Here is a 57,671-nt window from a genome sequence, read left to right as displayed (position 1 = left end):
GCGGGATGCCACCGCTGGCCCCGGCCTGGGACCGTGGCTACGCACGGCCTACACCACTTACCAGATACCGACGAACGACTGGCTTCCGTTGACGACCTACATCATCCAGGAGTGGGCGAAATACCTGAATTCGCTAGGCGGACTACTCAGCAGCAAAGGCGTCAAGAATCCCAACATCAAGCCCATCTATCTGGTCGGCACCTTGAACCCGGCACCTGCCAATTCCACCGGTCCGTCAGGCGATTGGGAAAACGAGATTCATCCGTCGATGCAGGGCTATTCGAAGCTCGGCATTGCCTATGAGAAGCAACTCGTTCTCTAGCTAAAAAGGTCCCTTCACTTCGCGGACCGACCTCACGTTGCCTGGCGCATCGGACTTTACCCATCGACATCCCGATACATCGGCCGCCGAGTATCACGCGCTGAGCGCTGTTGAACGTTGGAAGCACTACCACCCAAGGAGGCACCATGAAAACGCCGCTGGTCAACGTTGATATCCCTTCCATATACAAGAACGCACAGGGTGCCCCCGTTCCTCTACCCAAGAGACTCGCGCAAGCCACACCCGATATGGCCAACGCCATCGGGATGCTGGCAAAGGACCTCCAGGCCCACGGTGGCCGCTTAGTGCTCTCCGACCTATTCCGAAGCTATGAGATGCAACTGCAATCGCATCTCGACTACGTGAAGGGCAAGAAAACAGCATTCAGCCCGCCACCCGGAGGCAGTTTCCATGAAGCTGGCCGCGCAATGGACGTTTCACTTTCCGACTTGCATATGAGCTTGAGCAATTTCTGGGATATTGCGAAGAACCGAGGCTTCGTACCCATCATCGACACGCCGAATGCTTCACTCAGCGAAGCCTGGCATTTCGAATGCCGCGGCAGTCATCAGCTCGTGATCGACTATTACCGGGCGAAAAAAGGAAATAACTTTGCAAAGCCCTACACCGCAGGCGCTGCGTCAGCGATTCTGGCGATAGGGGTGCACGTCGACATGTTTGGCGACGCGCAGAAAGAAGCGCAGCTTCAGGCCTTGCTGATACGGTGCGGACACGACATCGGAAATCTTGATGGGGCAATAGGCCCGAGCACCCGAGCTGCACTCACCGCACTAGGACTTGCCGACGCCGGCCTGGACGATGCGCTGGCTCAAGTCGAGGCCCTTGCTCAGACGAAATTTCCTTCCGAGTTCTCGGCGCCGGCTCCAACGTCCGTTGCACTCGACAATGGCTTCGCAACCCACATCCCTGATCACGTCGTGTTGAACGGCTGAGCGAGAAAAGCAGCATGCCGCTAACTGACGAACAAAAGGACGCCATACGGGAAGAGGAAGTCGTCCGAGCCGAGGCACAAAAGGAGATCGCCAAGGGCAAAGAACCGGTCACCTGGTTCGGAAAGCTCAACGCATTCCTGGAGAGCAAGGTTGGTTTCTGGCTGCTCGCTAGCGTGTTCACAGGCCTCGTCACCACGGGCTACGGCTACGTCCAGAACTATTTAAACAAAGAGCAGGTCGCACGGCAAAAAGAGATCGACGACGCCAGGCGCGATACCGACGTGGTCATCAAAATCGCCCCGATGCTGAGCTCGACGGACATTTCGCAAGTGCGCATCGGAAGCCTCTTGCTGAGCGGTCTCGCGGAACACAAGGCCATGGATCCGACGCTCGAGACTCAGGTCAGCGTGCTGTTTAACGAAACATTGCTCGCGGGACAGAAGCCGGATGCTACGCCGATCGAGATTGCTCGCACAAACGCGATGAGTCAGATCATTGACAACACGCCGCCTGCCAATCCGGCGAGCGGAGCGAACACCGGAAGTACCGTACCCGCCGCAGCTGTTTCACCGACACCGACCGTTCTCGACAACTCCGAGCTGCCGGTACGTCTTTATATTCAGATTGCCTTCGAGACGCAGCGGACCACGGCGTCCGCCGACAGTACGCTGCTGCGTCAGTCGCGTCTGATCGTGCCCGGAATCGAACTCGTCGGCCCCAAACCCTCTCCGCCTCAATCCGAATTGCGTTACTGCAAGGACAAAGTGAGCGACCCGGCACTGGAGCAAGTCAAGACAGCCATCGGCGGCCTGCCGGTCCCTGTGACTCAACTCCATCCGCTCAATCAGTCACTTTGCAAGAACGTGAGATACAACCACTTCGAACTCTGGTACGGAAAGGGATAGCCCCGAGGTCGGCTAACATTGGACGTATTCGACAAGAGCGTCCAATGACCCACGCATCCGACACCATTCTGATTCGCCCGGCCTCCGCCGCCGACATTGCATCCATCTGCAAGATTTACGGTTACTACGTGACCCACACGGCGATTTCGTTTGAAATCGAGCCTCCGACGACATCAGTGATGCTACAACGCTACGAAGAGGTGATCTCCACCGGAGCACCCTATCTCGTAGCGACCCGCGATGACGATGTCATCGGCTTCGCCTATGCAGGGGCCTACAAGTCGCGGGCCGCCTATCGACACACGGTCGAGCACTCCGTCTACCTTGCCGCGGACTCTAGCGGCCGCGGCATCGGCCGACTTCTGCTGGAGCGCTTGATCGAAGCGTGCGTTGAAGCCGGCTTCAGGGAAATGATCGCCACCATCGCTGGCGACGACAATCACGCGTCGGTGCGTCTGCACGAACGCTGCGGGTTTTTACCGGCGGGAAAACTCAAGAACGTCGGATTCAAGCAGGGGCGTTGGTTAGACGTCACCCTGCTGCAAAAATCTCTCCGGTAAGCCGCGACATACGGTGTCGGGAGGCCGTTACTCACCCCCCTTCACAAACTCCGCAAACTTCTCCGCATACTCCGGATGCCACCGCGACAACGGCGGTCGGTTCTGAACGATATCGCCCGCAGCCCAAAGAATCCGTCGCTCATCAAGCGAGCGCGGTACGTCGTTGTCCGGACACAGAATGTAGAAGTCGCCCGCATCGAGCCGTTCCATCATGAAGTCGACCGTCTGTTCCGGCGTCCACGCAGCAGCCGGCTTTTCAGTCCGGTCACGCGCCGTCAGCTCAGTAAAGACAAAACCCGGAATCAACAAATGCGCACTCAGCTTGCAATGCGGCGTATTGCGCAGCTCATGTTGAAGCGCCTCCGAGAACGCCTTGACGCCCGCTTTCGACACGTTATAAGCAGGATCGCCCGGCGGTGTAGTGATGCCTTGCTTCGACCCCGTGTTGATCACAGCCCCAGGCCTGCCGCGCTCAATCATGCCCGGAACAAAGGCGCGCGTGCCGCGTATCACGCCCCACAGATTCACATCGATCACACGTTCCCAATTCGCCGACGGCCCGAACAGGCTGCTCCCCGGTTGAACACCCGCATTGTTCATCAGCACATCGGTGCCGCCAAACCGCTCACGCACATCGGCTTCGAGCCTACGCAGATCTTCGGCATCGCTCACGTCCACTTCGACAGCCATGATGTCGGCCGCGCCATGATGCGCGAGCTTGGTCAGTCGCTCCATCGCCTTCGTCAGCCGCGGCGCGCCAAGATCGGCGATAACGACTCGCATGCCGAGTGTCGCAAAGCGCTCTGCGGCCGCAAGGCCAATACCCGAGGCGCCGCCCGTTACAACGGCGACGGCTCCCGCCTGAAAAGCTGGATGTGTCATCGAATGCACCTTTATCGGACCTGAATGAATATCGCGTGACTTAACGACGGATCTTTACGTCCCGCCGAATCGATTGCTGATCAACCGTAGCTGACATACCCGCCATATTTGCTCCGCAGCCGTAAAGGCCCACGAGTGCGACGGATACGCCTTCTTCCGTTGCGATTATCCACGAACGCACGAAGATCTTCCCCGGAGCCACTTCGGTGTGACCGTGACAAGGGTTTCCTCGTAATCCGTCCGGCAACCCGCTCCACCCCCCACCCCACCTATTGCGTCGCAACACGATAAACCAACCTTTTGTTGGGGGGCCAGAACGCCGGCGGCTGGTCAAATGTGCCGACGCGTGATTCCCACGCGGACCGGAGACAGAGCCATGAACGAACTGCAGGGCCGAAGAGCCCTAGTGACGGGCGCTGCGCAAGGCCTGGGTCTTGCCATTGCGAAGCTGTTCGTCGAGCAAGGCGCGCAGGTCATGTTGAGCGACGTCGATGAAGCGGGTGCCGCCAGAGCCGCCGCCGAGATCGGGCCACAAGCGCGCTCCGTGCGCTGCAACGTGACCTCGTCAGCCGACGTCGCCAACGCAGTCGAGGCCACCACGAAGGCATTCGGCGGCATGGACACGCTCGTCAACAATGCCGGCATCGAAATCGTCAAACCCCTGCTCGACCATACGGAAGAAGAGTTCCACCGCCTGATGTCGATCAACGTGCTGGGCGTGTTCCTCGGCATGAAGCACGGCGTCGGCGCGCTCGCTCAATCGGGTCGCGGTTCGGTGGTCAACATCTCGTCGCTGGCCGGTGTCAACGGCGTCCCGCTGTTCGGCATGTACGCGGCATCCAAAGCAGCCGTGCTGCAGCTCACGCGCACCGCCGCTGCCGAGCTCAAACAGGTCGGCGTGCGCGTGAATGCGGTGTGCCCCGGCTTTGTGAATACGGCGATGGTCGACCGACTGATCCCCACGGTCGAAGCTGCGGTCGGCGTGCCGTTCAGTGCACTCGTTGCGGTCAAGCAAGGGCGCCTCGGCACCGCGCAGGAAGTCGCCGAGATGGCCGCTTTCCTCGCCTCCGACGCCGCGAGCTGGACGACGGGCTCCCACTACATCCTGGACGGCGGCCTGTCCGCCGGATTGCTATGAGCGAAAAGCAACTGCATAACAAGGTCGCCATCGTCACGGGCGCCGGGCGCGGACTCGGCGAGGCCGTCGCACGCGCTTTCGCCGCAGAGGGTGCCAAGGTGGTAGTCGCCGATATCGATGCGGGCGCGGCACAGAAGGTGGCGGACTCGCTTGAAGGCGCCACGGCCGTGAAATGCGACGTACGGCGGTCGGAAGACGTCGAAGCGCTGGTGGCTGCCACGGTCAAGCAGCATGGTCGCCTCGACATCATGGTGCCCAATGCGGGCGTAGCCCGAGTCGCACCGCTCGTCACGACAAGCTACGACGATTGGCGTGAGGTCACGTCGGTCAACCTCGACGGCGTATTCCTCTGCATTCGTCATGCGGCGCCAGCCATCATTGCAGCAGGCGGCGGCAGCATCATCAATATGGCCTCGGTGACGGCCAAGGCGGCGTGCCCGCTGATCGGCAGCTATGCCGCTGCCAAGGCCGGCGTGGTGTCGCTAACGCAAACGGCGGCCATCGAACTCCGTGCGCATAAGGTCCGCGTCAACGCGATTCTCCCCGCGTTTATCGATACCGAACTCGTGACGTCGCATATCGCCGAGTTCGAGAAGCAACTCAACTTGCCCGACTTCTCCGCGGTCATCGCACAGCGCCAGGGGCGTTACGGCAAGCCCGATGAAGTCGCGCGTCTTGCGGTCTTTCTTGCTTCCGACCGATCCAGCTTCTCCACCGGCAGCGGCTTCGTGCTTGACGGTGGCGTGAGTTCTTCCCTGCTCTGAGCCAACCACTTTCCAGAGACAACTCCCATGAGCAAGAAACCTGTGGTGGTGTATGGGGCGTCGGGCTACACCGGACGCCTGATCTGCGAATACCTGCGCGAGTACAACATTCCGTTTATCGCAGCGGGCCGCAGCGCAGAGAAACTCAATGCGGCGATGAAGTCGAATGTGCCGGGCATCGAGACCGCAAGCTATGAGGTGGCAGAGGTCGCGCATACCGTGCCCGCTCTGACTGAACTCTTTAGCGGAGCGTCGGTGGTGCTGAACACCGTAGGACCGTTTGCAAAGTTCGGCACAGAAGTCGTTGACGCATGCCTTGCGGCCAAGTGTCACTACACGGATACCACTGGCGAACAGGATTGGCTGATCACGCTCGATGAAAAATATGGCGCGCAATTCGCGGCCGCGGGCCTGCTGCTGGCGCCGGGCATCGCACATATGTACTCGACCGGCGAGATCGCCGCGCAGTTGTGCCTTGAAACACCGGGTCTCGATACGCTCGATATCGCGGTGTTCTGGGGCGGCAGTCCGACGATCGCGTCGACGCTGACCATCCTGATCAATGCGGCGACTTCGAAGGCCTACTACCTCGAACAGAATCAATACATGGAATGGCAGGCAGACGCCGGCCTGTATCGCTTGAACATCCCCGGTCAGCATGAGGCCGCACTTGCGCTGCCTTGGGGCGGGACCTCGCATCCGGTCTGGTTCAAGCGCGACCCACGCGTGGCCAACGTCAAGGTGCTTGGGGGTGTCTTTAACAAGGCCTTGATGGAAGGCGTACCGCAAATCGTGGCGGCGGCGCTCAAGGCCACTGAAGGCATGACGGACGAACAACGCGATGCCGCATTGACGCAAACGGCATCGAGCATCATGGGCACCATGCCGCCGCGCGAAAACCCGCGCATCAACAAGTCGGTCGACTCCGTCTATGCGTCTGGCCCGCTCGGCCGCATGCACTGCGTGATCTTCGGCAACAGCAACTACAAGCAAACCGGTCTTCTGCAGGCGTTTGCTGCAGCGTCACTGCTGCAACAGGCGCCGCGGCGCGTCGGATTTGCATCGGCGTGCCAGGCCTTCGGACATCGCGAGTTGCTCGGCACCTTGCGCAGCTTCGGGCTCGTGCAGGAGCCGATCATCACACGCATGGGATAAGCCATGCGACTGGTCGACTATCTCGACAAAGGCGCACAGCTGGGCGCGAATGCGCCCTGTCTGTCCATGGGCGACACCGAACTCAGCTATGCGCAGGTGCAACGCCATAGCTGGCGCGTAGCGAAAGCGTTACAGCGCGCAGGGATCCGCCCTGGGGAGAAGGTCGCAGTGCTCTCCAGCAACGACCCGTACGCCTTCGCGACGGTGTTCGGCATCTCGCGCGCGGGCTGCGTCTGGTGCCCGATCAACCCGCGCAACGAGGCCGCGGAGAATGCGTTCGTGCTCGATGCGTTCGACTGCGCCTGCCTCGTGTTTCATGGCGGCTATGCATCCATGGTCGAACAGATGCGCGCGCAACTACCCAAGTTGCGCGCCTTCGTGTGTCTCGATCAACGTCAGCCCGATGCACCGTCAATGGCCGAGTGGCTCGAAGGTCTCGATGAGCAGCCCCTGGATATTGCGCCGCCCGACGATCTGGCCATGATCGCGGGCACAGGTGGCACGACGGGCCGGCCCAAAGGGGTGATGCTCACGGGCCGCAATCTCGAGACCATGTCAGCGCTCACGCTCATGGGCTACCCGTTCGACGGACGGCCGCGCTATCTGGCACTCGCCCCCCTCACGCATGCAGCCGGTGTGCTCTGCCTGCCGGTGATGGCACTCGGTGGACGCGTGGTCATCATGCCCAAGCCTGATCTGGCCGAATTCCTCGCCCTGATCGAGGGACACCGGATCACGCATACCTTCCTGCCGCCCACGCTGATCTACATGCTGTTGCAGCACGAAAAGCTCGCCAGCACCCGTCTCGATTCGTTGCAGTGCTTCTGGTACGGCGCCGCACCCATCGCTGCCGCACGGCTCGAAGAAGCGCTCCAGAAGATCGGACCCGTGATGGCACAGCTCTTCGGCCAGACGGAAGCGCCGATGATGATCTCGACGATGTCACCGCGCGAGCACTTCAACGCGGACGGTACGCTCGCGCGCCAACGGCTGTCTTCAGCCGGCCGCCCGGGCCCGCTGGTCCAGGTGGCGGCGATGAATGCCGACGGTGAATTGCTGCCATCAGGCGAGCGCGGCGAGATCGTCGTGCGCTCGTCGCTGGTCATGGCCGGCTACTACAAGGACCTTGCGGCCACGGCCGAGGCGTCTCGCTTCGGATGGCATCACACCGGCGATATCGGATATCTCGACGACGAGGGTTTTCTCTATATCGTTGACCGGGCAAAAGACATGATCATTACCGGTGGCTTCAACGTCTATTCCGTCGAAGTCGAAGCCGCCCTGATGCAACACCCCGATGTACAGGACAGCGCCGTGGTCGGGCTCCCCGACGACAAATGGGGTGAGCGCGTGGTCGCAGTCTTGCAGTTGCGCCCCGGGCGCTCGCTCGCCGCAGACGAGGTCATTGCCTTTGTGAAATCGCATATCGGCAGTGTGAAGGCGCCCAAGCAGGTGGAGTTCTGGCCGGATCTGCCGCGCTCGAAGGTCGGCAAGGTCATGAAGAAAGAGGTGCGCGTCATGCTGCTCGACAAGGTGAAGGACTAGACATGGACAGACGGGTCTTCGTTGCGGGCGTGGGCATGATCCCGTTCGTGAAGCCGGGCGCGAACAAGCCCTATCCCGAGATGGCGGTCGAAGCGGCACGGCTTGCGCTCGCGGATGGCGGCATCGGCTATGAGTCGATCCAGCAGGCGTATGTCGGCTTCGTCTACGGCGATTCGACGAGCGGGCAACGCGCGGTGTATGAGCTTGGCATGACCGGGATCCCGGTCATCAACGTCAACAACAATTGCTCGACGGGCTCGACAGCGCTGTTCCTCGCACGTCAGGCCATCGAGGGCGGCGCTGTTGACTGCGTGCTCGCGCTGGGTTTCGAGCAGATGAACCCTGGCGCGCTCGGCACCATCTTTAACGATCGACCCAGCCCCTTCGAGCATTTTGACGCGCAGGCGGCCGAGCTGGTCGGCATGGAGGAGCTTCCTCTCGCGCTGCGTTACTTCGGAGGCGCGGGGCTTTCGCATATGCAGAAATACGGCACGCCGCTGGAATCGTTCGCGGCGGTGCGTGCTAAGGCAAGCCGGCATGCGGCGCGCAATCCACTTGCATTACTACAGCGAGAGCTCAGCACCGAGGACGTGATGGCGGCGCCCATGCTGTGGCCCGGGGTGATGACGCGCCTCATGGCGTGTCCGCCTACCTGCGGTGCCGCTGCCGCCATCCTCGTCAGCGAAGGGTTTGCCAAGCGGCACGGACTTCGCACGGATGTCGCCATCGTTGGCCAGTCGATGACGACCGATACACCGGACACCTTCAACGACCGCGACATGATGTCGCTCGTGGGCTACGGCTTGAGCCAGACCGCCGCGCAACGCGTGTATAAAGAAGCGGGCGTCGGCCCGCAAGATCTCGACGTCGTTGAGCTGCATGACTGCTTCGCGCAAAACGAACTCATCAGCTATGAGGCGCTTGGCCTGTGTGGCGAGGGCGAGGCTGCGGCATTTATCGCCGACGGCGACAACACGTATGGCGGGCGGGTCGTGACGAATCCTTCGGGCGGACTCTTGTCCAAGGGACATCCTTTGGGCGCGACGGGTCTCGCTCAGTGCTACGAACTCACGCACCAATTGCGCGGCACGGCCGAGGCACGACAGGTCGAAGGCGCTCGGCTGGGCCTGCAACACAATCTCGGACTCGGCGGTGCGTGCGTTGTCACGCTGTATCAAGCGGTTTGAAGCAAATGTAACGAAGCGCGTTCAAGACGTCGATCGCTGGGTAAAGTCGTTTCTCGGGCGAGAGAGAGTCCTGTTGAGACGCGACATATCAGGAGACATCGATGGCGAAGTCCAGTCGAGCCTCAGGCACAGTCAAGGCGTCGGCAGCGGTGCTCGTGGAGTCGCGGCTTGCTCCGCCGCAGCTATCGACGACGCTGCTTGCACGCCCTGGCCTCTCCGCGCTCCTGCACTCCGGGCTCGGCAAGCGGCTGCTGAGCATTACGGCGCCCGCGGGCTATGGCAAGACAACCGCGCTCGCACAATTCGCCGCGCAAGCCGAAACGCTTGGCGTCACGGTCGCGTGGCTCAGTCTCGAAGAGGAAGACAACGATCCGTTGCTGTTTTTCCGGTACCTGGCATCCGCGCTGCGCCATGCCGATGCGCGCCTGGGTCGCAGCGTGCTCGCGCAGACCGCTGGCGGAAGCGTAGCGTCGACCGATGCCATCTCGGCCTCGATGCTCAGCGACCTGAGCGCAGTTGAGGGTCCACTGCTGCTCGTGCTCGACGATTTCCACCTCGTGCACGATGAAGGCCTGCATCGCCAGGTCGAATGGTTGATCGCGCACCTTCCGCCCGCCATCGGCGTGGCGATTGCGAGCCGCACGCGTCTGCCGTTGTCGCTCAGCCCGTGGCGCGTGAGAAACCAGCTGCTTGAACTCGATGCGACGCACTTCGGCCTCGCACTCGATGAGGCTGCCGCTTTTCTGGGGATCGTCAGTGGCGCGCCGCTCAATCGCGCGCAGGTGCAGGCTTTGCATAGCCGCACCGAAGGATGGATTGCCGGCCTGCAGCTCGCCTCGCTGGCTTTACGCGAGAGCGGCGACCGTAGCGCGTTTGTGCGCGACTTCTCGGGCACGGATCGCGATATCACGGACTACCTCGGCGAACATGTGCTCGACAGCCTGCAGCCCGATCTACGAGACTTTCTGCTGGATACGGCCGGTCTCGAGCGCTTCTCTGCCGAACTGTGCGATGAGGTGCTGTCACGCACCGATAGTCGCGCCATGCTTGCGGAAGTGCAGGCGCGCAATCTCTTTCTTTCCGGTCTCGATCGCACTCGAACGTGGTTCCGCTATCACCATTTGTTTGCCGACTACCTTCGTGGCCGCAGCCGGGAACGTCCTGCCGATGTAAGTCGTGCCATCAGTCTGCGTGCAAGTTCGTGGTTCCAGCGGCATGGCTTGTTGCGCGAAGCCATACGCTACGCGTTCGACGGGCTCGACTTCGAGCGGGCGGCCGACCTGGTCGCCGAGTTCTCGGCCGAGCTGGTCCAGCATCGCGGCGAACATGCGACGTTGCTGGGCTGGCTTGCGCGCCTGCCACAGCACCTCGTCTATGCGCGCCCCAAGATTCGTGTGGGTCACGCATGGTCACTGGCCATGACGCGTCGTTACGCCGAGGCCGAGCACGAGCTACGCGCGCTGGAACACGCCTGCCAGGAAAGCGGCGAGGACGAGCTGCGCTATATGGTCGAAATGATCCGATGCGTGTACTGGGCGCATGTCGGCGAACCGTTGCAGGCCAAAGCGGGCAGCGAGACCTGGCTCAAGTCGTGGCCTCGCGCCGATGCGTTTTGCACGGGCGTTGTCGCCAATGTGCTTGCGAGCGCGTGCTGTGCGACCGATGCGTTCGAGCAGGGCGATAAGGCACTCGCGATTGCGCGGCGCTCTTTCAGCGAGACACAGGCGGACTACGGACTTGCGTGGGCCGCGGCATTAGCGGCCATGCTCGCCATTCGTCGTGGTGACTACGACGACGCGCTAAAGCAGGCCCGCGCAGGCATTGTGGTCGTAGAGCGCAGTCTCGGCGTCGCGTCATACGCAGGCTCGATGCTCGCGTTGCTCGCGGCCGAGATTTGCTACGAGCAGAGCAATCTCTCGGGTGCGAAGGCCTTTCTGGACATCGGATTGCCTTTCGTCGACGACCACGGTCTGATCGAGATGACGACCGCGGGCTACCTGACGCGTGCGCGGCTGCTGTATCTCGCCGGCGATAGTGCGCTTGCCGATACCTGCCTGCTGGAAGGCGAATCGCTCGGTCACCGGCTCAGGTTGCCGCGGCTCGCATTGATCCTGTCTGCAGAACGCTGCGCACTGCGCTTGCGCGCAGGCTTGATCGAAGAGGCGCACAAGCTCGCGCGTTCCTATGGGTTGATGGGATACGGAGCCAGCCCGCCCGAGCAACCTGTATCGAATGCGGAAGACAGCGTGCGGCTGGTTCAGTTGCGCTTGAAGATGTCGGTCGCGTCGGGAAATACGGGAAGCCTGACGGGTGCGTTCAATGACGCCTTGCGACAGGCTTCACGCGACGATCATCGCGCACAGGTGGCACGCGTCCTGGTGCTCAAGGCCGTGCACCATTACCGCATGCAGGACAGCGCGCAGGCATTGCGCATGCTCGACGAAGCCCTGGACCATGCCGCTCGCTGCGGCCTCGTGCATAGCGTGATTGACAGTGATCCGGTGGTGCTGGAAATGATTGAAGCCATCCACGTCAATCGAGGCAATCGTCAGCTCGAAGGTCGTGGCCTCGCACCGGACGCCTACTTGCAGAGATTGTTGACGGCCGGCGGCAGAACGCTTTCAGCGAGCGCAGCCCCGACTTTGAGCGCAAGTGCGGACACGACTGCTATCGAACGCCTCACAGAGCGCGAGCTCAAGATACTTCGGCTTCTCAAAGCAGGGCTTGGCAACCGAGAACTCGCCCAAAGTCTCTTCGTGTCGGAGGCGACCGTGAAGTGGCATCTGCACAATATCTTCACCAAGCTAGGCGTGAAGAACCGCACGAGCGCATTGGCGAGGGCTCAGCAGAATTCGTTGCTTTGAAGCATTCAGCGCAACGCTCCGCACATCGCGTGCGGCTCACTTGTTGAGAATGGGCTTACGTCTGAACGCCGTCGGGTCCACGCCATACATGGTGTGAAATGCCTGGGAGAAATTGCTTCGGCTCGAAAATCCAATCGAATTGGCGACTTCTGCCACGGGTATCGAAGTGGTCGCCAGCAACTCCGCCGCCTTTCGCAAGCGCACGACGCGCAACATGGCCATCGGCGACTGACCGAACGCCTTCATAAACTGCGCCGCAAACGCAGAACGGCTCATCCCCGCGATATCGGCCAGTCGCTCCACCGACAAAGGCGACGCCGGGCGCTCAAAGATCGCCTCGAGTGCGCCGGTGAGGCGTTTGTCTGCAAAGCCTGCTGCCCATGGCAGATCGGTGCCTTCGTTCTCGATCTGCCATCGCATGACCATGATCAAGCACTGCTTGAGCAATGCCTCAACCAGTGTTCGTGAGCCGAGCCCCGGGCGCGCGCATTCCGCGAGCAAAAGCACAAACTGATTCTTCAAGCCTGAATCGCCGTCAAACTGCGCGATCAGCGGCCGACGCATCGTCCCAAACGGATCACTTCCGCTGCTCATATCGAGCTTCAGCTCGCCGCACGCGGTCGCGACGCCGGCCTTCCCTTCACCCGACAGGACCGTAGGCACGGTTTCTCGCGCGGGCCAATCACTGAGTCGCCCATGCCTCGTCTCACCCTCAGGCAAAGGGCGATCACTCTCGATTCGGTAACCAGTTCCGGGCGGTAACAGCACAAAGCTGTGCGGGCTCAGCGGCACGCGTTCGCCCTCCTGTGTCACCAACGCGCCACTGCCTTCCATGCAGTAGTGAAGACTCGCCGTCGCACACGGATCGAACCGCGCGCTCCAGCCATCGCGGATGTCGCAGAGCGTGAAATTGGCGACGCCGATATCCAGCGCGGACAGGAATCGCTCGACGACGGAGGGGCCAAACAGGACAGGATTTTCCATGGACGAATTCGCACCAAGTCGAGACCACATGGAACATGACTCTCTCTACTATGAACTCGTTGGCCCTTTAAACACCGGAGAAAATCATGTTCGATATGAAGCATCTTACTCGCCTGAAGCATCTGGACGAAAACGCACCTGAAACGATGAAGGCCTTTTGGGCATTTGATAAGGCCGTGTTCTCTGAAGGCGCTTTGACCGTGCAACAAAAGCAGTTGATCGCCGTGGCGGTCGCGTTGACCACGCAGTGCCCGTACTGCATCGAGCTGCACACGAAGGCGGCTCGCGATGCGGGCGCGACCGACGAGCAGCTTTCGGAAACCGCACTGGTGGCGGCGGCGATCCGCGCAGGCGGCGCGGTGACGCACGCCTCGCATCTGTTCCGCGGCTAAGTTCATTCGAGAGCCCCGGTGGCTCCGGGCTCTCGATCGAACCGACGTTGGATCGATGCTGGATCGATGGCGGAAGCGCCACCCCTGGGCGGCGTTGTGCTGGACGCGTCAGGAAGCGATAGCGCCATAGAAAACGCCGGAGTTAGTCGCTCCGGCGTTTGCGTTGCTGCAACGAAGGAATGCGCGCTACGCATTACCCCGTCACGGTCGTCGCGCGCTCTTCATCGACCATCGAGGTTTCGAATTGCGTGAACTCCGTGCTGCTCACCACGCGATTGTGATTGGTGTCCATCAGACTCAGCAGCATCTGGGATGTCTGGCTTGACGGGTCACTCGAGATATTGCCGAGTGCATGAAGCATCTGGGCATTCGAAACGGTTCCGGTTTCATTTCCGCCGAGCAGCGAGAAGAGCTGGTCCGCTTGCGCCTGCGTCCCGCCGAACTTCTCGATCAGCGAGTCGAACGTCGATTGCGACAACGTATCGCTGCCCGACTGTCCTGACGCCTGAAGCGCTTTCATCAGGTCCTGCTGATACGTGGGAGACGACGGGTTCAGGCCCAAAGGCAGATTCAGACCCGCGATAGGCTGAACCGTCACGGTGACGCCTGCTGCGGCGAGCCCGGACAGCCCTTGTGCATCTGCACCCAAGGCAACGGTCGACGTCGATCCGGAACTCGAAGCGCCCGTCGCGCCTGATGTGCTCGTGGTACTCGCCCCGGAGCTCGATGTCGAAGGCGCGCTTGCGGCGGCTTGTTCGGCCGCATTTTCGCGTGCCTGTTGAACCTCGCGCGTACGCTCGGCCAGCGCTGCGGCGAACCCGCCGCCGTCCGTATCGCTCGTTGCACCACCCGCGTTCTGCTTGTCACGGTAAAGGTTCGCACCAAACAACCCATTGATCGACATTGCATGCTCCGGACATTGAAGAATGGCTGCATTGTCTTGGATCGCATTCGGCGCAATCGATCGAACAGATGAGTACGGCTTTTTCAATTCCGCGGATTGAGGATCCGATCAGGTCAAACGCGTTTGCGCGTCGGATATCTCTGCCGCGATGCGTGAGCCCCCATGACCTGGACGCGTTGAACTAAAACACCCGCGAAACGACAGGCTTGACTCCGTGTGTGTGACACGCGGGTCCATGGGTTTTGGAGCTGCGTGTCACCCAGTCGCGCCGCAAAGGGCGCGACCGCCGCAATCACACGAACGTGTTGGTCAACGCGCCAAGCCCGGTGATCCGGATCTCTACGATATCGCCCGACGCCAGAAAACGCGGAGGCTTCATGCCGATGCCTACACCCGCCGGCGTACCCGTCGAGATGATGTCGCCCGGCATCAGCCGCATGCCGGACGACAAGGTTGCGATCAGCGTCGGGATGTCGAAAATCAGATCGCGTGTATTCGCGTTCTGGCGCAGTTCGCCATTCACATACGTCTCGAGCGTCAGATTGGTGGCCTCCACCTCATCCGCCGTCACGAGCCAGGGTCCCATCGGACAGAACGTGTCGAGCGCCTTGCCAAGGAACCATTGCTTGTGATTTTTCTGCCGGTCGCGCGCGGTCACGTCATTGATGATCGTGTAGCCCCAGACGTGTTGAAACGCGCTCTCTTTGGAAATGTGACTTCCTTCACGTCCGATGACGACGCCCAGTTCGCCTTCGTAATCCACCGCCGATGTCACGTCCGGATGCAGATCGACCTGTTCGCCTGTTGCGATGACGCTTGTCCACGGCTTGGTGAACACGGCCGGGTACTCATCGATTTCCGCGCCCGCAACGGCACCGGCTTCATATCCGCTTCGCGCGAACTCGCGTGCATGTTCCCGATAGTTCTTACCGACGCAGAAAATGTTTCTTTGCGGTCGCGCAAGCGGCGCTTTCAGCCGGATGTCCCTGACATCGAGCGTGCGGACAGCCGGAATCGAGCCAACCTCTTCGGGCTGGCCACGTCCGATGACGTCGAGCATGTCCTTCGCCTGAAGGACTGAAACACGCGTCTCCCCGGCTTCGAGAATGCCTACGCCCTCGACACCCTCATGCTCAAAGCTTACCAACTTCATAGTGTTCTCTCGTCTTTCTTAGCGTTAGTCTTGTGTGGCGTTCCGCTTCAAGTGCGCCACTCTTTCGGAGCGTAATGCATGATGCCGCTTCCAAACGACCAATCCTCGCGTTCGACGCTCACGAGATTGATAAAGACGTCCTGCTTTCGCAGGCCTGTCTTGCTATGGATCGTCTCGGCCACAGCCTTGTAAAACGCCTTCTTGACGTCGATGGAGCGGCCCGCGTTCCACGTTACCTGAATAAAAACGAAGTTGGGCGTGTAGGTCTCGCCCAGATAGCCTTCGCTCGGATACACAAGACTATCGCGATCGTGCCTTGTAATGATTTGGAATTTGTCGTGCGGCGGAGCATTGGCAAATTCAAACATGGCGTCATAAACAGCGTCGCTGATTGCCTGCACGGCTGGCGCGGGAATGTCCTTGGAAAGATCGATGCGGACGAATGGCATGGTTAAGCACTCCGGGGTGGGGTATGAGACACAGGTTGCACGGTCGAGCGTCCGTCGCATTGCCAGGACAAGCGAGCCGTTCCATTTGCTTGTAGAGTAGAGTCAAGTCACACTCGCAACAAGCGCATAATTCTCATGTCTTTCATGAGATACCAGCATGAACATCAACGACCTCAGAGCGTTCGTTGCAGTCGTCAAATCCAACTCGTTGACGCGCGCGGCCGAGACGCTGTTTCTGACCCAGTCAGCCGTCTCGCGACGCATTCAGCATCTTGAGGAGTCGCTCGGCGCGGAACTCTTCGACCGCGCGACCAAGCCGCCGAGGGTGACAGCGCTCGCGCATCGTGTGTACGCGCTCGCCGTGCCGCTGCTGCAAGGGGTCGATCGTCTCGTGGATGTCACGCGAGAAGACGCACCACCGACAGGGTTGTTCCGCATCGGCCTCACGCGTGTCGTATCCGACATCGCACTATTCGACGCGGTACTGAAGCTCAAGGATGCGTTCCCCGACCTCGAGGTGCAGTCGACCAATGATTGGGGGCCACAACTGTTTGCCCAGCTCGAGAACGGCGCGCTCGACGCAGCGACGCTCATGTTGCCCGCGGTGGCAGTCCCGCCAGCAAGCGTGAGCGCGAGACGCATCGCGACGCTTGAGGTGATGGTGGTGCAAAGTGCTCGCAAACCCTTGGTTCCAGAACGCGCGACGCTGGGCCAGCTCGCCAAACAGGGTTGGATCCTGAACCCTGAAGGGTGCGGCTATCGCGCGGCGCTCGAACATGCGTTCGACATGAAGGGGCAACCGCTGCGCCTGAGCGTGGACACACATGGCACGGACACGCAACTTCGACTGATCGCGGCGGGGCTGGGGCTCGGCCTCGTGCCGAAGTCGGTGCTCAACGCGAGCCCGCTGCACGACGATCTTGCCGTCGTCGATACCCGAGGGTTTTCCTTGAATCTCGCCGTGTGGCTGGCGCATGGGAACCACATGGGGAATCTCCGCGGCGCTGTCGAGGTGTTAGAGGGCGCGCTACTTGAAGCCTTCGCGTCGTCGAGCAGGTAGTAACCCGATACCCGAATGTAGATTGCATGGTTTGCAACGCAAACTGTTTACTTCGTCACACTAAAGAATCTCGCGAACGCGTCGTAAAGGAAGATGCAGCACTGGGTTTCTCTGCGGTGTGTGCTGCTCGCACACACAGTGCAGGGAGATTGGATCCACCCCGCCTTTACGGAGTCTGAATATGGGGGCACTGTTCGCATCGGACCGTTCGGTCATAGACATGCTGAACGAATATATCTTTCCGAAATCGGAGCACAACGTCAGTGTCGTAGAGATCGTGACGATGAACTACAAACTCATCGGCCGGTCAGCAGTCGAGAAGTTGATTCGTGACCTTCGCATGCATCGCGTCCAGGAATTTCAGTTGCGTGATACGAAGGGAACGGCACGATTTGTCGTCAACTACTTTGGCGATTGAGCTCTAGCTCGCAATACCGTTACTTTGAGCGCGCGCAGACTGCGTGACAGATTTGGCACCTTCAAAGTAACGGTTCTATTGCGCAATCGTGCGACGTAGAACCGACGAACGCCCGCGATACGAATCGCATCGGCATGTTCGGGCACAACACGCCACGCGCCATGCGAGGCCTAGGGAAGGACAAGGAGCGATGCCGTCTCCCGCACACGCTCAATCTGCTTTGCGAGAGCCTGACTAAAACTCTGCACCGCCGGCGACGCCGAGCGACCACGACGCCAGCGCAGCGCTGCCGCACGCTTCAGTCCACCATGCGCGATCGCGCGCACCACCACACGTTTGTGATCCCGCACAGCCAGTCCACTCGCGACGGTGGCCAGTTCACTCGCTTCAGCAAGACGCATCAGAGAGTCGACATTTGCCGCTTCGACGCGCACGTCCAGGGCGCAGCTCTCAGCGGCAAAAACGCGATCGATCTGTCGTCGCATCGCGAAGTCACGATTCAACAGGGCAAGCGGTTGGCGTGCGACTTCAGCAAGCGTCGCTCGGTGACTTAACCGCGTGTTTCTCCGCCGGCGTTGAATGAGCATCAGCGTCTCTTCGAACAGGGGTCGTTGCTCAATCCTGTCGTTCGAAAGCAGCGAGAAGGCGACGCCGACATCAAGGTCTCCCGACAACAAAGCGACATCGATCGCAGGCGCAGGAATCTCCACCACTTCAATGCGCAGCTGCGGATGCTGTGCGATCAACTCCGTGACAGCCGGAATCACCAGTGCGCGCGCGTATGTATCGATGGCGCCTACACGCAACGAACCGCGCACTTCAGTCGCGCGTGCCTGCAGCGAGGTCAAGGCGAAGTCGAGCTGATCCAGTGCAGGCTCGATGTCCCGGAACAGATGTTCGCCGGCAGACGTCAGTGCAATCCCCCTGCCGACCCGGTCGAATAACTGGGCATCGAGCAGATTCGCCAACTCGCGCAAGTGCTGCGACAACGCGGGCTGCGTCAGATGCAAGGCGTTCGCCGCGCGCGTCGCGCTGCCCAGCTTGGCCGTTGCTACAAAGCTACGCAGGAGCCTGAGATCGATCGCAGACGGATTCATAAGCCACCGTAATATATTCAGTCGAGAAACATAATTTTACAGAATCAATCCCGCGGCGTTCAATGGGCTCATCGCGGATCGCTTTCCGCCAGACCGCAGGTGCACGGCCATGCCTCACATCCAGATTGAAGCGACCCCGGAAATCGCAAAGCTCCTCGATTTCAGCGCCATGCTGAAGTCCATCCACCATGAACTCGACGCGCTCGGCTATGGACGCCGAGACGACTTCAAGAGTCGCGTTCACATCACGAATCAGGCACTCGCTGGCGATGACCCGCAAGGACAATTCGTCGTGGCCCGATTGATCATGACCAATCCGCGTCCGGCGTCCATGCAACGCGATATGGCGCGCGTGATTCACGACACCTTGCGCGCCGGGATCGAAGCGCACCAACCGTCGTTCTGGTGGCAGTGCTGCGTGCTGATCGAAATGTTCGACGCGTCGTCTTACTTCAAGACCGACTCGCACATGCTCGCGGCGGCGACGCTGGCTCGCTAGCGGGCGAGGCAGCACGGCGCCCCGGTTCGTTGGAACTTAAAAAAGAGCAGATCGACGGAGACACAGGTGAACTCACATATCGGCCCCGACGCCGCGATCGCGCAAGACACAGCGTCCGGCGATCGCATGGCGCTCTTTCATGCGAACGCATCGGCTCCCGATGTCGCCGATGATCGCGCCGCGCTCGACAACGTCTATCGCCGCGTCGCCTGGCGAATCATGCCCATATTGCTTGCCGCGCAGGTCATGGCATTCCTCGATCGCGTCAATATCGGCACCGCGAAATTGCAGATGGCTTCTGACTTGCACTTGAGCGCGACGGCGTACGGCTTCGGCGCAGGTGTGTTCTTTATCGGCTATTTCGTGTTCGAAGTGCCGAGCAATCTGCTGTTGCACAAGCTGGGCGCAAGGGCCTGGATCGCGCGCATCATGATTTCGTGGGGTGTCGTGTCGGCCGCGACCATGTTCGTCCATTCGACGAACGGCTTCTACGTACAACGCTTTTTGCTCGGGCTCACCGAGGCTGGCTTCTTTCCGGGGATCATTCTCTATCTCACCTACTGGTTTCCGGACCACCGCCGTGGTCGCATGACCACGCTGTTCATGACGGCCACCGCTGTCTCCGGCATCGTGAGCGGCCCGCTGTCGGCCTGGATCCTCCACGCGCTGGACGGCTACCTGAGCCTTGAGGGATGGCGCTGGATGTTCCTGATCGAAGCAGTGCCGGCGATTGTCATCGGGTTAGTCGTGGCCGTCGCACTGCCTGCGGGTCCGAACGAGGCGCGCTGGCTCGACGCATCCGAGCGCAGCTTGCTGGAGCGTGAGATCGGGTCCGGGCAAAGCCGTGCCGCTCAGAAGCACGGGCACACCCTTAAGGCACTCGCAAACCCTGCTGTGCTGTCGTTTTCCGCCATCTACTTTTTGCTGCTCGCCGGTCTCTACGGTGTGAGCTTCTGGCTGCCGACGGTGATTCAGTCAGCCGGAGTGTCGAGCACTGTGACCAACGGATGGATCACCGTCGTGCCGTATGCGAGCGCAGCGGTCGCGATGAACATCGTCGCACGCATCGCGGATCGCACACGCCAATGGGCTCGAGCGGTTGGTCTAAGTGCGCTCGTCGCGTGTGTCGCGTTCATCCTCAGTGCCGTCTACGCGTCGAATCTTGTCATCGCCGTCCTCACACTGTCCGTGGCGTGCGCCGGCATCCTTTCCGCTCTGCCGTTGTTCTGGAACCTGCCGACCGCGCGTCTGAGCGGCGTTGCGGCCGCTGCAGGCATCGCACTGATCAATTCGATCGGCAATCTCGCCGGATTCGTCAGTCCGTTTGCGATCGGATGGATCACGGACATTACGCATCACGCAAGCATCGGTGTGGGTGTGTTGGGAGTCGCCGCGCTGATCGCCGGGGTTTTGACACTCCAATTCGATCGTCGGCAACGCCGCCTTGCGCCGACTACGGCCGACTGAAGCCGCTGTAGGTGCGGTCCTCGCTGCGTGACTTTGCCGCCTGACCCTGCCGCGGCCCGAGTGACCCGCACGTGCTCTTTCAATCCGAACGTCCGGCGGAGCGCCTACCGGACATCCTTCATCAAGAGACCTCCATGCCGACACAAGCAGAGAACATGACCGCCTGCGACCGCGAAGACGGAATTCACCTCGACCGACGTACGTTTCTTGCGCGTGCCGGTGCGGGCGCCCTGGCAACAGGCGCAGTCCTCGCGTCTGCAGGCGCTGCCGCCCAGACAGCAACTGGCACGGGAGCAGGGGCATCGGTCTCGGTTCAGGCCGTCTCCGGCGCCCAGAACGGGCAATTCTGGCCGAATGGCGCGCGTCTCGTGATTTCGATCTCGATGCAATTCGAAGCCGGCGGCCAACCGCCTAAAGGGACCGACAGCCCATTTCCCAAAGTCGACTTTCCTGCCAGCGTTCCTGCCGACCTGGCCACCAACACGTGGTTCGCCTATGGCTACCGTGAAGGCATTCCGCGCATGCTCGACCTCTGGGACCGGCACGGCGTCAAAGTCACGTCGCATATGATCGGCGAAGCCGCCAAACGACATCCCGAGCTTGCAAAGGAGATCGTTGCACGCGGGCATGAGGCCGCCGGCCACGGACCGCGCTGGAGTTCTGAATACGCGATGACGCGCGCTGAAGAGCGTCAATTTCTCGAGCAGGCGGCGAGCATGGTTCAGGACGTGACGGGCCAACGCCCTGTCGGCTACAACTGCAATTGGCTGCGACGCGGTCCGAACACGCTGTCGCTGCTCCAGGAACTGGGCTACACGTACCACATCGACGACCTGAGCCGCGACGAGCCGTTCATCGAAAAGGTCAACGGCAAGGACTTTGTGGTCGTGCCTTATACCCTGCGCAACAACGATATTCTGCTGATTGAAGGCCGCAATTATTCGCCTTCGAAATTCCTTGAACAGATCAAGCTCGACTTCGATCAGCTGTATGACGAGGCCGGTTCGCGTCGACGCATGATGTCCATCAGCGCGCACGACCGGATCAGCGGTTCGCCGCAGATGGTTCGCGTCTGGGAGGAATTTCTCGTCTATGCGAAGAGCAAGACCGGTGTCGCGTTCATGCGTAAGGATGAGATTGCGAAGTATGTGCTGGGTAGTCCGCTGACGCTGAGGGAGTCGGAAACGATCTGATCGAGGTCACCCGCGCAGAGAGGCCTGACGGCGTCAAATGTCGGGGCCTTCGGAGACGTGGACGGCGGCGTGATGACCGGCCGCAATAGAGTCATCGCCGCCAGGTACCTCGCACACGCTAAGGTTTTGGAGGATTCAGCGTTACTTAAGCACGCGTGAATCAAGCTATGAACTGTCATGAACTTATGCGGACACGCCGACGCGTTTCAACCTCGTCGGCGCCACGCCGTTCCATAGCCTTCTTCAACGTGATGACTGAATCCTCCAATCGATCGGACGTCTGGTCCGAGTGGCTCCTGAACCTGCGTCACGCCGGTGATCTTGAGCAAAACAAGATCGTGCGCGAGGCGACGCTCGAAGTCGCTGACCGCGTGCTCGATGCGGCTAAGCTGACGCCCGCTTCCACGCTCCTGGACGTGGGCACGGGCGATGGACTCGTTGCCCTTCGCGCCATCGAGCGCATGGGCCCGGATCTGAAGGTTGTGATGACCGATGTCTCGGCACCGTTGCTCGATCATGTCCGCAGACTCGCGACAGAACGAGGATGGATCGATCAATGCCAGTTCATCCAGTGCCGGTCCAGCGACATGCCCGGCGTTGCTGACACAAGCGTTGATGTCGTTACGACGCGCGCGGTGCTCGCCTATGAAGAGCACAAGCCGAAAGCGTTGGCCGAGATCTTCCGTGTGCTGAAGCCCGGCGGCACGTTGTCGATCGCCGAGCCCGTCCTGATCGACGAAGCGCTTGCGACGAGTGCAATGCGACAGGCACTTCAGCAACATGCCGGCGTTCCGCCTGCCGACCCGCTGTTGCCCCTGGTTCACAAGTGGAAGTCCGCGCAATTCCCAGACACCCTGGAAGCGATCGCCGCGAGCCCGCTCACGAACTACAACGAGCGCAGCCTTGTTCAGATGGTGATGAACGCGAATTTCGTGGACGTCGACATGCAGCTGAGCATCCGGACCATGCCGTCGGTATTTACCTCGTGGGACACGTTCGTCGGCAGTTCACCGCACCCGCTCGCCCCCTCACTCACGCATATCCTCGCAACGAAGTTCACGCCGGATGAGCGTGCCTTGTTCGAGCGCATGTTAAGACCCGTCGTCGAGGCGGGACCCAATGTCGGTCTTGAGCGTGTCATTTACTTGACGGCGCGAAAGCCTGCTTAGTCGAACCGCTGAATCAAGCTGCCTAGTCGAACCGCCTGGTCGAACCGTTCAATCAAGCCGCTGAATCAAGCCGCTTAGTCGGACCGCTTAGTCGAACCACTCAATCGAGCCGCTGAATCGAACCGATTCGCCTGACCACCCATTCGAACGCGTCGAAGCCGCAGCACAATCGCCAGCAATTAAGGGGCCGTTAAGATTCGCAATGGGACACTTGCGGGCATGGCTTCCAATTTATCCGTGCCCCAAGAGTCCCTGCTGCCGTCCTGGCCGCATCACAGCCGCAAGTGGCTCGCCGAGCTATACATTCATCGCATGTTCGACGGCGATGAACGCGCCATGACGCTGATCGGATCGCATGGTTCGGGTAAAACCGCATTTCTTCTCCACGACTTGCTGCCTTCGCTACGGCAACACGGCACTCAATTCGCCTATGTCGACTGTCGCGCGCTCGCGACGCAGACGTCCGACAATGCAAGCGCCACCCCCGACGATGCGGGCTCGGGTGTACAGAAAGAAGCCAATAGCCCACGTGCCTGGGACACGGTCTGGCGTTCCGGACTTTTCGTCTCGCAACGCGTGAATCATCCGGAAGCGATGTTGCACTCGACAGAGTCGTCTCACACGCGCCTCGTCCGCCTCGGACAGGTGGCGCAGACGTTGATCGAGCGTTTTGCCGATGCGGACTTACCGCTCGTCCTCGTGTACGACGACGTTCACGAACTGACTCCCGCCAAAGGCGTCATCCTCGCGCAAGCGCTGCGAGCCCTGACGCGCGGACGCAGCGCGTTCACAGGGTGTCTGCTGACCAGCGCCGTGCGCCGCCTGTGGGCGGATCGAAGTGCGGCCAATGACGCTACGCTCCCTTTGCGCGAACCTCATGTGCTGCCCCCTCTCGGTCACGACTTCCTTGAGCAGGTGGCGGACTGGTTAAAGACACGTGCCCTGGGCTGCGCGAGCAACGCGATTGAGCTGGATGTGACCTGGCGCGCCGTAGGACGATCGCCCCGCTTGTTTCGCGATGTCCTCGGCTCGGTATTGCGCGGAGACCACGATGATCTCGCCGCTGCTGCTGAGAGCGTGCGTTCAAACGCCCTCTCAAAGGGGCTCGCGAAACTTGAGGAGTTCAGGCTGTCCAGCCTTCAGGCAGTTTTGCTGCGTGAGGTCTGGCTTGCGCGTACGGAGTTTTATGGCGCTGAACATCGCGAAACCTTTGCCCGGCTCGCTAATATGGCCGATGTCTCCAAGACAGACGTACAGGGCGGACTCAAACGGCTGGAGCGGCGCGGTCTTGTCTGCCGGGAGGAAAACAGCCGCTATGAGCTGTGTTCGCTGGACGTCGAGGAACTGATGAATCTGGATAAAATCCAGCATCGTGCCGAGATGCGTGAGCATTCACTCGGCGCAGACGAAGCCACGGAAGATCCTCGTTCGATCCAGACATGAATGCACCCCTCTACGCAGGAGACCTCGTACCTGCGCACGCACTCTCCGAATCGGAACCGCAGCAGCCCGCGGCGTCCGATACGGCCACGGGCGCGTCGTTCATATCGAGCCCGCGAAGCGGCCTTGTCTGGCTGGGCAACGCAGGAATCGGAAAGTCGACTGCACTGGTACAACGCTGGTTTCGCCTGCATCGTGATCTTTCGCTTTGCGACGACACCTCGGTTTTGCTGACCGCTTCGGCACGCTCGCGCGATGCCCTGGAAGCGTTGCTACGCATCGCAACGAGCGATGCGGCAGGATCTTCCGGCTTGAAGGTGCCGACGGCGCGTTGCCTGACGTTCTCGTCGCTCGCGCACGAACTTGCCGCGCCGTTTATCGATGCGGGCGCGGAGTTGCTCGACGCACCGGGTTCGGTCGCAGACTCAGCAACAGGCGGCCTCACGCCTCGCCAACGCTCGCTTGCCGATCAGGCCTTCGATGCGTGCGCGCAAGCGCATCCCGACTTCGTCCGTACGCTGATGACGCTGCTGCTCGGTCTGTCGGTGACCACGCCGAAAGCAACCGACGACCCCGAAGTGATTGAGGCCCACGCGCGCCTTCGTGCGGTATCGCGAATCGATGCGGCTTATACGAAGCGCATCGAAGACGACTGGGAGGAAACCGGCCTGTGGCCGGTTCGCGGCGTCGAGACGACGAACCGGCACGGGGCGCCCTACACGCTGTTCGTCGACGGATACATGTTCCTCGCGAACGGCTACGTGCGCGATCTGGATCTGCATATCGTTCTCGGTGCCCGTAGCGTGATTAGAGATCAGACTCTGCAGGCGCCGCAAGGCGATCTGTGGTCCTTGAGTCAACTCACATGGACGAAATCGCGCCTCTTGCTCGGAGGCAGCAAGGCGCGCGTGCGCGTGATTTCCACGGTCGCAGAACTCAGGCAACTCGCCGCGCAAATCGGATACCTTCGAATCCCGGCTACATCCACGCGATTGCGCTTCCTCATGCCGTGGCCGACGGCGTCCGACTGGATACCCGTCGCAGAAGCGTTGTTCCTGATCGGACAGCAAGTCGAACGTCATGGCGCAGACCCGCGATCCAGTGAGGCCACCGCCGCGCGCCTCCATATCGATCCGCCGCTCGCGAAAGCCTCAAGCCTCTTCTACGAATCGCTGTACGCTGCGTTCGACGCCGCGAAGGTTGAAACAATGGGCCGGATTCGCGTCAAGTTACTCGAAGCGAACGGTTGGCTCTCGCGCTTGCCACTACGTGCGCTTGAGCGCATGCAGCATGTCTTTATCGACGATATCCAGGCTGCCACGGACGTGGATCTGCAACTCGTGCTCGCAGCACACTCGCGGCTCGCAGCCGAGGGCGAACACAGCCACGCACCTTCGCTGTCCGGCACCGGCGATCCGCGGCAGCAGCTACGCCCTGGCATGCCATCAGCACAGGTCCTGGCCGGGCTCGTCGCACGGGCCGGTGTGTCGATCATCCACAACGTCGACGCGCCGAACAGGAGGTCGCCGACCGCCATTCGACAATGTGCTGAGCTGCTGATCGGATCCGCCCCAACATCTCGCGACAAAAACTCGCGGGCTATGCGCGCCTCCGGCGCGCAGGCCACGAATCTGCGTGCGAGTCCCATGATCCTCGTCCAGCGCTTCGACGATGGAGACGTACCGGGGCTCGTCCGGCATGTGCTCGACACCATGCCGCCCACCGCACGGCTACTGATCATTGCACTCAACGCAGCGGACTCGGCCTTCGCCACCGCCTTAAGCGCCTTCGCGCTTTCGACCGAGGCCCGCTTGCAGATCGAACGCGCAGACGCAGTCATCGGGTCGGACTCGGAGTATGTCCTGATCATTGGAGACATGCCTCGCAATCCGATCCTCCAGTCATCGGAAAACATCGACACGCTCGCTCGTCATGCGGCCTACACAGCCATGACACGAGCGCGTGAAGTCTGTATCTGGTTAACCCGGAAATTTACCCACGGGACAGCGAACACTTTGGCGAATGCGTCGGCACCGGTGCTGAGGTGCGATATGGCTCAGCTCATAGGTATGTTCAAGACAAAATAGATACTGGTATTTAAATCACATCACCACGCAAATACCACCTAAGGATTCCTTAACCTTAAATCGATGAAATAATAATTTTTTTGAAGGAAATTCGAAATCCATTCTAAAGCTACGAATGTCGACTCCGTTAACGGGCTCATCGGCAAATGAAACAGTGGTCATTTCATTTCGTCGATCGACTTGCACTCGCGTGCATCTTTTCCTGGAAAATGGAGCTGCTTCATGGCATCGATCATCAACACGAACATCCTGTCGCAGATCGCTCAGAACAACCTGACGAACTCGCAAGCCAGCCTGACTTCGGCTGTCACGCGTCTGTCGTCCGGCCTGAAGATCAACAGCGCGGCGGATGATGCTGCAGGCCTCGCGATCTCGGATCGCATGTCCTCGCAGATCAACGGCTTGACGGCCGCACAGCAAAACGCAACGAACGGTATCTCGCTCGCGCAAACGGCCGGTTCCGCTCTGTCGCAAATCACGTCGAACCTGCAACGTATCCGCCAGCTGGCCGTGCAAGCTTCGAACTCGACCTATTCGTCGACCGACCGTCAGTCGATGAATCAGGAAGTTCAGCAACGCCTCTCGGAAATCAACCGTATCGCGTCGCAAACGCAATACAACGGCTTGAACCTTCTCGACGGCTCGTTCGGCGTCGCGAACTTCCAGGTTGGCGCAAACGCTGGCCAGACGATCAGCGTGAACCTGTCGTCGAGCGTGAAGACCTCGCAAATCGGTCAAACGTCGGAAACGACGCTGCAAATCGGTTCGGCTTCGGGTCAAAACCTGGCGTCCGGTTCGCTCGCCATTCAGCTCGGTGGCGGCGCAACGTACGCAATCGGCACGGCAACGGCCGGAAGCGGTCAAGGCCAGGCAGCTGACTCGGCCTACGCAGCAGCTTCGGCGATCAACTCGTCGGACATCTCGGGCCTGAGCGTCACGGCAACGAACACGCAGAACATCACGCTCGCAGCATCGGTGTCGACGGCAACGACGATCAACATCAATGGCACGGACGTGTACAGCGCAGGCGTCGGCGCCCTGTCGGTCGGTAACCTGATCAACGGCATCAACGCGCAATCGGCTTCGACCGGTGTGACGGCTTCGCAAAACGCAGACGGTTCGCTGGCCCTGACGGCAGCGGATGGCCGCAACATCGCCATCACCGATTCGTCGGGCGCCAATGCGATCACGACGGGTGGCGCAGCGATCACGTCGACGGCGAAGACGCTCTACGGCACGATCACGCTGTCGTCGAGCAGCACGATCGGTCTGTCGGGCACGGACGCAACGACGCTGTCGAGCGGCACGAACCTGCAATCGACGGGCCGCGCAGTCAACTCGTCGGCTTCGCTGTCGGGCACGACCGCAACGAGCTTCACGCTGAACGGCACGGTCGTCACGACGGGCACGACGTGGAACGCATCGGACCTGGCTGCAGCCATCAACGCAGCGCACGTCACGAACGTTGTCGCTTCGGCAGACTCGAGCGGTCACCTGCAACTCGAATCGTTCTCGAACGCCGGCATCACCCTGTCGGGCAGCAGCGCAGTCGCATCGGACGCAGGCCTGTCGACGACGGCACAAACGACGATCTTCACGGCATCGGCTGGCAACAGCAGCCTGGCCACCGCCGACGTTCTGACGGTCGCTGACGCACAGAAGACGTTGCTCGCGGTGGACTCGGCGCTGCAACAAGTCGACAGCCTGCAAGGTCAGCTCGGCGCTGTGCAAAACCGCTTCGCATCGACGATCACGAACCTGCAATCGTCGACGCAGAACGCACAAAGCTCGCAATCGGCGATTCAGGATGCGGACTACGCGTCGGAAGCGTCGAAGCTGTCGCGCGCTCAAGTTCTGCAACAAGCCGGTACGGCAATGGTCGCGCAAGCGAACCAGATCCCGCAGACGGTGCTGAAGCTGCTGCAGTAAGCGGCATGGGGCCCGTTGCGTCGCAGAGGTTTCGGTGGCGCAACGGGCCGACCGGCTGGGCGCGGTCGCGGTCTAAACGCGTCGGGCAAGCGGTGCGTGCTTTAAAGCTTTCCGTAACTATGCAGCCCCGACAGGAACATATTGACGCCGAGGAAAGCGAACGTCGTGACGAGAAGACCGGTCAACGCCCACCATGCAGCCGCTGACCCGCGCAGCCCCTTCATCAAACGCATGTGTAGCCAGGCTGCGTAGTTCAGCCACACGATGAGCGCCCACGTCTCCTTCGGATCCCAACTCCAATAACCGCCCCAGGCTTGCGCGGCCCAGAGTGCGCCGAGGATCGTGGCAATGGTGAAGAAGGCGAACCCGACGGCAATGGACTTGTACATGACGTCGTCGAGCACTTCGATCGCCGGAAGACGATCGGCCAATACACCCCGCTCCTTGAGCAAATAGGCAACGGACACCATCGCGCTTAACGCAAAGCTGCCGTAGCCGATAAAGTTAGCCGGAACGTGGATTTTCATCCACCAGCTCTGTAGCGCCGGCACAAGCGGCTGGATTTGTTGCGCGTCACGCGAAACGGAATACCACATCAGAAAGCAGACGGCCGCGCTGATGACGAGCAATACAAAGGCGCCAAGGGCACGCGTGTTGTAGTGCTGCTCGTAGTAAAGATAAAACAACGAAGTAATCAGGCAGAAGAGCACGAATACTTCATAAAGGTTTGATATGGGAATATGGCCAACGTCAGCGCCCACGAGATAGGATTCGTACCAACGGACCATCAAGCCTACGAAACCCATCAATACAGCGGACCATGTCAGCATCGTGCCGATCGCGGCACCCGTTTTGGAACGACCCAGAACCCCAAGCCAATAAAATCCGGTAGCCAGCAAAAGTAGCGCACTCATCCACAGGATGGCGGACTGACTCGACAGCAAATACTTGAGAAAAAACGTGGTCTCCGCGCGCTCAAGATGTCCCTGGTACAACAGAGTCGATCCGATCGAAAGCGTGGCGATCAGCACCATCAGCAAGCGTAAAGACTTCCATCGCCAACCGAGGATCGCGAACGTCGGCACGGCGCAATCGAGCACGAGCTTGTCGTAATAATTCATGTGCCCGCTATAGCGGTACAGCGCGAATCCGGCACCTCCCGCCAGCAGGAACGCAAACGCCCAATCGACGACGCTCAAAGCCGAAAGGAATGACTTCCTCCCGGCACGCCTTCGCAAAGCCTCTTGCACCGCCCTATCCTGGGCAGAGAGGTGACGCAGAGGAGGTTTCGTGACGTCCTGACTGCCAGGCGCTTGAGTCGCCGAGGTCAACTGGCCGATTTCCATATGCTTGCCATCCTTCTGTGCCTGCATTCAGGGTTTTGCCACACCGGCAAATGCGCTTCGGGCGGACGTACGAGACGCGACACGGCATGACATCGCCGTGTCGCATTCGGGTGACATTCCTATACGGAAGATCCGCTCGCCGACCGTAGGTCCGTCAAACGCCACCGTGCGCCGGGCGCATCGGCGGCGCTCTTTCAACCGGCTTTATTGCGCCTTGGGTGTGTCGTGATTGACGTTGCCGTCATCGTCGAGCAACCGATAGAACTGCGTCCAGACCATATCTTTCTTGGCGCTCGCAATATGGCAATACGCACATTCGTTTTTCGCCCTGAGTTTCGCCGTCGGGGCCTTGGGTTCCGAATGATTGAAATTGTAGAAACCCCACCCATTCGTATCGGCGTAGCGCTTGGTGTCCTTGACGATAACGTCAGCGCCGTTCAGATCGCCCGGGAAAAAGCCTCGCCCTGAAGGTTCCGTTCTTGACCCATCAGGAAATTGAGCTTCCTTGGTGAGCTGCAATTCCTTGAACATAATCGTGCCTTCCGGAAATTTCCCCGTCTTTTTGTATATCGCATACGACCCTGGCTCGATATAGACGTTGTGATATTCCGGGAAATTCGCTTTCCCTCCATTTAATGCGTTAGGGGTCAACGGCGACCCCACAAACACCCATTCGTGAAAATTCTTAGGAAGTATCAATTCCCCCGATGATGTGTATTCCGGTAAATAGCGTTTCGCATGTGACTCGCCCGACGACTGGGCGAGTGCAATAGCGGACAGAGCGACGCAGGCGAGCAGCGCGCCTTTGATTTCTGCTTTCACTTGATTCTCCTTACGGAGTGACGTTGGGAGGCATACAGAGACGCTTTAGCGCGTCCACTGAATGTCTAGTATTTAATGCGTCAGCCCGTCGGAGTTCAAACGCTCAAGCGTATCTTCGGAGATACATTCGTATAGGACGTCGTTTTGCACCAGAACACTTAACGCGACGACGTGACCGTTGACGTCTTGTCGTCACCTGCCTCGCTTTCCCATCCGCCGCCCAGGGCTTTGAACACGGACACTTGAAGATCGGCAACCGACGTGTCGGAGGTCGCAAGCGCTCGGCGCGCGGTCGCTCGATCCTGCTCCGCAACCAGGAGATCAAGAAAGCTATCCCTGCCGGCATCGAATCTGACCCGCGACAAGTTGGCGGCGTCATCTGCCGCCGCCGCCGCGCGCACCAGCGCCGCATTCTGGTCCAACGCCGCGCTATAGCGTGCAAGTGCTTGCTCGGTCTCTTCGAGTGCCGCGAGCATCGTCGCCCTGAACTCCATCAACGAGGCATCGGCCCCCGCGCGCGACTCCGCGATGCGGGCGCGCGTGGCCTCGATGTTCGGAAATGTCCAGGAGATCAACGGACCGAACGAATACGAAAACGATGATCCTCTGCCGAGATTCCCAAAGGACGGGGCGCCTATGGACGCCGCACCCGCAAGCGTCACCGACGGATAGAACTCGGCCGTCGCCACACCGATTCGTGCCGTATCCGCAGCCAGCTTTCGTTCCGCACGCCGTACGTCTGGCCGTCGGGCCAGCAACGCCGCGCCATCGCCAACCGGTATGGGCTGCGTCACCTTGGGCACATCGCGACACTGCGCGGCCTCGCTGTCGATGTCGCTCGGCGACACACCGGTCAGGGCAGCCAGGGCGTACAACTGGGCACGGCGCTCTCCCTCAAGTACGGGCACTTGCGCGTTCGCCTGTTCGACGAGAACGGTCACCTGATCGACATCACGGCGTGTGCCGCGTCCGGACTTCAGCTGACGCAGCGTCAGTTCTTCCGTGTTCGCTTCGATCTGCGCGGTTTCGCGAGCGACATCGGCCTGGTCAGCAAAGCCGCACGCGTCGACATAGCTCTGCGCGACCTGGGCCGCGATGGAGATCCTTGCGCCGTCGAGGGCAGCCTCTGCAGCTTGCGTATCGCCGCGGGCGGCTTCGATCGACCTGGACACGCGACCGAATACGTCCACCTCGTAACTCGCATCGAATCCCGCGCGATAGTAGTTGAAGTCCCCGTGGTCAGCGGCGAATCCGGAACCGCCGGCAGCCTGGCTCGCGCTCGTGTTGAAATTCTCGGCGCCGACCCGGTTCCTCGAATATCCCGCTGAGGTTCCGATAGACGGCAAGCGCCCCGCTCCCGCCTCGTCGAGTTGCGCCCTGGACAGGCGGAGATTCGCCTTCGCGACTTCAATCGTCGGATTGTGCGCGAATGCCTGCAGGATCAAACGTGTCAGCACCGGGTCGTTGTAAAGCTCCCACCAGTTGGCTGCCGTCGTCGTCGACGCGAATGACGCATCATGCGACTCGGCAAATGTACGCTCCGCATGCTCCGGCGCATCAGGACGCGCGTAGTCCGGTCCAAGTGCGCATCCGTACAGCGACGTTGCCGCGATCACACCTGCCGCTGCAAGTGTGACCCACGTTCGAACCGGACGCGTTGGGGAATGTTCGAATCTCACTGCTCTTCTCCTTCAACGACGGGCCTCGACTGATTTCCGCTTAACTGCGCGTGAGGTTTGCGCCGCTTGAATCGCGCCACCACTGCATCGATTTTCTCCCCCAGTTTCTTGGTGAGGACGTAGAAACTCGGTGTGAACAGCAAGCCAAAGAACGTGACGCCGAGCATGCCGAAGAACACGGCAACGCCCAACGCCTTGCGCATTTCGGAACCCGCGCCATGCGAGAACACAAGCGGCATCACCCCCAGAATGAATGCAATCGACGTCATCAATATCGGTCGCAGACGCTGATGAGCGGCCCGCTCGGCCGCCTCATGATGCTCGAGGCCTTCCATCTCGCCCTGGCGCGCGAACTCGACAATCAGAATCGCGTTCTTCGCGGCAAGCCCGACCAGCACCACCAGGCCGATTTGCGTGAGGATGTTGTTATCCATGTGCATCGCGCCAACGCCGCTGATGGCTGCGAGCAGACACATCGGCACGATCAGGATGACGGAGAGCGGCAGCATCACGCTCTCGTACAGCGCCGCGAGCAAGAGAAACACAAACAGCACCGCCAGGCCGAATACGTAGATTCCGGTGTCTCCTGCCTGGCGCTGCTGATAGGCCAGATCCGTCCACTCGATGGTCATGCCGCGTGGCAGTACCTTGTCCGCCAGCCGTTCCATCGTTGCCAGCGACTGCCCCGACGAAAAGCCCGGAGCCGTGTCGCCTTGCAGATCGACGGACGGATAGAGGTTGTAACGCACCACCCGGTACGGGCCGGAAGTGTTTTCAAGCGTCAACACCGAGCCGAGCGGCACCATGTTTCCCTCGGCGGTTCGAGCGCGCAACTTCTCGACGTCAGACGAATACTTTCGAAACTCGGAATCCGCCTGCGCCGTGACACGCCAGGTTCGGCCCAGATAATTAAAGTCGTTGATGTAGGTCGAGCCAAGGTAGGTCTGCAACGCGGAGAACACGTTTTCCACCGGCACGCCGATCTGCTCCGCGCGCTCGCGGTCGATATGCGCATACAGACGCGGCGTGTTGACGTTGAACGTCGTGAAGGCGTGCGAAATCCCCTTCTCGTCGTTGGCGGCCTTCATCAGGTCTCGCGCCGCAGCGGCAAGTGCCCGATAGCCCGCGCCGTTTCGATCTTCCAGTTCGAGCTTCCAGCCCCCCGCCGTGCCGATACTTCGAACAGGCGGCGGCGGAAACACGAAGATGTTGCCGGTATCGATACGCGAGTACGCCTTGCGCAGCCTTTCGGCAATCTGCACGTCGGACAACGCGCGATACCGCTGAGGCTTGAGAATGACAAACACCAGGGCGGTGTTAGGTGCAAACGAAAACGTCGCGCCATCGAAGCCCGAGAATGCGACGGCATACTCGGTCTCGGGCATGGCCTGGGCGAGTTTGATGACACGTTGCGCCGTGTCAGTCGTACGATCAAGCGACGAGCCTGGCGGAAGCTGCACCGCGCTGATCAGCAGATCCTGATCTTGTGCCGGGATAAAGCCCGTTGGCGTCACGTGAAAGCGCCACACCGTCGCCAAAATCAATACGACATACAGACCGCACACGACGAACAGCATTCGAACAAGACGCCCCGTCAGTTTTCCATAGCGCACGGACAGCCGGTCGAAGGTCCGATTGAAGGCGTTGGCAAATTTCGCGGGCCATCCGCGAATGCCGGCGGCCGGCGCCGTCGCCTGATGGCCGTGCTTGATCAGCAATGCCGCCAGCGCAGGCGAAAGTGTCAGCGATACAAAGGCGGAAATCGCCGTCGCAGACACGATCGTCAGCGCGAACTGTTTGTAGAACTGTCCGGAAAGCCCCGGAATGAATGCAGTCGGCACGAATACGCCACACAGCACGAGCGCAATCGCAATCAGTGCACCGGACACTTCGTCCATGGTCTGATGCGCGGCATCGCGTGGAGAAATGCCTTTTTCCGTAATCAGGCGCTCGATGTTCTCCACGACCACAATCGCATCGTCCACCACGATGCCGATTGCAAGCACGAGTCCGAAGAGCGACAAGCTGTTCAAACTAAAGCCGAACGCCGCCATCAGGGCGAAACTGCCAATGAGCGAGATCGGGATCGCGATGAGCGGCACGATGGCTGCGCGCCAGCTCTGCAGGAACAGCAACACCACGAACGACACCAGTACCAACGCGATGTAGAGGGTGTTCTGCACCTCGTGAATCGAGTCAGCGATAAAGTCCGTCGGGTGGTAAGCCACCGTGTAAGCCATGCCTGGCGGGAAGCTCTTTGCAGCGTCGGCCAGTACCGCCTTCACCTTGTCCGCTGTGGCAAGCGCGTTCGAGCCGGGTTGCTGCTTGACGATCAGCGCGACAGCGTTTTTTCCCGTAAAGAAGACAGTGGAGGTGTAGTCCTCCGCGCCGAGCTCGACACGAGCAATATCACGCAGGCGCGTCAGGGCGCCATCCTTGCCCCGCTTGATAATGATGTCGCCGAATTGTTCGGGGGTTTTCAAGCGGCCCTGCGTTTCGACACCCAGCTGAAACGCGTTGGATTTCGACGGGAACGGCGGTGAGCCAATCGTGCCGGCCGCGACCTCGACATTCTGGGCTTTCACCGCATTGATCACCTCTTCGACGGTCAAATTCCTTGCCGCCGCCTGATCAGGATCGATCCAGATACGCATCGAGTAGTCGCGGCCGCCAAAGCGCTCGGTATCGCCGACGCCATTGATGCGCTTGATACGATCGTTGATCTGAAGCGTCACATAGTTCGAAATGTATTGCGCGTCGAGCGAGTTGTCGGGGGAGTAAAAGGCGACGCCCATCAGCTCGTCCGGCGACACCTTGCGCACCGTCAGCCCGATTGCCCGCGTCTCTTCCGGCAGCCGAGGAATGGCCTCATCGACACGATTCTGCACGAGCACCTGTGCCTCGTTGACATCCGTGCCGAGCGAAAAGGTGATCGTGATGGCGACCGTGCCGTCCCCGACGGAGGAGGACGACATATAGATCATGTTTTCGATGCCGTTGATCTGCTGCTCAAGTGGAACAGCAACGGTCTCGGCCATAGTCTCCGCCGTGGCACCCGGATACTTTGCCGTAACGACGACGGTCGGCGGAGCGACCTCCGGGTACTGGCCGACGGGCAAATGCGGATACGCGATCGCACCCACGATGACGATCAATACCGAAAGGACGGCTGCGAAAATCGGCCGGTCGATAAAGAAGTGAGGAAATCGCATTTACTTGCTCGCCCAATCTGCCGGAGGGATCGTTGCCGTCGACGGCTGAGGAAGAGAGACGGATGGCGACGTCTTTGTATCGTTGGTGCCGATCGTGAGTTCAGTTTTGCGCATGCTGACTTTCATGCCCGGCTGAATCTGGTTGAGACGATCGAGTACGACAAGATCCGTCTGCGCGAGTCCGCCGCGCACCACTCGCAGTCCCCGTATTTCGGGGCCCACTTCGACATTGCGTTTGACGATGGCGCCACCCTGACCGACGACGTAGACCTCTTTGGTAGCCTGATCCGTGACGATGCTGTCGTCCGGAATCAGCAAGGCCTTATAGGTTCCCGATCCAAGCAGGCGAGCGCGTCCGAACATCCCCGGCGTCAGGAAGTGGTCCGGATTGGCGATCGTCGCATGCGCGCGAATCGTGCCGGTCCCTGGATCGATCGCGTTGTCGACGAACACCATATGCCCGTGGTGAGGAAAGCCGGTTTCGTCGGACAGCTGCACGTCGACGGGATTCTGCGTCGTCCTCGAAGACCCGCGAAGACCCTGCTTCGCTTCGCGAAGGTATTTCAGGTAAAAGCTCTCCGCGCCATCGAAAACAAACCAGATGGGATCAAGAGACACGACGGTCGTCAGCAGCGTCGTGCCGGCAGACACCTGGTCACCGAGCGAAACCCGACGACTCGATACGCGTCCTTCGATCGGCGAACGCACCGTGGTAAACGACAAGTTGAGCGATGCGTTGTCCGACGCAGCACGCGCAGCCAGAAGATTGGCGCGCGCCGTACGCAATTGCGCCTGGTTGCTCTCGTACTCTTCCTGACTCACTGCCTGGTTCTTGACGAGTTGTTCAGATCGCGCAGCGACGGTGGTCGCATTCGCAAGCGCGGCCTCCGCAGCGGCCACCTGTGCACGCGTTTGCTCGAGCTGCGCTTCATAAGGACGCGGGTCGATCGTGAATAGGGGCTGGCCCGCCCGAACCTCCTGCCCGTCCTCGAACATGATTTCCGTCACGACACCGGTGATTCGCGCACGCAGCTCAACGGCTTGCGGCGCCTCGAAATGGCCGACGTATTCGTCCCAGTCGACGATATTCATCGCGAGCGGCGACGCTACGGATACTTGCAGCGGTGGGGGCGGAGGGGCTTCGCTGGCTTTAGAACAGGCGCCGAGCGCAAGCGCGGCAATGGCGATGCCAGGAGCCCAGGCGCGCGATTCGCCGATTCGAGCCGCGATGGTTCCAAGGATCGTCGTCAGGCCGCGTGCAAGCACGGCGCGCACATCGGCGTGCTTTTTAAAGGTCTCCGTGCGAGATCTCTGTGAAGGACGTTGAGCCCGTATCTGGGAGCCATGCATAGTCGTGCCTAACCTTTATAGTTTGCGATTTTCGCTATCGGTATTTCGCGGCGTAAAGCCGCCCCTGCGAATGCGCCTGTCGGCAGCGCATCTGGAACTGCATCTGCACGCGAGAGCGCGGCATGCACTGATGCGCGCGGCGGCTTTCATGCGCCACTTTCGGGAGCCGTGATCTTAGGGTTGCGGTGCGCGCAAAAAGTCCGCGCTTTGACCGCGAAAGTCCTGCCTCCCTTCAAGAGGCTTGTCTCAATGTTTTCTCGCGTAGTGAAGGCATGCGCGAGGCGCAAATGCTGGAACCGCTCGACAATTCGGGCGCGGATGCGCTGACTGGTTGAAAAGATCGTAGGTTTCCATTCACGGGTTCGCAAGCAATTCGGTCGCTCGCGATACCTATGTATACGCGTGGTGCCGCGCGCATAGTGCGCCGATCTCGAAGCACATCTCGAAGCACATCTCGAAGCACATTCGGCAGTCGGTTCATTGAGCGGCTCAATGCGGCATTGCGAACCCTCGTGTCCGGAATGTCCGGACTTCGCACCCCCTTAATTCACGGGTCGCGGTTGGCTAGCATGATTGCTTTTTCAAAGAGAAGGTGAAGCTCATGCAAGACACGATGCGGCGCTGGGCGCTTCCGTCATTGGGTCTCGGCAATCTGTCCATCCAGTCTGTCGATATGCCTCAGCCGGGTATTGGCGAATTGCTGGTCGCAGTCGAGGCCGTGTCACTCAACTACCGAGATGCCGAAGTCGCCGAGCACGGCATGGGTGTGGCACTGCCGTTTCCCTTCACCCCCGCGTCCGATATGGCAGGGCGCGTCGTGGGTGTAGGCCCCGGGGTCACTCGCTTCGCGGTCGGCGATCGCGTGATCTCGACATGCATCACGGGCTGGATCGACGGAGCACCCAAGTCATGGGCCGACGCGCCCACACAGGGCGGTCCGATTCAGGGCATGTTGTCGGAATACGTCACGACGAACGCGGAGTGGTGCGTCCGCGCACCCCAGTCGCTGACACCTTTCGAAGCGAGCACGCTGCCGATTGCCGGACTGACCGCGTGGATGGCACTGATGGAAGTGGGACATCTTCGCGCCGGCCAGACTGTCGTGGTACAGGGCACCGGCGGCGTATCGCTATTCGCGCTTCAGCTCGCGCTCGCGAACGGTGCGCAAGTGATTGTCACGACGAGCAGCGACGACAAGATGGCTCGCGCTCATGCACTCGGCGCGCAATTCACGATTGATCGCCGGGAGACGCCCGAGTGGCAAGACGAGGTCTTGATAATCACCGGGGGCCGCGGTGCCGACCATATCCTTGAAATGGCCGGCGGCGATAACGGAGCGCGTTGCCTTCAGGCGATCTGCCCGGGTGGCAACGTCAGCGTCATCGGTTTGCTCGAGTCCGATTCGCTGACGCTTCCGTTAATGCCGCTTCTCGGTTCGCGAGCAAGAATCACAGGCATTTCGGTGGGTCCGCGACGCGCGCTGGAGGATCTCGTACGCACCATCGATCTGAAGGGTATTGTCCCGATCATCGACGCCATCTATCCGTTCGAACAGGCTCCGCAGGCATTCGAACATCTGAAGCGAGGCGCGTTCGGGAAGGTGGTCGTTCAGGTTGCTGATTTCACTTGAGCGTTTTCGATTAAGCGCTTTCGTTTAAGCGCTTTCGATTGAGCGTTTTCTCGCGGTCAATCGATGCGACGGAGACGGGTCCGGTCTAAGCCGGGTCCACCTCCGTCCGTCCGCGTTTTACTGCAACGTCTTCAGCACCTCGGGATCCCACGACTTGAGCTGGTCGAGTCGCCCGCTTTGCACCTTCTTCGGCCAGTCAGGGTCGACGAGAAGACTCCGGCCCACGGCGATCAGGTCAAAATCGCCCCGATTCATCATGTCGATCAACGTGTCAATGCCGGCAGCCCGGCTTGCCTGGCCCATCAGCGTGTCGATATGTTCGCCCGTCATCGCCACTGAGCCGACGGAAATGGTGGGCTTGCCCGAGATCTTTTTCGTCCATGCCGCGAGGTTGCGATCCGTGCCGAATTCTCCTTCCCAGAATCGACGCTGCGAACAATGAAACACGTCGACGCCCGCATCGACAAGCGGTTCAACAAACGCCTGCAGATCATTCGGCGTTTCGAAGTTGCGCGCGGCGAAGTCCTGAATTTTCCACTGTGACATGCGCAACGAAATGACGAAGTCGCGGCCGGTCGCACGTCGGATGGCCTCGACCGTGCGGGCAGCAAGACGCACGCGGTTTTGCATCGGACCACCGTATTCATCCGTGCGGCGGTTGGTGCCCGGCCAGAAGAACTGGTCGAACAGGTATCCATGGCCCGCATGAATTTCGATCCCGTCGAAGCCGACGCGCTGTGCGTTGGATGCCGCGTCGGCGAAGGCCTGCACAATCGCTTCAAGATCATTGAGATCCGCAGGTTCACCGTCCTGCGTCATCGTCGAGCCGATGCCGCCGAAAATGCCGGAAGGTCCGACGCGACGGGGTTCGTGTTCGAGCGATCGCGCTTCGTAGAGGCCTTCAATGACCGGTTGCTTCATTTGCCCCACGTGCCAGAGCTGCGCGAGGATCGGCACGTGTTCTTCGTGCACCGCGTTGACGACCTGCGCCCAACCATCGAGCGCCTGCTCGCCGTACATACGGGGCACATTGATTTCGTTTGCACCCGCCTCGTGCGGCACCCACGTCCCTTCAGTGATCACGAGGCCCACGCCACCTGCGGCACGGCGTCGGTAGTACGCGGCGTTGGCCATGCCCGGTACGCCTTCGGGCGCTTGCGTGCGTGTCATGGCCGGCATCACGATGCGGTTTTTAAGGGGCAGCCCGGCAATACGCGAGGGCGCGAACAAACTGGCAGTGCGTTGAGCGGGAATCGCGGCTGGGGAGACGAGCGTGTCAGTCATCGGTAAAACCATTCAGAATGCAGTCCGTAGGTCGACCGTGCAAAGCGCCCGCTACGCGGGGCTTGCACGACGTGAAGCCGTCGACGCGTATGCGTGCAACGGTCCAGTCGACTTTACTGCGGCGCGCGCCACGGATTAAGACGGCTCACAATCCGATCATCCCGGACGCTCATGTCCGCAGTGCCCATTCGGAGAGGTCATGGAGAGCATTGCCGCGTTCAACATATTTGTGCTCGTCGCTGAGACGCGCAGCTTTGTCGATGCCGGCCGTCAACTCGGCGTATCCGCCTCGGCAATCGGAAAGAGCATCTCCCGTCTTGAGCAACGGCTGGGAGCGCGCCTGTTTCACCGAAGCACGCGCAGCGTCACGCTGACGGCTGAGGGCGAACTCTTTCTCGTACGCAGCCGGCGCATCCTCAAGGAAGTTGCCGACGCCCAGGCCGAACTCACGCGAGCACGACTGGGTCCGAGCGGGCGCCTCAAGATCGGGCTGCCGCTGGTCGGGGAACCCTTCTTCGACGTCATTGCCAGCTTTAAAAAGGCCTACCCGGACATCGATCTCGAGATCAGCTTTTCCGACCGCCCTGTCGATGTCATCGAGGAAGGGTTCGATGCGGTCATTCGCTCTGGCCGCGCTCAGGACTCGTTGCTGAAATCGAGGGCGCTGGGCTCATTTACGATGATGCTGGCGGCGTCGCCCGACTATCTCGACGCCCGAGGCAGACCGCAAACCGTTCACGACCTCGAGACGCATGCGTGTATCCGGTTTCGCTTCTCGCATACGGGAAAGATACAACGCTGGCCCCTGTCGGCCGGCGCAACGCAGACGTATGCCGACAGCCTTGCACACCTGCCCGATTCGCTGCCCGCATCCATCGTCTGCAATAACCTCGAAGCCCGGATCGCTTTCGCGATCAAGGGCGCCGGCATCGCCTACCTCCCGGACTTCGCCATTGCGCCGTGGCTCGGCAATGGTCAGCTGGAAATCGTGCTTCCGCAGATCGGTCAGCGGCGTGAGCGCTTTTATATCCTTTGGCCTTCCGGCACGCGAATCGCGCCCAAGTTGCGCGCTTTTATCGATTTTCTCGCGGCCCGGTTGTTCCGCGAGGATGCGGGAGAAGCAGGCGAAGCGATCGACGCAACCAGCCCCGCACCGGCTCTTTCATCGCATGCAACGAAGACGTCCGCTCGGAAAACATTCGCGCGGCGCGATGGAAAGATCGCGCCGGGCAGTGCCAGAAAGCGCTAATGATCGACGTAAGAACCCTCTCTCACGCGCTCTTCCATTCGGACCAGATCGGCAAACGTCTTCGCTTTCATCTTGCGCATGACTTGCGCGCGATGAACCTTGATGGTGATTTCGCTGAGGTTCAGTTCGCCCGCGATCTGCTTGTTCATGAGCCCGCGCGCAACGAGTGCAAGCACTCTGCGCTCGCGCTCTGACAATGTGGTGTAACGCTCACGCAGCTCTGCGGCATAGTGATCTTCATCCCGACGCAGCTGATCGGAGCGCAACGCGCCTTGCACCGATTCCAGCAAGTGCTGATCGCGGAATGGCTTGACCAGGAAATCCTGAGCGCCGTTTTTCATCGCCTGCACCGTCATCGAGATATCGCCGAACGCGGACACGAAGACGATGGGAACGTGCATATCGAGCGCGACAAGATGATGTTGCAACTCGAGCCCGCCAATGCCCGGCATCCGGATATCGAGCACCAGACAGTTCGGCATGCCGGCGCGCTCGGCATAGTGCATGCGCAGCCGCGCGAGCAGATCTGTTGCGCCCTCGAACTGCTCGACGGCAATGCCGACGGATTCGAGCAGCGAACCGATCGCTTCGCGAACCGAAACGTCGTCATCCACGACAAAGACCAGCGATCCCGCGAGCACCTTGTCGCTGACTGAAAATGTGCAGACGTCCATGACCGACCTCCCTTGACACTCACGCGTGGCTCTCCCACGCAACAGCGCCATGCCGCTGAGCATCGGCGCATACCGTTGACTGCTGCCTGTCCGTTTGGGAACGACGCGCCGCTCCGAACGAGCCCGCTGTGCGATTCCGCCGTGGCTGCGGGCCGTCAATACAACAAGCGGCCGAGCACGTCTGACGCGCCCTTCTCGCTCACGCTGCGCCGCGCCTGCGTGTTTGCATGCGGCAGTCCCGCATACGGCACGTTGAAGTCGAAACGGGTGCCCTCTTCCAGCGAAGAGGTCGCGCGCAGGCTGCCTCCATGGGACTCAACGATCGCCCGCGACACGGACAGGCCGATGCCCATGCCGTTCGTCTTGGTGGTGAACATCGTCCTTCCCAATTGCTCTGCCACACTGGGCTTGAAGCCCACACCGTTATCGATGACCGCGATGCTCGCCGATACGCCCTCGAGGTCCTGCGAGATGAGCCGGACCGTTCGCACGCGATCGACCACGGGCTGCAATGCCTCGATGGCGTTCTTGAGCAGATTGATCACGACTTGTTGCAGCTGAACGCGGTCGCCGCAAACCGGGCTCGGTACGTCGAGGCTGACCACGACCCGCACGGCGTTGCGCCTGCATTCGCCACGCAGCGAATACACAACCTCGCGAATCGCCTCGTCGATATCGAACGGTGCCTTGGAAAGCGATGCGTTGACCGCCAGCGCGCGCAAACCCGCGATGACCTCGGTCGCTCTTTCGGCGTCGCGTGACGTGCGCTCTGCCGCGCGTCGTGCCTGAGCCACGTCGGGCGCAGCACGTGAGAGCCATCGCAGGCAGGTATTTGAATTGGTCAGGACAGCAGTCAACGATTGACTGGTCTCGTGAATGATCGCCGCGGCGAGTTCGCCGATTCCTGCGAAGCGCATTGCCCTGGCGACGCTCTGATCCGCGATCCGAAGCGCTTCTCGCAACTCCGCCGTGGTCTCGCGCGATCGCCGCAAGGCGCTACGGCACGGGTGTGCAATGGTGCGTCGACGATATCGTTCAACCGCAACGCGCCTGCGCATTCGATCTCCCGCAATATGAATGGAGCGCATGCTGACCAGCGACGGGACGAGGTGCTTCGTTGAGCGCATGATGAGGTCCTGATTGGCGAAGACAGAATCGGTCATTAAGGGAGCACATACCCGATTGATCTTTTTCTCACGCTGTGAGCATTTGCTCTGTTCGATGAGAACGCACTGTACTGTCGACGCTGTCTATACTCCCGATACGGCTTGGATAATGTTGTCGGATCGTACTGATTGCGAGAATGCAACCGTACTGAAATGTTCGAACTCCAGCTCTCCCGGTCCCGACAGGCGGGCCAGACACTCGTTGACCAGATCGTGCAGGCCATCGCGGGCGAGCTGAGTCACGGCACGTACCCGGCCGGCACACCGCTGCCGTCCGTACGCCGATTCGCGAAGACACACGCGCTAAGTGCCTACACAGTGGTCGAGGCCTACCAACGCCTGGCTTCGATGAACCTCATCACTTCGAAGCCGGGTTCGGGCTACGTGGTGGCCGAGAAAGAACCGACGACCGCACCCGCACCAACCTGGAATGCCCCGGCGCTGAATGCCGCGTGGCTGCTCTCGGACGTCTTCGCGGATCAGTCGGTGCCGATCAAAGCGGGCTGCGGCTGGATTCCCAACGACTGGGTCGACGAAAGCGGCATGCAACACGCCATGCGGTCGGTCAGCCGGCTCCCCGGGGCGCGTCTGGGCGGATACGGTCACCCCTACGGGCTGACATCGCTGCGCGACCATATCGCCGGATCGTTGCGCCGATATGCACTGCCCGTCGACGTCTCCAACATCTTGCTGACGCATGGCGCGACGCAAGCGCTCGATCTCGTCGTGCGCACGCTTTGCAAGCCGGGCGATACCGTGCTCGTGGAAGACCCTTGCTATTGCAATTTGCTCGAAATCCTCAAGGTCGCGGCAGTCCGCGTTGTGAGCGTCGAGCGCACGACCGACGGTGTGGACATCGACGCGCTCGAGAGCGCCGTTCTCGAGCATCACCCGCGTGTGATGTTCGTCAACACGGTTCTGCAGAACCCCTCAGGTTCGTCGCTGAGCGTGTCTGCCGCGTTTCGCTTGCTACAGGTCGCCGACAGGTATGGCCTGTGGGTGGTCGAAGACGATATTTCGCGCGAGCTCGCGCCGCCGGGGCTGCCTTGCCTCGCCGCGATGGAAGGCCTCCATCATGTCGTGTACGTTTCCGGTTTTTCGAAAACGATCAGCCCGGTGATGCGAGTCGGCTACATCGCCGCCCACCGCGACCTTCTCGCGCAGCTCGCATTGACCAAAATGGCGATCGGACTCACTTCATCCGAAGTCACGGAGCGTGCCGTTGCCAACGTGCTGGTCGAGGGCCACTACGATCGCCACATCACTTTTCTGAAAGACCGGCTCAGGGTCGCACACGAACGCACGAGTCGCGCGATGAACGAGGCCGGTCTGGAGATCTTTCACCAGCCGCGTGCCGGACTGTTCCTTTGGGCCAAGCTCCCGATTGCACCGGAAGCGAGCCTGTCGGTCGCCACCGAAGCGCTGCGCCATGGCATATGGCTCGCGCCGGGCTCGTATTTCCGCCCGCAGGAAACGAGTTCGTCATGGTTTCGCTTCAACGCTGCGACGTCGGACGCCCCCGCCCTCTGGGATTTCTTGCGCGCCCTTCCTGCACAGATCAGAAACGCCGCTTCGGCGCGTGCCTGATGCAGACTCGGCTCAGTCTTCGCTGAGCACGAGGTGATGCAGCCGGTGGATGCCATCGTTAAGCCAGTCGAAGAAGCTCTCGTCACGATCGGGTTTGCCCGAACTGGCACTCAACAGGGACTGGTCGCTCGCCATTTCTTCAGCGAGAATTCGGCACATCCGGCGCGCAATCTCCGGCCTCGCCTGGAGAATCGGCGTCAGCGCGTCTTGCTCGAGACAACAGATCGTCACCGGCGTTTGCGCGGTCAGAATGCCTTCGACGCGCGCGCCCGCGAGGATCGCCGACTGTCCGAGCGAATCGCCGGGCGACATGCGGCGCAGCTCAATCTCGTGCTCGCCTCTTAGCGTCTTGAGCGAAGCAATGCCACGCGCGATGATCAGCAAACGCTCTCGCTCGCCGTCACGAGGTTTCGCCTCGCGAATGGTCTGCCCAGGCTGGAAGTCGTGCATCGTCAAGCGATCCGACAAATGCACCAGCTGCATCTCGTCAAGCGTACGGAACATGTCGACGCGTCTGAGCAGGCGCAGCCGCGAATCGGCGCTCATCATCACCGCGCCCGGTACACGCAGCGGGCGCATGAAGATGCCCGCCGACGACAGGTGGCGCTGCGCCAGATCGAACAACTCGTTGCGCGCAGCATTCTTTTTCGCAAGATCGTCGACGAACGCAATGACCTCATATTCGATCGAGTCGACCGTCGCGTGCAGTGCCTTGACGACAGGTTCGGGGAAAGTTTGCACGAGCATCGAGCTCGCGGCCGCTTCTGTCAGTGCCTCGACGACGGTCGCCGCGGGCTCGTCCGGCGAGATATGCAGGATCACCGATACGCCATGCATGCGCGGCGGCTGGCTGTGGTTGATGATGTTCGTTTTGGCGGCCGCGCTGTTCGGGATCACCACGATATTGCCTTGAGGGTTCAGCAAGCTCGTCGCGCGCCAGTTGCATTCGACGACTTCGCCTTCGATTTCGCCGATAAAAATCCAGTCTCCTATTTTGAAGGGCTCTGTGGAATTCAACACGATGCCGGAAAACACGTCGCTGAGCGTGCTTTGCACGGCAAGCCCGAGAATCACCGCGACCGCGCCTGATGTCACGATCAAGCCCCGGACCGGCGTATCGAGCACGTAACCCAGCGCGGATACGCCGGCCGCGATAAACACCACTGCGCTCAGAACGTCGCGAAACAGACGCTCGCGATTCCAGATCTGCGGCAACACGTTGCGATCGAGAAGCGCGGAAGCGACCTTCGCCAATTGCAGCCACCAGATCAGCTCCACGCACTGAGCCAGGAAATGGACAATCCGTTCGTCGGGTTGCGGCGCGGGAGAGAACGGGCTCATTCCGGCTCGCAGCATCACCCAGGTGAGACCGACGAACGCGCCGCTGCGAACAACAAGACGCAATCGCGCGAACTGACGATCGATCGCGCGCCACGCCGCTACGTCGAACGCAATGACGGCTGCGGCGGCGACAATCGAATAGGCAAGATGGCTCATGAATCAGGATTTCCAATCAGTCGACACAAAACGTCCAGGCGTTCGCTCGTACGCTGCAAGCACAGACCCTATCGCGACTGGCGTGGCGCCAGGGACGGCAGTGAGCTCACGGCAACGCTTGCCTCGGTGAAATACATCCACGTCCACATCCAGGTGCACGTCGCGTTGTGGGCTCGACGCTACGCGTGTTAGTCTCATTGGCTTCTTTCTCTCTGGAGTCTGCGGACGTGTCGCTCAAAGTCCATCCTCGCATTGCGCCAGCCGATTTGAATCAGCTGATGTCCGTGCTTGAGATTCGTGTCGTCGGGCTATCCGAGTGCCTTGTCAGTTCGGGCTATCGCCTCGACTTGCGCGGGCATACGTCGCCAGGGCTGCATTACATCCTCAAAGGCTCGGGCCTGATGCGCACCGCGGAACGCGCGACGCCCATCGAAGTCCGTCCGCACACGCTGATCGTCGTACCGCCCGGCACCGCGTTCAAGCTCGAGGCGCCGGATGACGACCACGCCGGGCGCGCGCCCATGATCGTGGACGGGCGGTCCCAGACCACGACGACGGAATCGATACGACGATATGTCGCCGGTGATGCCGACCCTGCGATCGTCATGATCTGCGGATACTTCCATGCGATGTACGCGCCTTCCATGGACATTTTCGACGCACTCTCGACGCCGATCGTCGAGCAGTTCGACGAAAAGGACCAGCTCGACATCAAGCTTCGCAACGCGCTCGACGAACTTGTCGCGCAAGAGATCGGCGCCGGCGCGATCAGTGCAGCGCTGCTCAAGCAAGTCATCGTCGCGCTGGTGAGACGCTCGCTGGGCTCCATGCAAGCGTGGACGGAGCGGTTTTCAATGCTCAGCGATCCGCCAATCGCACGAGTCTTTGCTGACATGGTGGCCAATCCCGGTGACGCCCATACGGTCGAAAGCCTTGCGGAAAAAGCATTCCTGAGCCGCTCTGCATTCATGGCGCGCTTCACAAGCGTCGTGGGTCGCTCGCCGATGATGGTCCTGCGCGACCTGCGCATGAAGCAAGCAGGCTCACAGCTCGTATCGAGCGGACTCACCATCGACCAGGTCGCGCAGAACGCCGGGTACGCCAGCCGCAGCAGTTTTGTTCGTGCGTTCAAATCCGCGTATGACATGGATCCCTCTGAATATCGAACTCTAAAGACACGCGACGCAACCTCTTCGAGTCAGACGCCCTGAAGGTCCGGGTGATCCTGCGCCACATCGCTGACCCACTCCGAGAAGGCGCGTAACCGCGGGCTGAGATTCCGGCGATGAGGAAACACCAGGGAAACCGGTGTCGACGGGCTTTCGCAGTTCGTCAGAATCTCCTGCAACTCGCCTCGCGCAATGTGCTCCGCGACCATGAATCGCGACGGCTGAATCAGGCCATACCCGAGCACGCCGGCGCTGATATAGGTCGAGCCGTCGTTGACGGCTAAGGTGCTTCGCATGTCGACTCGCACAATGTCATCGTTGACTCGATATTCGAACGGGTAGCTCTTGCGCGTGCGCGCCGACACGTAGTTGATCGCGTGGTGTGCGCGTAGCTCATCGAGCGAACGAGGCGTGCCATTGCGCGCGATATACGACGGCGCGGCACACGTCACAATCGACGCCCGTCCGATTTGACGCGCAATCAGACTCGCATCTCCGATCACGCCCATACGGACCACGCAATCGACGCCGTCCTGAAACAGATCAATATTTCTGTCGCCCAGCCCCAGGCGCACATCGATGTCCGGGTAACGCGCATAGAACTCGCCCAGCCGCGGCAGGAGTAACGCACGCGCCAGCATCGCCGACGTATCCACTCTGACGGTCCCTGACGGGGTACGGCGATCCTTTGTCAGGAGCCCCTCCGCGTCAGCCACCTCGGCCAGAATACGCACACAGCGTCCATAAAACAGTGCGCCGTCCTCCGTGACGCCCACACTGCGTGTCGAACGGTTGAGCAACCTCACACCCACGCGTTCTTCCAACAGATGCACGGTTCGACTGACCTTCGCAGGGGACAAGTTCATCATGTCAGACGCTTTCGAGAAGCTTCTTGCCTCTACGACCCTGACGAAAATCTGCATCGCTTCAAAGCGGTCCATTCGTTCTCTACTTCCTGAAACCCATATCACTTCACCGACAACATGCGGGCACGCCTGCAGTCGGCCTTCCACTTATCCGACAGCCTCCCAGCGCGCCAAACGCGCCCTGCAGCCGTCAATACATCGCGACGTGCTTTGTCGTCTGGCGAGATAAATCCTTACGACCGTCGATCGAAAATATCCGCACGCGCCCTGCGATCATCGCTACTTTTACTCACATTCAATATTAGAGTTAATGTTCCTTAAGATTAATTAAGATACCTACGTATAGTCTTTGAAAATACTGATTGATGTATTATCGGCTCGCCCTTCGCTATGACCTGCATTCGCGACAATGCTTGACGCAATTCCACGCCCGAGAACCTGATCCATGCATTTCGAAAGTCATCGATTTTTTCGTACGGCAGGGGATACTGGATACTCGAATCCGATGATTGCCATCATTGACGATGATGAATCTGTCAGGGTCGCTTTGCAGAATTGCGCCGAGTCCTATGACCTATCTGCCTTGATCTACGCAAGCGCAGAGGAATTCCTGGCCGCTCATCCACAGCCAGGTCTCACCTGCATCGTCACCGACATACAAATGCCCGGGATGGGTGGCCTGGCGCTACACGCCCATCTAAAACGGACAGGCAGCACGATCCCGATCGTGTTCATCACCGCGTTTGCAGACGAGGCCATCGAGCGCGTCGCTCTGGAAAGCGGTGTAGCCGGATTTTTTACCAAGCCATTTAGCGCCGATGCCCTGATGCAGCGTCTATGGACACTGAGCGCGGCCAAGCGCTGACGCCGGGCGCGCTGCAACGCATCCGGCGGCAGCGCCCGTTTTAGATCACTGCATGACGTGCGCGTTCAAGTGTCGGACGTCGTCTCCCCTCCTGGCACGAATTCCGGCGCGCACGGCATCGTAAATCGAAACGTGGCGCCCTCGTGTTGGCCAGGCAGTCCTTCAATGGATCCGCCATGCGCCTCGACGATGGATCTCGAGATCGCGAGCCCCATTCCCATGCCGTCGGGCTTGGTCGTGAACAGCGGATCGAAGAGGCACCGTGCGATCTCCGCGTCGAACCCTGCACCGTTGTCGCGGATTTCCACACACACCATGCCCCGGCCGTTGCCGTAAGTCTCCACCTCGAGGCACCGTCGACGTTCTGTCGTGGTCGCCAGCGACTCCATGGCATTGCGCATCAGATTGAACACGACTTGCTCGAGCTGCACGCGGTTGCACTGGAGCAGACAGGGCTCGCCAATCCGAAGATCGAGCTCGATCCGATCCTGCTCCAACTCAGCTTGCAACTGCGTCACGATGCATTCAATCGTTTCCTTCAGGTCAACCGTCGTGCGACCCGAAGGGCAATTGGAAGTCAGCGTCTTGAGCCCCCTGACCACACCGACGACACGATCTGCTTCACGTGTCGTGCGCTGGGCCGCTTGCAATGCCTGCGCCACATCGGGCACTGGCCTGGACAACCAGCGCACACATGTTTCGGCATTGGTGAGCACTGCGCTAAGCGGCTGATTCACCTCATGCACGATCGACGCCGCAAGCTGCCCCACGGTCAGGCTATTGCGGCTCGCGCGCGTCAACGCACTGTCATGCGCGGCAAGCAAGTCCTCGACATGTTCACGGCGTGCGACCTCTCTTGCAAGCCGAGCGCGAAGGCGCGCATTGTCCGCAAGCACGGAAAAGAGTCGAAGTGGATTCACTAATATGGGCAATCGCGATTCTGAAATGATGTAGATCGGAGTCGTGCTGCCAACCGTCAGCTCGATTTTCCGCTTGACGGGCTAAGGCCATGCAGCAATGGGCGATAGCAGCGAGGTCATGTCATCCCCGCATTGAATGAGAGTCTAAACTGACTGTATTCTCGCGTACGGACATCATTCGTCGAATATCTGACATGCGACGCAGTACGAACCCTTCGGACTATCAACACACACCCCACGTCGCCGCGGTCATGGCCAAGCAGTTCTGCGACGGCTTTGAAATTGCGCCCCACTGGCACAAGCGTCATCAATTGATCTGGGCAACAACCGGAGTCATGGAGATCGAAGCCGCGGAGGGGACGTGGGTCGTGCCGACCAATCGGGCATTGTGGGTGCCGGCCACGCACGTGCACTCCCTGCGCATGGCGGGTGCTGTCGAAATGCGCTCGCTCTATCTTGAGCCAGGCACTGGGCGCACCCCCTCCCAGGTCAAGCTCGTGGCCGTCTCCGCTTTGCTCGCGGCGCTGCTGTCGGAGGCTGCGTCATGGTCACTCGACCGCAACGATCGTCGCGCCGATCTGGTCACCGAGCTCATACTCGACGAGTTGACTGAACTCGCCGACAAGCCCATTCAACTGCCCGATCCGGTCGACGAGAGACTGCGCTCTGTCTGCGATGCATTGCGTCGCTCACCCGGCAGTCGATGGACGCTCGAGCAATGGGCTGACACGGTGGGCGTGAGCGCCCGCACGTTAGCGCGCCTCTTCGCCCAGGAAACGAAGATGCGCTTCCACGACTGGCGTCACCAGGCGCGATTGACTCACGCACTGGTCAAGCTTGCCAACGGCCATTCCGTCGCATCGATTGCCGACGAGCTCGGGTATCGCAGTCCCAGCGCGTTTACCCACGCATTTCGCCGCACGCTCGGCTTCACACCCGCGCACTACCTTGCCAGGCAGCTTTCGGACCGAGACTTCTAGCTTCATTGTTTGAGCGTCGTGCGCATCATTGTGAGTGACGCGGGCATTGAGGACAGACGTGCACTGGTGCACTATGGGCGAGCTTGATCGCACCGTTCGATACGGTGCGATCGCGCATTGCTATTGATTGACAAATGGGCTTGCCATGCCAAAGACCTGGTCCGTGCGAAGCGCTGAAAACTTCGGGAGAGTACGACTCTCGCGGTCGTTCTTCATGCGCGATTTTCTTCACAGCGAAATCGCCTCTATCGAGGGGATGCAGAATCTTCCCGACGATCCGGCGCTCGCGATTCTCGCGGGCCGAGGTCTTTGCGAGAACCTGCTCGAGCCACTCCAGGCGACGTTCGGCCGCCTCGCAGTCCGCTCGGCCTATCGATCACCGGAGGTCAATGCATTCGGGTGCATTAACCGCCTGAGCTGCGCTTCGAACGAAAAGAATCTCGCACGGCATACCTGGGATCGCAGAGATAAAAAAGGAATGGGGGCGCTCACCACCATTGTGATTCCCTGGCTTGTCGACATGATGGCCACGGGGACTCCATGGCAAGCCATGGCCTGGTGGATTCACGACAATTTGCCGTACAGCGAGCTTCAATTTTTCCCTAAGCTCGGTGCCTTCAATATCGGCTGGCACGAAGTCCCGCGCAAGACGATTTATAGCTATGTCGAACCGCGCGGTTATCTTAGCCGTCCGGGGTTTGCCAATCACGAGGGAAACCACTCGCATCTCTATGAAGGGTTTCCGCGGCTTGTCCGCACCGAACCAATGTTTCCGACCGCACTCAGGAAGGTTCAAGCTTCGCTTGCCTTCGATACGCGGATCGAAGGCAACGCGTTGCGCCCTGATGCCGCCAGCGAGTATGAGGCATCACGCGTAGCGGGCGACACGTATGACGACGCTGACCTGCTTAACGTCTAGCGCGTCGGGTCAACTGGTGGCAATCCACGCCAAGACCGTCGTCATGGTTGCGCTTGAGCGCCGCCTCGACTTCCGTCGCGCTGATCATTGCGTCGGCGTTCGATGGCGACGGACGCAGCGGGATGGGTCGGTAGATGGCCTCTCCTCGACTAATCGCGCCGCCACTGACTGCACAACGCCCACGTTCAGGTGCGCGCCCGATTCGCCATATCTGGCAAACGTAGTTGCAGACGGTCGAATCACTCCAGTCAACGACGATCGTCACATCCGTTAGCCGCTCGCGCACGAAGACCTGAGCGTTCTCGTGCGAGTGTCGAGCGGCCGGAGTCCGACGCGGGTCGCTGAGTCTTGCGTGACTGGGTGCTTTGCGCTCGAAGGCGCTACAACGGTAATTCCCCGACTCGCGCGTAAGCAGATGCACGGTCTCCATCCAGGGATCAAAAGTCTTGGTCAGCATGGGGACGTCCTTCAGTTGCCAGGCGCAGACCACACCTTAACCAGAAACGACCAGTCTGCGAGTCACTGTATTGGACCCCAATGCGAAACACTCAGCAAACGCAAAGAGGTATGGCCTGCTCGCATGCTCGTATAGTGTGCAAATACGCTGGTATGCAACGCGAGTCGCTCCACCGTACCGCATGTTTTTATTCGAGCCAACACACGATATACGAACGTATATCTGCCCATACCGATTCGCCATTGCACTTTCCTTAGGCGTGCTTGTCCCGGCGTTAGCACGCGCGTAAGGTCCTGCTCGCAACCAGAGCCTCGCCCGTCAACGGTGTCTGCCAGACTTCCTCGATGTGCGATGCGAGGAGACACATTTAATCGAAAAGATACAGAGGGGGCGGCGGTGTCTATTCCTGGCTGTCGAGGCGCGCTCATGTCACTTCGATCGGAAAAGCGGCTGGCACGTGATACCCCGCGTGGAAAGCGATTCGCCGACGTCAGTCCGTCAGGTGTCTTTCGTCCGGGTCGCTCAGGCCTTGCCACCCATCAGCTCGGCGTGCGCACGCGCTCGCCATTGAGCGGGCGTCAGACCCGTGTGCTTTTTGAAGACTCTCTGGAAAGCCGCGCCGGACTGATACCCGACATCGAGTCCGACATGGATGACGGGCAGCGTCGTTTGCGCGAGCTTGCGTCCCGCAACGGCCATTCGAATTTCGAACAACAGATCGTTGGCCGACTTTCCCATTGCGTCATTGAAGTGCCGGGCGAATGTCGCACGGGACATATGGCAAAGCGCGGCAAGCTCGTCCTGGGTCCAGGCGCGGCCAGGATCGTCGAACATCGCGGTCAACGCGGCCTGCAATCGCGGTTGTTGCGACAAGGCGAGCACGCCATAACCATTTTGACCGCTCTCTCCCGCGAAACGCAGGGTCAAGCCGAACAATGCGGCGGACAAGTGATTGACGAGCGCATTGCTGCCGGCACTTTGCTCAAGCGCCTCCTCACGCATCATTTCGATCAGTCTGACCAGGCGGTTACCCGACAGCGTGCTGGTGAGCGGATCGACCTCCGTGGCCGGGCCAGACAGACTGTGTACGAGCAGTCGCCCCGGCAACTGATCGCGCAGCAAGTGGCGGGACGCGAGAGGAATAAGAAAGCGCCCGCACAACAGATCGGTAGGAGCGCCTGCCCCGTGATTCGTCACGACCGCGTGCATGCCTTCCGGCTCGCGCGAATGGGCGATGGGCGTTTCGCCAGATCCGTCATGCATGTAGTGCGCAGCGCCCGACGGGAACATCAGCACGTCGCCCGCACGCATGCGGATGGGCTCGCCCGCATCGTCCTCGACGACCGATACGCCGCGCAGGAGGATGTGATACGGGATCTCGTGACTTTCAGAGACCTGATGAAAAAGACGCCACGGAGACCCGAACTGGCATCGCAGATCGAGCGTTCCGGACACGGGCATCAAACCCAACAAACGATCGAGAAGATCCATTTGAGACGATTGAGCATCATTTTGCGCAAGTATGGCATAACCACCCGTCGCCGCATCGCTAGACTCGACATAGGCTCAGACGTTCATCGCGTGTCGCGCCCCCGATACAACGCATCATCCGCAAGCGTTGGTCGAACGCGCCGCTTCGCTCGCCCCCATTCCGTGTCGCAGTCGAACACGTAGCACGAGGACGATCGAACATGTCAGAACTTGATTGGAATGATGACGCCGCGGCACTCGATGCCGTCATGCATTACTTCTGGACTCATGGATACGAAGCGAGCGACATCGACGCTCTTGCGCTTAGCGCGGGTCTGAAACGCGAAGACCTGCTGCATCGCTTCGGCAATAAACATGCACTGTTTCGCAAAGCGGTCGATCACTACCTCGACGTTGGCTTCGATCGTGAGCTCGAGTCGTTCGAAACCGGGCGCGCGCCGCTCGCGACGCTTGGCGCCGTATTCGATGAAATCGTCGCCCCGCCCGATTCCTCGCTGGCCGTGGGTGGCCGCGTGCGATTCAGCAGCGGGCTTGACGTCGCTCCGTATGACACGGTATTCCAGCAAGCCATAGCCGATGTGCTCGTCAAATTTCAGACCTTTCTCCGCAACCGCATCGCTGCAGGGCAGCAGCAAGGCGCGATATCGAACGCGTCGAGCCCCGATGATCTCGCAAAGCTTCTGCTCGGCGCGATGATCGGCGCTCGTGTACTTGCGCGCATGCAACCGAAGCGGGACGAGCTCGTGGCGATCGCTCGCAGCGCCCTTTCGATTCTGACAGACGACGAAACCCAGGCATGAGATCGAAGTCGTCCACACGATCTAGATCACGACACAGCGATATGCAACCGTGTCGCTTACGATTCTTACCCGCTTCGCATCACGATACCTTGGTATAACTTCACTAAGCCCGTACGCTCTGGATTGATACGAATCGAATGTTGATGGCACAGGCCGGTGTGCTGTGTAATTTCTGACGTTCTTTGCAGCGAGTCGAAACGTGTGATTCCACTCGTCCAAAGGCAACGTAGAGATGACGCACTCCGCCTTGCGCGCTCGCCAACTTTCCGTTCGGAGTGATCGATGAAGCACAATCGTAGTGACTTGCCGCACGCATCAACGACGAGCCTGACCGACTCGGGCACGGTATCGCGCCGTGCGTTCCTCGGCGCGGCCGCCGCAGTTGCGCTGCCGCTTGTGGTCGGAACAAGCGCCGCCCACGCCGTACTGCTGTCTCAGGCAAAGACGGTCCTGGGCGTCGGATCACCACCCGCCCATTTCAAGCACGATATTTACGCTTTCCACGGACACACCACTGATCGCTGCGTCCTCGCTGTCACCGTTCGTACGGTGAGCGACGCGGGTTTCGCCCTGCAGGCGCGTCCCGCGGCCGTCACGTTTCGCACGCGTGATCGCGAATGGCCGGTCGGCTTGGCAGGTGCCGATGCGCGCCCCGACTACGACACCGAGGGTGCCCATCGCGCATTCTCGGGCTTCGTGCAGTCCGTCGGCAACGACCGGGCCGACGCCATTCACGCGGTCGTGCTGGAGTTGCCGATCGCCGAGGTCATGGCAAACAACGTTGAAGAACAGCACGTGTGGGCCGAGATCCGCCTTGAGACAGGCCAGGTGTTGCGCGCGGGCAATCCGTTCGCCTCGCACCTTGCACGCGGCGGCGCGGTCAGCAATCCGCCTCGCGCCGCGCAACTCGCGCGGCACGACGGCCTCAGTTTCAAGCCAGGCCAACCCGTGGGCTTCACGTACGCCGACCAGAATGGTCGTCACCCCGCAGACCACGTCGACGCAGTCGTCGACACCTTGCTGTTCGGCCGCGCGTCGGACATCACCGCACGTTCCGCGCTTGCCTGGCGCGACATGTTCCCCTACTTCGTGCCGGCCACGCTCGCCGCGTGATCACGACTTCTTTCCTTGAGGTTTCGCATGTCTCACCATTTCGATACTCCGACGGGTCGTGAAGATCCTCGCCTCAATCTGTGCGATTTCTACCTGTTCCGCCGCTCACCCGGCACGGTCGTCATGGCCATGACCGTCAACCCGGGTGCAGGTGCGGCCGCGCCGGACAGCTTCCGCGATGACGAGGGCATCTATGCGTTTCGCTTTGACCTCAACGGCGATGCACGGGAAGAACTGACTTTCAAAGTGCGATTCGGCGCCGTTCAGCATGCCGACGGCGACGAACATCGCCACGTGCAACACTTCGATGTTCGCCGGGCAACCGGGCACCATGCGCGAGCCGGAGCGGACGGCGAAGTCATCGCAGCGGGCATGACCGGTGAAGTCGTCTCGATGCCCAACGGGGTGAAAGTGTATGCGGGCCTCGCCCCGGACCTGTTTGCCGGCGACGGCAAAGCGCTCGGCGTTTTCCGCAAGGCGCTGTTTGAAGAAAATCGGTTCGCTCCCGAAGCCTTTCAGAATCGCCAAAACTTCTTTGCCGGACACAACGTCACCGCCATCGTGATCGAGATGCCCGTGTCCATGATCGGACACGGAACAGTGCACGCGTGGGCGTCGATCTCTCTCTACGGCCACGCACCCGAAGTCCAGGTCGCGCGCTGGGGCTTTCCGCTGATCACGAATATCTTTATCCCGGATCAGAACATGCGTGAGGCCTATAACCGCGCTCAACCGTCGGAAGATCTCGAGCGCTTCGCCCCTCAGATCGGAAGCGTCGCCGAAAAGCTTGCCGGGCTCGCCGGATCCGCGGCGAATCCTTCGGACTACGCGAAGCAGCTCATTGCGCGTCTCTGCCCGACGGTGCTCCCCTATACGCTTGACACCGATGCGGCATTTGATTTCGCCGGATTCAATGGACGAGCCTTGTCCGACGATGTCATGGACGTCATGTTGACGCTCGCCACGAACACGGCGCTCGCGGACGGCGTCGCTCCCGACAAGACGAATATTCGCGACGCATTCCCCTACTTCGGCGAGCCGTTTCACAACGCCGCGGCGGCCGATCCATCGACCACCGCGACACCGAAGAAATGGTAAAGCGAGGTGCAAGCATGAATCGCAAAATGTGGGCAACGTTCATTTCAGGCGGCGCGCTCGCGGCGTGCATCGCAGCGAGCATCGGGGCAGTGGCGGCATCGTCCGAGAGCCCTGCCAACGCGTCGTCGACCACCGTCGTCAGAGCCGCATTCGACCCGCAAGGCCGTGCGATCCTGCCGGTCGGCTATCGCCAATGGCAGCACGTCGGCACGCGCTATAAGCCCGACGGCCTCAACATCCTCGACGGTCTGCCTGCCAAGACACCCGAGATCTTGAATGCCTATGTCGAACCCAGCGCGTTCGCCGCGTTCGAAAAAACAGGCAAATGGCCCGATGGTGCGCAAATCGTCAAAGAGTTCAGCGCTGTCCAGGTCGGCGAAGGCTGCGATGAGCAAACCCACGTCTGCACGAACAAGCTTGGCCGTGGGCTATACGAGTCCGGTTACATCGGCCTTGGCATGATGGTGAAAGACGCCAAGCGGTTTCCGGACTCGCCAGGCAATTGGGGTTATTTCAGCTTTGGACATAAGCCCATGCCGTATGACCCGGTCGCCACCGTTCGTACGCGCGCACAGTGCTCGCAATGTCACGAGAACCTGGCCTCCGACACAGACTATGTGATTTCACGGGCGCACATCGGACTCGATGACCATTCCGGATTGCGCTTGCCTACCGGGTCCGGGTCAGGTACCCCCTGAGTTCACGACGCGTCAAACGGCGACACGACCATCGAGCATCGTCAACGCGGCACGCACGAGCCCTTCAAGCAATTTGCGTTCAGGGCGCGTGCGCGCCAGCACCCGCAGTCCGAGAAACACGCTCAGAAGCAACCGCGCAAGATCGTCGGTCGGCATCGACGCGGCGATCGTGCCATCCCTCTGGCCGGCGGCAATGCTCCGGCGGAAGAAAGTCTCGACGTCGACGAGCACCTTCGAGACGACTTCCCGGAACTCGGAATCATGCGGCGCAAGTTCCAGTGCC

General features: G+C 60.5%; 51 protein-coding genes (2 of these 51 only partly in view). 31 read left to right on the top strand and 20 right to left on the bottom strand.

The window, feature by feature from the left end:
- The 4 genes from ACMFWR_RS29595 to ACMFWR_RS29580 form a co-directional block, all read left to right on the top strand.
- Positions 1–322, top strand: the 3' portion of a protein-coding gene (locus ACMFWR_RS29595; protein ID WP_413195937.1) for a hypothetical protein. 575 nt of this gene lie to the left of the window's left edge; only the last 322 of its 897 coding nucleotides appear in the window; its start codon lies off the left edge, out of view; it ends in the stop codon at positions 320–322.
- Positions 323–468: 146 nt separating this feature from the next.
- Positions 469–1,275, top strand: coding sequence for a D-alanyl-D-alanine carboxypeptidase family protein (locus ACMFWR_RS29590; protein WP_413195936.1), 807 nt, complete (start codon positions 469–471; stop codon positions 1,273–1,275).
- Between the two features lie 14 nt (positions 1,276–1,289).
- A complete protein-coding gene (locus ACMFWR_RS29585; protein WP_413195935.1) occupies positions 1,290–2,180 on the top strand; it encodes a hypothetical protein in 891 nt (296 codons plus the stop codon).
- A 44-nt stretch (positions 2,181–2,224) separates the two neighbouring features.
- Positions 2,225–2,740 (top strand): N-acetyltransferase family protein, encoded by a 516-nt coding sequence (locus ACMFWR_RS29580; protein WP_413195934.1) that lies wholly within the window; start codon positions 2,225–2,227, stop codon positions 2,738–2,740.
- Positions 2,741–2,767: 27 nt separating this feature from the next.
- Here the strand turns inward: ACMFWR_RS29580 and ACMFWR_RS29575 are convergent, their stop codons facing one another.
- Positions 2,768–3,622 (bottom strand): SDR family NAD(P)-dependent oxidoreductase, encoded by an 855-nt coding sequence (locus ACMFWR_RS29575; RefSeq protein ID WP_413195933.1) that lies wholly within the window; start codon positions 3,620–3,622, stop codon positions 2,768–2,770.
- Between the two features lie 376 nt (positions 3,623–3,998).
- Between ACMFWR_RS29575 and ACMFWR_RS29570 the strand changes: the two genes are divergently transcribed.
- The 6 genes from ACMFWR_RS29570 to ACMFWR_RS29545 all read left to right on the top strand — a co-directional run bounded on the left by ACMFWR_RS29570 (position 3,999) and on the right by ACMFWR_RS29545 (position 12,275).
- Positions 3,999–4,760: an SDR family NAD(P)-dependent oxidoreductase gene (locus ACMFWR_RS29570; protein ID WP_413195932.1), complete on the top strand. Its 762-nt coding sequence runs from the start codon at positions 3,999–4,001 to the stop codon at positions 4,758–4,760.
- Complete coding sequence (locus ACMFWR_RS29565; protein ID WP_413195931.1) at positions 4,757–5,524, top strand: SDR family NAD(P)-dependent oxidoreductase; 768 nt, start codon at positions 4,757–4,759, stop codon at positions 5,522–5,524. Before ACMFWR_RS29570 ends, ACMFWR_RS29565 begins: the two co-directional genes overlap by 4 nt.
- 27 nt (positions 5,525–5,551) lie before the next feature.
- Positions 5,552–6,679: a DUF5938 domain-containing protein gene (locus ACMFWR_RS29560; protein WP_413195930.1), complete on the top strand. Its 1,128-nt coding sequence runs from the start codon at positions 5,552–5,554 to the stop codon at positions 6,677–6,679.
- 3 nt (positions 6,680–6,682) lie between these two features.
- A complete protein-coding gene (locus ACMFWR_RS29555; protein WP_413195929.1) occupies positions 6,683–8,224 on the top strand; it encodes an acyl-CoA synthetase in 1,542 nt (513 codons plus the stop codon).
- A gap of 2 nt (positions 8,225–8,226) precedes the next feature.
- On the top strand, positions 8,227–9,411 hold the full coding sequence (locus ACMFWR_RS29550) for a lipid-transfer protein (protein WP_413195928.1): 1,185 nt from the start codon (positions 8,227–8,229) through the stop codon (positions 9,409–9,411).
- 101 nt (positions 9,412–9,512) lie between these two features.
- Positions 9,513–12,275, top strand: coding sequence for a LuxR C-terminal-related transcriptional regulator (locus ACMFWR_RS29545; protein WP_413195927.1), 2,763 nt, complete (start codon positions 9,513–9,515; stop codon positions 12,273–12,275).
- Between the two features lie 36 nt (positions 12,276–12,311).
- Here ACMFWR_RS29545 and ACMFWR_RS29540 read toward each other — a convergent pair whose 3' ends face one another.
- A complete protein-coding gene (locus ACMFWR_RS29540; protein ID WP_413195926.1) occupies positions 12,312–13,259 on the bottom strand; it encodes an AraC family transcriptional regulator in 948 nt (315 codons plus the stop codon).
- A gap of 86 nt (positions 13,260–13,345) precedes the next feature.
- Here ACMFWR_RS29540 and ACMFWR_RS29535 point away from each other — a divergent pair, with 86 nt between their 5' ends.
- The gene (locus ACMFWR_RS29535; RefSeq protein ID WP_413195925.1) at positions 13,346–13,651 is read left to right on the top strand and encodes a carboxymuconolactone decarboxylase family protein; all 306 of its coding nucleotides are present in this window, start codon (positions 13,346–13,348) and stop codon (positions 13,649–13,651) included.
- A 193-nt stretch (positions 13,652–13,844) separates the two neighbouring features.
- Here the strand turns inward: ACMFWR_RS29535 and ACMFWR_RS29530 are convergent, their stop codons facing one another.
- From ACMFWR_RS29530 to ACMFWR_RS29520, 3 genes are all read right to left on the bottom strand, one after another.
- Positions 13,845–14,555, bottom strand: coding sequence for a hypothetical protein (locus ACMFWR_RS29530; protein WP_413195924.1), 711 nt, complete (start codon positions 14,553–14,555; stop codon positions 13,845–13,847).
- 292 nt (positions 14,556–14,847) lie between these two features.
- Positions 14,848–15,708, bottom strand: a complete 861-nt coding sequence (locus ACMFWR_RS29525) for a fumarylacetoacetate hydrolase family protein (RefSeq protein WP_413195923.1) — start codon at positions 15,706–15,708, stop codon at positions 14,848–14,850.
- A 47-nt stretch (positions 15,709–15,755) separates the two neighbouring features.
- Positions 15,756–16,157, bottom strand: coding sequence for a tautomerase family protein (locus ACMFWR_RS29520; RefSeq protein WP_413195922.1), 402 nt, complete (start codon positions 16,155–16,157; stop codon positions 15,756–15,758).
- 157 nt (positions 16,158–16,314) lie between these two features.
- Here ACMFWR_RS29520 and ACMFWR_RS29515 point away from each other — a divergent pair, with 157 nt between their 5' ends.
- Both ACMFWR_RS29515 and ACMFWR_RS29510 read left to right on the top strand, forming a co-directional pair.
- On the top strand, positions 16,315–17,217 hold the full coding sequence (locus tag ACMFWR_RS29515) for a LysR family transcriptional regulator (RefSeq protein ID WP_413195921.1): 903 nt from the start codon (positions 16,315–16,317) through the stop codon (positions 17,215–17,217).
- 181 nt (positions 17,218–17,398) lie between these two features.
- Positions 17,399–17,635: a hypothetical protein gene (locus ACMFWR_RS29510; RefSeq protein WP_413195920.1), complete on the top strand. Its 237-nt coding sequence runs from the start codon at positions 17,399–17,401 to the stop codon at positions 17,633–17,635.
- A gap of 170 nt (positions 17,636–17,805) precedes the next feature.
- Here ACMFWR_RS29510 and ACMFWR_RS29505 read toward each other — a convergent pair whose 3' ends face one another.
- Positions 17,806–18,732, bottom strand: a complete 927-nt coding sequence (locus ACMFWR_RS29505) for a LysR substrate-binding domain-containing protein (RefSeq protein WP_413195919.1) — start codon at positions 18,730–18,732, stop codon at positions 17,806–17,808.
- Between the two features lie 109 nt (positions 18,733–18,841).
- On the opposite strand from ACMFWR_RS29505, the gene ACMFWR_RS29500 reads away from it, so the two are divergent.
- The 7 genes from ACMFWR_RS29500 (at position 18,842) to ACMFWR_RS29470 (ending at position 28,516) form a co-directional block, all read left to right on the top strand.
- Entirely contained in the window at positions 18,842–19,231 is a 390-nt protein-coding gene (locus tag ACMFWR_RS29500; RefSeq protein WP_413195918.1) for a hypothetical protein, read from the top strand.
- Positions 19,232–19,357: 126 nt separating this feature from the next.
- Entirely contained in the window at positions 19,358–20,698 is a 1,341-nt protein-coding gene (locus ACMFWR_RS29495; RefSeq protein ID WP_413197384.1) for an MFS transporter, read from the top strand.
- A 134-nt stretch (positions 20,699–20,832) separates the two neighbouring features.
- On the top strand, positions 20,833–21,891 hold the full coding sequence (locus tag ACMFWR_RS29490; RefSeq protein WP_413195917.1) for a polysaccharide deacetylase family protein: 1,059 nt from the start codon (positions 20,833–20,835) through the stop codon (positions 21,889–21,891).
- A gap of 251 nt (positions 21,892–22,142) precedes the next feature.
- Positions 22,143–23,060, top strand: a complete 918-nt coding sequence (locus ACMFWR_RS29485; protein WP_413195916.1) for a class I SAM-dependent methyltransferase — start codon at positions 22,143–22,145, stop codon at positions 23,058–23,060.
- A gap of 219 nt (positions 23,061–23,279) precedes the next feature.
- Positions 23,280–24,503 (top strand): ATP-binding protein, encoded by a 1,224-nt coding sequence (locus ACMFWR_RS29480; protein WP_413195915.1) that lies wholly within the window; start codon positions 23,280–23,282, stop codon positions 24,501–24,503.
- The gene (locus ACMFWR_RS29475; protein ID WP_413195914.1) at positions 24,500–26,587 is read left to right on the top strand and encodes a hypothetical protein; all 2,088 of its coding nucleotides are present in this window, start codon (positions 24,500–24,502) and stop codon (positions 26,585–26,587) included. The genes ACMFWR_RS29480 and ACMFWR_RS29475 overlap by 4 nt, the downstream gene beginning before the upstream one ends.
- Before the next feature lie 222 nt (positions 26,588–26,809).
- Complete coding sequence (locus tag ACMFWR_RS29470) at positions 26,810–28,516, top strand: flagellin (RefSeq protein WP_413195913.1); 1,707 nt, start codon at positions 26,810–26,812, stop codon at positions 28,514–28,516.
- A gap of 101 nt (positions 28,517–28,617) precedes the next feature.
- Here ACMFWR_RS29470 and ccsB read toward each other — a convergent pair whose 3' ends face one another.
- The 5 genes from ccsB to ACMFWR_RS29445 all read right to left on the bottom strand — a co-directional run bounded on the left by ccsB (position 28,618) and on the right by ACMFWR_RS29445 (position 36,850).
- Entirely contained in the window at positions 28,618–29,862 is a 1,245-nt protein-coding gene (gene ccsB, locus ACMFWR_RS29465; RefSeq protein ID WP_413197383.1) for a c-type cytochrome biogenesis protein CcsB, read from the bottom strand.
- 204 nt (positions 29,863–30,066) lie between these two features.
- Positions 30,067–30,684 (bottom strand): cytochrome P460 family protein, encoded by a 618-nt coding sequence (locus tag ACMFWR_RS29460; protein WP_413195912.1) that lies wholly within the window; start codon positions 30,682–30,684, stop codon positions 30,067–30,069.
- Between the two features lie 158 nt (positions 30,685–30,842).
- Complete coding sequence (locus ACMFWR_RS29455; RefSeq protein ID WP_413195911.1) at positions 30,843–32,363, bottom strand: efflux transporter outer membrane subunit; 1,521 nt, start codon at positions 32,361–32,363, stop codon at positions 30,843–30,845.
- On the bottom strand, positions 32,360–35,575 hold the full coding sequence (locus tag ACMFWR_RS29450) for an efflux RND transporter permease subunit (protein WP_413195910.1): 3,216 nt from the start codon (positions 35,573–35,575) through the stop codon (positions 32,360–32,362). Before ACMFWR_RS29450 ends, ACMFWR_RS29455 begins: the two co-directional genes overlap by 4 nt.
- A complete protein-coding gene (locus tag ACMFWR_RS29445) occupies positions 35,576–36,850 on the bottom strand; it encodes an efflux RND transporter periplasmic adaptor subunit (protein ID WP_413195909.1) in 1,275 nt (424 codons plus the stop codon).
- Positions 36,851–37,526: 676 nt separating this feature from the next.
- On the opposite strand from ACMFWR_RS29445, the gene ACMFWR_RS29440 reads away from it, so the two are divergent.
- A complete protein-coding gene (locus ACMFWR_RS29440) occupies positions 37,527–38,555 on the top strand; it encodes a zinc-dependent alcohol dehydrogenase family protein (RefSeq protein ID WP_413195908.1) in 1,029 nt (342 codons plus the stop codon).
- Positions 38,556–38,672: 117 nt separating this feature from the next.
- Here ACMFWR_RS29440 and ACMFWR_RS29435 read toward each other — a convergent pair whose 3' ends face one another.
- A complete protein-coding gene (locus tag ACMFWR_RS29435; protein WP_413195907.1) occupies positions 38,673–39,839 on the bottom strand; it encodes a 12-oxophytodienoate reductase in 1,167 nt (388 codons plus the stop codon).
- 199 nt (positions 39,840–40,038) lie between these two features.
- On the opposite strand from ACMFWR_RS29435, the gene ACMFWR_RS29430 reads away from it, so the two are divergent.
- Positions 40,039–41,088 (top strand): LysR family transcriptional regulator, encoded by a 1,050-nt coding sequence (locus ACMFWR_RS29430; RefSeq protein WP_413195906.1) that lies wholly within the window; start codon positions 40,039–40,041, stop codon positions 41,086–41,088.
- On the opposite strand, the gene ACMFWR_RS29425 is transcribed toward ACMFWR_RS29430, so the two are convergent.
- Both ACMFWR_RS29425 and ACMFWR_RS29420 read right to left on the bottom strand, forming a co-directional pair.
- On the bottom strand, positions 41,085–41,762 hold the full coding sequence (locus tag ACMFWR_RS29425) for a response regulator transcription factor (RefSeq protein WP_413195905.1): 678 nt from the start codon (positions 41,760–41,762) through the stop codon (positions 41,085–41,087). The two genes, ACMFWR_RS29430 and ACMFWR_RS29425, sit on opposite strands and share 4 nt — an antisense overlap.
- A gap of 155 nt (positions 41,763–41,917) precedes the next feature.
- Positions 41,918–42,679: a sensor histidine kinase gene (locus tag ACMFWR_RS29420; RefSeq protein WP_413195904.1), complete on the bottom strand. Its 762-nt coding sequence runs from the start codon at positions 42,677–42,679 to the stop codon at positions 41,918–41,920.
- Positions 42,680–43,081: 402 nt separating this feature from the next.
- On the opposite strand from ACMFWR_RS29420, the gene ACMFWR_RS29415 reads away from it, so the two are divergent.
- Positions 43,082–44,515, top strand: a complete 1,434-nt coding sequence (locus ACMFWR_RS29415) for a PLP-dependent aminotransferase family protein (protein WP_413195903.1) — start codon at positions 43,082–43,084, stop codon at positions 44,513–44,515.
- A gap of 12 nt (positions 44,516–44,527) precedes the next feature.
- Here the strand turns inward: ACMFWR_RS29415 and ACMFWR_RS29410 are convergent, their stop codons facing one another.
- Positions 44,528–46,012, bottom strand: coding sequence for a mechanosensitive ion channel domain-containing protein (locus tag ACMFWR_RS29410; protein WP_413195902.1), 1,485 nt, complete (start codon positions 46,010–46,012; stop codon positions 44,528–44,530).
- 227 nt (positions 46,013–46,239) lie between these two features.
- Between ACMFWR_RS29410 and ACMFWR_RS29405 the strand changes: the two genes are divergently transcribed.
- Positions 46,240–47,223, top strand: coding sequence for a helix-turn-helix domain-containing protein (locus ACMFWR_RS29405; RefSeq protein WP_413195901.1), 984 nt, complete (start codon positions 46,240–46,242; stop codon positions 47,221–47,223).
- Here the strand turns inward: ACMFWR_RS29405 and ACMFWR_RS29400 are convergent.
- On the bottom strand, positions 47,211–48,122 hold the full coding sequence (locus ACMFWR_RS29400) for a LysR family transcriptional regulator (protein ID WP_413195900.1): 912 nt from the start codon (positions 48,120–48,122) through the stop codon (positions 47,211–47,213). The genes ACMFWR_RS29405 and ACMFWR_RS29400 overlap by 13 nt on opposite strands.
- 430 nt (positions 48,123–48,552) lie before the next feature.
- On the opposite strand from ACMFWR_RS29400, the gene ACMFWR_RS29395 reads away from it, so the two are divergent.
- Positions 48,553–48,912: a response regulator transcription factor gene (locus ACMFWR_RS29395; protein ID WP_413195899.1), complete on the top strand. Its 360-nt coding sequence runs from the start codon at positions 48,553–48,555 to the stop codon at positions 48,910–48,912.
- 65 nt (positions 48,913–48,977) lie between these two features.
- Here ACMFWR_RS29395 and ACMFWR_RS29390 read toward each other — a convergent pair whose 3' ends face one another.
- Positions 48,978–49,808, bottom strand: coding sequence for a sensor histidine kinase (locus tag ACMFWR_RS29390; protein ID WP_413195898.1), 831 nt, complete (start codon positions 49,806–49,808; stop codon positions 48,978–48,980).
- Positions 49,809–50,026: 218 nt separating this feature from the next.
- On the opposite strand from ACMFWR_RS29390, the gene ACMFWR_RS29385 reads away from it, so the two are divergent.
- Together ACMFWR_RS29385 and ACMFWR_RS29380 are read left to right on the top strand one after the other, a co-directional pair.
- A complete protein-coding gene (locus ACMFWR_RS29385; protein WP_413195897.1) occupies positions 50,027–50,812 on the top strand; it encodes an AraC family transcriptional regulator in 786 nt (261 codons plus the stop codon).
- Positions 50,813–51,068: 256 nt separating this feature from the next.
- A complete protein-coding gene (locus ACMFWR_RS29380; protein ID WP_413195896.1) occupies positions 51,069–51,731 on the top strand; it encodes a hypothetical protein in 663 nt (220 codons plus the stop codon).
- On the opposite strand, the gene ACMFWR_RS29375 is transcribed toward ACMFWR_RS29380, so the two are convergent.
- The gene (locus tag ACMFWR_RS29375) at positions 51,721–52,188 is read right to left on the bottom strand and encodes a DUF3331 domain-containing protein (protein WP_413195895.1); all 468 of its coding nucleotides are present in this window, start codon (positions 52,186–52,188) and stop codon (positions 51,721–51,723) included. The two genes, ACMFWR_RS29380 and ACMFWR_RS29375, sit on opposite strands and share 11 nt — an antisense overlap.
- A gap of 522 nt (positions 52,189–52,710) precedes the next feature.
- On the bottom strand, positions 52,711–53,679 hold the full coding sequence (locus tag ACMFWR_RS29370) for a cupin domain-containing protein (protein ID WP_413195894.1): 969 nt from the start codon (positions 53,677–53,679) through the stop codon (positions 52,711–52,713).
- Positions 53,680–53,879: 200 nt separating this feature from the next.
- On the opposite strand from ACMFWR_RS29370, the gene ACMFWR_RS29365 reads away from it, so the two are divergent.
- From ACMFWR_RS29365 to ACMFWR_RS29350, 4 genes are all read left to right on the top strand, one after another.
- A complete protein-coding gene (locus tag ACMFWR_RS29365) occupies positions 53,880–54,479 on the top strand; it encodes a TetR/AcrR family transcriptional regulator (protein ID WP_413195893.1) in 600 nt (199 codons plus the stop codon).
- Between the two features lie 282 nt (positions 54,480–54,761).
- Positions 54,762–55,592 carry a hypothetical protein gene (locus ACMFWR_RS29360; protein WP_413195892.1) on the top strand — a complete coding sequence of 277 codons (831 nt, stop codon included), beginning with the start codon at positions 54,762–54,764 and terminating at the stop codon, positions 55,590–55,592.
- 27 nt (positions 55,593–55,619) lie between these two features.
- Entirely contained in the window at positions 55,620–56,690 is a 1,071-nt protein-coding gene (locus ACMFWR_RS29355; protein WP_413195891.1) for a DUF4331 family protein, read from the top strand.
- Between the two features lie 14 nt (positions 56,691–56,704).
- A complete protein-coding gene (locus ACMFWR_RS29350) occupies positions 56,705–57,388 on the top strand; it encodes a cytochrome P460 family protein (RefSeq protein ID WP_413195890.1) in 684 nt (227 codons plus the stop codon).
- 12 nt (positions 57,389–57,400) lie between these two features.
- Here the strand turns inward: ACMFWR_RS29350 and ACMFWR_RS29345 are convergent, their stop codons facing one another.
- Positions 57,401–57,671 carry the end of a TetR/AcrR family transcriptional regulator gene (locus ACMFWR_RS29345; RefSeq protein WP_413195889.1) on the bottom strand. 323 nt of this gene lie beyond the right edge of the window, so 271 of the gene's 594 nt are visible here — the last part of the coding sequence; its start codon lies beyond the right edge, outside the window; it ends in the stop codon at positions 57,401–57,403.

Origin of the sequence: Pararobbsia alpina (assembly GCF_965118125.1) — a bacterium.
GTDB classification, from domain to species: domain Bacteria; phylum Pseudomonadota; class Gammaproteobacteria; order Burkholderiales; family Burkholderiaceae; genus Pararobbsia; species Pararobbsia alpina_A.
Note: the sequence above shows the minus strand (reverse complement) of the source record. Positions and strands in the feature narration are given on the sequence as shown.

What these genes read in the sequence shown, in the direction of transcription:
- ACMFWR_RS29585 (WP_413195935.1), top strand. Translation starts at nt 1,290, where the DNA reads ATGCCGCTAACTGACGAACAAAAGGACGCCATACGGGAAGAGGAAGTC.
- ACMFWR_RS29475 (WP_413195914.1), top strand. Translation starts at nt 24,500, where the DNA reads ATGAATGCACCCCTCTACGCAGGAGACCTCGTACCTGCGCACGCACTC.
- ACMFWR_RS29535 (WP_413195925.1), top strand. Translation starts at nt 13,346, where the DNA reads ATGTTCGATATGAAGCATCTTACTCGCCTGAAGCATCTGGACGAAAAC.
- ACMFWR_RS29560 (WP_413195930.1), top strand. Translation starts at nt 5,552, where the DNA reads ATGAGCAAGAAACCTGTGGTGGTGTATGGGGCGTCGGGCTACACCGGA.
- ACMFWR_RS29505 (WP_413195919.1), bottom strand. Translation starts at nt 18,732, where the DNA reads ATGAATCCGTCTGCGATCGATCTCAGGCTCCTGCGTAGCTTTGTAGCA.
- ACMFWR_RS29590 (WP_413195936.1), top strand. Translation starts at nt 469, where the DNA reads ATGAAAACGCCGCTGGTCAACGTTGATATCCCTTCCATATACAAGAAC.
- ACMFWR_RS29510 (WP_413195920.1), top strand. Translation starts at nt 17,399, where the DNA reads ATGGGGGCACTGTTCGCATCGGACCGTTCGGTCATAGACATGCTGAAC.
- ACMFWR_RS29515 (WP_413195921.1), top strand. Translation starts at nt 16,315, where the DNA reads ATGAACATCAACGACCTCAGAGCGTTCGTTGCAGTCGTCAAATCCAAC.
- ACMFWR_RS29450 (WP_413195910.1), bottom strand. Translation starts at nt 35,575, where the DNA reads ATGCGATTTCCTCACTTCTTTATCGACCGGCCGATTTTCGCAGCCGTC.
- ACMFWR_RS29370 (WP_413195894.1), bottom strand. Translation starts at nt 53,679, where the DNA reads ATGGATCTTCTCGATCGTTTGTTGGGTTTGATGCCCGTGTCCGGAACG.
- ACMFWR_RS29495 (WP_413197384.1), top strand. Translation starts at nt 19,358, where the DNA reads ATGGCGCTCTTTCATGCGAACGCATCGGCTCCCGATGTCGCCGATGAT.
- ACMFWR_RS29565 (WP_413195931.1), top strand. Translation starts at nt 4,757, where the DNA reads ATGAGCGAAAAGCAACTGCATAACAAGGTCGCCATCGTCACGGGCGCC.
- ACMFWR_RS29490 (WP_413195917.1), top strand. Translation starts at nt 20,833, where the DNA reads ATGCCGACACAAGCAGAGAACATGACCGCCTGCGACCGCGAAGACGGA.
- ACMFWR_RS29395 (WP_413195899.1), top strand. Translation starts at nt 48,553, where the DNA reads ATGATTGCCATCATTGACGATGATGAATCTGTCAGGGTCGCTTTGCAG.
- ACMFWR_RS29435 (WP_413195907.1), bottom strand. Translation starts at nt 39,839, where the DNA reads ATGACTGACACGCTCGTCTCCCCAGCCGCGATTCCCGCTCAACGCACT.
- ACMFWR_RS29440 (WP_413195908.1), top strand. Translation starts at nt 37,527, where the DNA reads ATGCAAGACACGATGCGGCGCTGGGCGCTTCCGTCATTGGGTCTCGGC.
- ACMFWR_RS29470 (WP_413195913.1), top strand. Translation starts at nt 26,810, where the DNA reads ATGGCATCGATCATCAACACGAACATCCTGTCGCAGATCGCTCAGAAC.
- ACMFWR_RS29360 (WP_413195892.1), top strand. Translation starts at nt 54,762, where the DNA reads ATGAAGCACAATCGTAGTGACTTGCCGCACGCATCAACGACGAGCCTG.
- ACMFWR_RS29545 (WP_413195927.1), top strand. Translation starts at nt 9,513, where the DNA reads ATGGCGAAGTCCAGTCGAGCCTCAGGCACAGTCAAGGCGTCGGCAGCG.
- ACMFWR_RS29500 (WP_413195918.1), top strand. Translation starts at nt 18,842, where the DNA reads ATGCCTCACATCCAGATTGAAGCGACCCCGGAAATCGCAAAGCTCCTC.
- ACMFWR_RS29555 (WP_413195929.1), top strand. Translation starts at nt 6,683, where the DNA reads ATGCGACTGGTCGACTATCTCGACAAAGGCGCACAGCTGGGCGCGAAT.
- ACMFWR_RS29550 (WP_413195928.1), top strand. Translation starts at nt 8,227, where the DNA reads ATGGACAGACGGGTCTTCGTTGCGGGCGTGGGCATGATCCCGTTCGTG.
- ACMFWR_RS29575 (WP_413195933.1), bottom strand. Translation starts at nt 3,622, where the DNA reads ATGACACATCCAGCTTTTCAGGCGGGAGCCGTCGCCGTTGTAACGGGC.
- ACMFWR_RS29485 (WP_413195916.1), top strand. Translation starts at nt 22,143, where the DNA reads ATGACTGAATCCTCCAATCGATCGGACGTCTGGTCCGAGTGGCTCCTG.
- ccsB (WP_413197383.1), bottom strand. Translation starts at nt 29,862, where the DNA reads ATGGAAATCGGCCAGTTGACCTCGGCGACTCAAGCGCCTGGCAGTCAG.
- ACMFWR_RS29580 (WP_413195934.1), top strand. Translation starts at nt 2,225, where the DNA reads ATGACCCACGCATCCGACACCATTCTGATTCGCCCGGCCTCCGCCGCC.
- ACMFWR_RS29380 (WP_413195896.1), top strand. Translation starts at nt 51,069, where the DNA reads ATGCAGAATCTTCCCGACGATCCGGCGCTCGCGATTCTCGCGGGCCGA.
- ACMFWR_RS29480 (WP_413195915.1), top strand. Translation starts at nt 23,280, where the DNA reads ATGGCTTCCAATTTATCCGTGCCCCAAGAGTCCCTGCTGCCGTCCTGG.
- ACMFWR_RS29425 (WP_413195905.1), bottom strand. Translation starts at nt 41,762, where the DNA reads ATGGACGTCTGCACATTTTCAGTCAGCGACAAGGTGCTCGCGGGATCG.
- ACMFWR_RS29540 (WP_413195926.1), bottom strand. Translation starts at nt 13,259, where the DNA reads ATGGAAAATCCTGTCCTGTTTGGCCCCTCCGTCGTCGAGCGATTCCTG.
- ACMFWR_RS29385 (WP_413195897.1), top strand. Translation starts at nt 50,027, where the DNA reads ATGCGACGCAGTACGAACCCTTCGGACTATCAACACACACCCCACGTC.
- ACMFWR_RS29570 (WP_413195932.1), top strand. Translation starts at nt 3,999, where the DNA reads ATGAACGAACTGCAGGGCCGAAGAGCCCTAGTGACGGGCGCTGCGCAA.
- ACMFWR_RS29525 (WP_413195923.1), bottom strand. Translation starts at nt 15,708, where the DNA reads ATGAAGTTGGTAAGCTTTGAGCATGAGGGTGTCGAGGGCGTAGGCATT.
- ACMFWR_RS29420 (WP_413195904.1), bottom strand. Translation starts at nt 42,679, where the DNA reads ATGCGCTTCGCAGGAATCGGCGAACTCGCCGCGGCGATCATTCACGAG.
- ACMFWR_RS29520 (WP_413195922.1), bottom strand. Translation starts at nt 16,157, where the DNA reads ATGCCATTCGTCCGCATCGATCTTTCCAAGGACATTCCCGCGCCAGCC.
- ACMFWR_RS29355 (WP_413195891.1), top strand. Translation starts at nt 55,620, where the DNA reads ATGTCTCACCATTTCGATACTCCGACGGGTCGTGAAGATCCTCGCCTC.
- ACMFWR_RS29350 (WP_413195890.1), top strand. Translation starts at nt 56,705, where the DNA reads ATGAATCGCAAAATGTGGGCAACGTTCATTTCAGGCGGCGCGCTCGCG.
- ACMFWR_RS29430 (WP_413195906.1), top strand. Translation starts at nt 40,039, where the DNA reads ATGGAGAGCATTGCCGCGTTCAACATATTTGTGCTCGTCGCTGAGACG.
- ACMFWR_RS29375 (WP_413195895.1), bottom strand. Translation starts at nt 52,188, where the DNA reads ATGCTGACCAAGACTTTTGATCCCTGGATGGAGACCGTGCATCTGCTT.
- ACMFWR_RS29530 (WP_413195924.1), bottom strand. Translation starts at nt 14,555, where the DNA reads ATGTCGATCAATGGGTTGTTTGGTGCGAACCTTTACCGTGACAAGCAG.
- ACMFWR_RS29365 (WP_413195893.1), top strand. Translation starts at nt 53,880, where the DNA reads ATGTCAGAACTTGATTGGAATGATGACGCCGCGGCACTCGATGCCGTC.
- ACMFWR_RS29400 (WP_413195900.1), bottom strand. Translation starts at nt 48,122, where the DNA reads ATGGACCGCTTTGAAGCGATGCAGATTTTCGTCAGGGTCGTAGAGGCA.
- ACMFWR_RS29410 (WP_413195902.1), bottom strand. Translation starts at nt 46,012, where the DNA reads ATGAGCCATCTTGCCTATTCGATTGTCGCCGCCGCAGCCGTCATTGCG.
- ACMFWR_RS29415 (WP_413195903.1), top strand. Translation starts at nt 43,082, where the DNA reads ATGTTCGAACTCCAGCTCTCCCGGTCCCGACAGGCGGGCCAGACACTC.